This is a genomic window from Pseudomonas sp. B6001 (assembly GCF_013386015.1).
Taxonomy (GTDB): domain Bacteria; phylum Pseudomonadota; class Gammaproteobacteria; order Pseudomonadales; family Pseudomonadaceae; genus Aquipseudomonas.
Window position 1 is genome coordinate 16377 of record NZ_JACAOX010000041.1, and the last position, 57671, is coordinate 74047.

At 61.6% G+C, this 57671-nt stretch carries 45 protein-coding genes and 1 pseudogene (1 of these 46 only partly in view); 28 read left to right on the forward strand and 18 right to left on the reverse strand.

What is annotated here, in order from left to right; genetic code table 11:
* Positions 1-23: 23 nt before the first annotated feature.
* Positions 24-1172: an aldose epimerase family protein gene (locus HX821_RS29085; protein ID WP_102369085.1), complete on the reverse strand. Its 1149-nt coding sequence runs from the start codon at positions 1170-1172 to the stop codon at positions 24-26.
* A 128-nt stretch (positions 1173-1300) separates the two neighbouring features.
* Here HX821_RS29085 and HX821_RS29090 point away from each other — a divergent pair, with 128 nt between their 5' ends.
* Positions 1301-2083: an SDR family NAD(P)-dependent oxidoreductase gene (locus HX821_RS29090; protein WP_177037143.1), complete on the forward strand. Its 783-nt coding sequence runs from the start codon at positions 1301-1303 to the stop codon at positions 2081-2083.
* 122 nt (positions 2084-2205) lie between these two features.
* Positions 2206-4257: a maltose alpha-D-glucosyltransferase gene (gene treS / locus HX821_RS29095; protein WP_008433350.1), complete on the forward strand. Its 2052-nt coding sequence runs from the start codon at positions 2206-2208 to the stop codon at positions 4255-4257.
* 36 nt (positions 4258-4293) lie between these two features.
* On the opposite strand, the gene HX821_RS29100 is transcribed toward treS, so the two are convergent.
* The 3 genes from HX821_RS29100 to HX821_RS29110 form a co-directional block, all read right to left on the reverse strand.
* Positions 4294-7341: an efflux RND transporter permease subunit gene (locus HX821_RS29100; RefSeq protein WP_177037145.1), complete on the reverse strand. Its 3048-nt coding sequence runs from the start codon at positions 7339-7341 to the stop codon at positions 4294-4296.
* 9 nt (positions 7342-7350) lie between these two features.
* Entirely contained in the window at positions 7351-8463 is a 1113-nt protein-coding gene (locus HX821_RS29105) for an efflux RND transporter periplasmic adaptor subunit (RefSeq protein ID WP_008433355.1), read from the reverse strand.
* 104 nt (positions 8464-8567) lie between these two features.
* Positions 8568-10103, reverse strand: coding sequence for an efflux transporter outer membrane subunit (locus HX821_RS29110; protein ID WP_256349006.1), 1536 nt, complete (start codon positions 10101-10103; stop codon positions 8568-8570).
* A 409-nt stretch (positions 10104-10512) separates the two neighbouring features.
* Here HX821_RS29110 and HX821_RS29115 point away from each other — a divergent pair, with 409 nt between their 5' ends.
* From HX821_RS29115 to HX821_RS29130, 4 genes and pseudogenes are all read left to right on the forward strand, one after another.
* Positions 10513-11469: an ABC transporter substrate-binding protein gene (locus tag HX821_RS29115; protein WP_177037147.1), complete on the forward strand. Its 957-nt coding sequence runs from the start codon at positions 10513-10515 to the stop codon at positions 11467-11469.
* 23 nt (positions 11470-11492) lie between these two features.
* The gene (locus tag HX821_RS29120) at positions 11493-12827 is read left to right on the forward strand and encodes an LLM class flavin-dependent oxidoreductase (protein WP_177037148.1); all 1335 of its coding nucleotides are present in this window, start codon (positions 11493-11495) and stop codon (positions 12825-12827) included.
* A 96-nt stretch (positions 12828-12923) separates the two neighbouring features.
* Positions 12924-14868: pseudogene (locus HX821_RS29125) on the forward strand (PAS domain S-box protein).
* 32 nt (positions 14869-14900) lie between these two features.
* Positions 14901-15503 carry a dTMP kinase gene (locus HX821_RS29130; RefSeq protein ID WP_177037183.1) on the forward strand — a complete coding sequence of 201 codons (603 nt, stop codon included), beginning with the start codon at positions 14901-14903 and terminating at the stop codon, positions 15501-15503.
* A gap of 12 nt (positions 15504-15515) precedes the next feature.
* Here HX821_RS29130 and HX821_RS29135 read toward each other — a convergent pair whose 3' ends face one another.
* Entirely contained in the window at positions 15516-16643 is a 1128-nt protein-coding gene (locus HX821_RS29135) for an NAD(P)/FAD-dependent oxidoreductase (protein WP_177037151.1), read from the reverse strand.
* A 140-nt stretch (positions 16644-16783) separates the two neighbouring features.
* Here HX821_RS29135 and valS point away from each other — a divergent pair, with 140 nt between their 5' ends.
* The 10 genes from valS to HX821_RS29185 all read left to right on the forward strand — a co-directional run bounded on the left by valS (position 16784) and on the right by HX821_RS29185 (position 31764).
* Positions 16784-19351, forward strand: coding sequence for a valine--tRNA ligase (valS, locus tag HX821_RS29140; protein ID WP_177037153.1), 2568 nt, complete (start codon positions 16784-16786; stop codon positions 19349-19351).
* 202 nt (positions 19352-19553) lie between these two features.
* Positions 19554-20396, forward strand: a complete 843-nt coding sequence (locus HX821_RS29145) for an oxidoreductase (protein ID WP_003217687.1) — start codon at positions 19554-19556, stop codon at positions 20394-20396.
* Positions 20397-20413: 17 nt separating this feature from the next.
* Positions 20414-21352, forward strand: coding sequence for an AraC family transcriptional regulator (locus tag HX821_RS29150; protein ID WP_087693824.1), 939 nt, complete (start codon positions 20414-20416; stop codon positions 21350-21352).
* Between the two features lie 181 nt (positions 21353-21533).
* Positions 21534-22046 (forward strand): sigma-70 family RNA polymerase sigma factor, encoded by a 513-nt coding sequence (locus tag HX821_RS29155; protein WP_003217684.1) that lies wholly within the window; start codon positions 21534-21536, stop codon positions 22044-22046.
* Entirely contained in the window at positions 22043-22996 is a 954-nt protein-coding gene (locus tag HX821_RS29160) for a FecR domain-containing protein (RefSeq protein WP_003217682.1), read from the forward strand. The genes HX821_RS29155 and HX821_RS29160 overlap by 4 nt, the downstream gene beginning before the upstream one ends.
* Positions 22997-23187: 191 nt before the next feature.
* On the forward strand, positions 23188-26127 hold the full coding sequence (locus HX821_RS29165) for a TonB-dependent receptor (RefSeq protein ID WP_177037155.1): 2940 nt from the start codon (positions 23188-23190) through the stop codon (positions 26125-26127).
* A gap of 129 nt (positions 26128-26256) precedes the next feature.
* The gene (locus HX821_RS29170; RefSeq protein ID WP_177037185.1) at positions 26257-28095 is read left to right on the forward strand and encodes an extracellular solute-binding protein; all 1839 of its coding nucleotides are present in this window, start codon (positions 26257-26259) and stop codon (positions 28093-28095) included.
* Positions 28082-29146 carry a microcin C ABC transporter permease YejB gene (locus tag HX821_RS29175; RefSeq protein WP_003217676.1) on the forward strand — a complete coding sequence of 355 codons (1065 nt, stop codon included), beginning with the start codon at positions 28082-28084 and terminating at the stop codon, positions 29144-29146. The genes HX821_RS29170 and HX821_RS29175 overlap by 14 nt, the downstream gene beginning before the upstream one ends.
* Positions 29146-30168: an ABC transporter permease gene (locus tag HX821_RS29180; protein ID WP_177037157.1), complete on the forward strand. Its 1023-nt coding sequence runs from the start codon at positions 29146-29148 to the stop codon at positions 30166-30168. The genes HX821_RS29175 and HX821_RS29180 overlap by 1 nt, the downstream gene beginning before the upstream one ends.
* Before the next feature lie 15 nt (positions 30169-30183).
* Complete coding sequence (locus tag HX821_RS29185; RefSeq protein WP_008433389.1) at positions 30184-31764, forward strand: ABC transporter ATP-binding protein; 1581 nt, start codon at positions 30184-30186, stop codon at positions 31762-31764.
* 490 nt (positions 31765-32254) lie between these two features.
* Here the strand turns inward: HX821_RS29185 and HX821_RS29190 are convergent, their stop codons facing one another.
* Positions 32255-33004: an SDR family NAD(P)-dependent oxidoreductase gene (locus HX821_RS29190; RefSeq protein ID WP_102369069.1), complete on the reverse strand. Its 750-nt coding sequence runs from the start codon at positions 33002-33004 to the stop codon at positions 32255-32257.
* A gap of 97 nt (positions 33005-33101) precedes the next feature.
* Here HX821_RS29190 and HX821_RS29195 point away from each other — a divergent pair, with 97 nt between their 5' ends.
* Together HX821_RS29195 and HX821_RS29200 are read left to right on the forward strand one after the other, a co-directional pair.
* On the forward strand, positions 33102-33461 hold the full coding sequence (locus tag HX821_RS29195; RefSeq protein ID WP_177037159.1) for a helix-turn-helix domain-containing protein: 360 nt from the start codon (positions 33102-33104) through the stop codon (positions 33459-33461).
* Positions 33462-33659: 198 nt separating this feature from the next.
* Positions 33660-34865: a multidrug effflux MFS transporter gene (locus HX821_RS29200; RefSeq protein ID WP_008433402.1), complete on the forward strand. Its 1206-nt coding sequence runs from the start codon at positions 33660-33662 to the stop codon at positions 34863-34865.
* Here HX821_RS29200 and HX821_RS29205 read toward each other — a convergent pair.
* From HX821_RS29205 to HX821_RS29245, 9 genes are all read right to left on the reverse strand, one after another.
* The gene (locus HX821_RS29205) at positions 34850-35167 is read right to left on the reverse strand and encodes a DUF971 domain-containing protein (RefSeq protein WP_008433404.1); all 318 of its coding nucleotides are present in this window, start codon (positions 35165-35167) and stop codon (positions 34850-34852) included. The genes HX821_RS29200 and HX821_RS29205 overlap by 16 nt on opposite strands.
* The gene (locus HX821_RS29210; protein ID WP_177037161.1) at positions 35164-36117 is read right to left on the reverse strand and encodes a HEAT repeat domain-containing protein; all 954 of its coding nucleotides are present in this window, start codon (positions 36115-36117) and stop codon (positions 35164-35166) included. Before HX821_RS29210 ends, HX821_RS29205 begins: the two co-directional genes overlap by 4 nt.
* The gene (locus tag HX821_RS29215) at positions 36114-36953 is read right to left on the reverse strand and encodes an ABC transporter ATP-binding protein (protein ID WP_177037163.1); all 840 of its coding nucleotides are present in this window, start codon (positions 36951-36953) and stop codon (positions 36114-36116) included. Before HX821_RS29215 ends, HX821_RS29210 begins: the two co-directional genes overlap by 4 nt.
* Complete coding sequence (locus tag HX821_RS29220) at positions 36953-37735, reverse strand: ABC transporter permease (protein WP_177037165.1); 783 nt, start codon at positions 37733-37735, stop codon at positions 36953-36955. The genes HX821_RS29215 and HX821_RS29220 overlap by 1 nt, the downstream gene beginning before the upstream one ends.
* A 12-nt stretch (positions 37736-37747) precedes the next feature.
* Complete coding sequence (locus tag HX821_RS29225; RefSeq protein WP_087692993.1) at positions 37748-39154, reverse strand: ABC transporter substrate-binding protein; 1407 nt, start codon at positions 39152-39154, stop codon at positions 37748-37750.
* A 122-nt stretch (positions 39155-39276) separates the two neighbouring features.
* Positions 39277-39522, reverse strand: a complete 246-nt coding sequence (locus tag HX821_RS29230) for a ferredoxin family protein (RefSeq protein ID WP_003217650.1) — start codon at positions 39520-39522, stop codon at positions 39277-39279.
* Between the two features lie 40 nt (positions 39523-39562).
* Complete coding sequence (locus HX821_RS29235; RefSeq protein WP_003217648.1) at positions 39563-41293, reverse strand: fumarate reductase/succinate dehydrogenase flavoprotein subunit; 1731 nt, start codon at positions 41291-41293, stop codon at positions 39563-39565.
* Positions 41290-42051, reverse strand: coding sequence for a GntR family transcriptional regulator (locus tag HX821_RS29240; protein ID WP_008433419.1), 762 nt, complete (start codon positions 42049-42051; stop codon positions 41290-41292). The genes HX821_RS29235 and HX821_RS29240 overlap by 4 nt, the downstream gene beginning before the upstream one ends.
* A gap of 169 nt (positions 42052-42220) precedes the next feature.
* Entirely contained in the window at positions 42221-45142 is a 2922-nt protein-coding gene (locus HX821_RS29245; protein WP_177037167.1) for a TonB-dependent receptor, read from the reverse strand.
* A 229-nt stretch (positions 45143-45371) separates the two neighbouring features.
* Between HX821_RS29245 and HX821_RS29250 the strand changes: the two genes are divergently transcribed.
* Both HX821_RS29250 and HX821_RS29255 read left to right on the forward strand, forming a co-directional pair.
* Positions 45372-45644: a DUF2790 domain-containing protein gene (locus tag HX821_RS29250; RefSeq protein WP_102369062.1), complete on the forward strand. Its 273-nt coding sequence runs from the start codon at positions 45372-45374 to the stop codon at positions 45642-45644.
* 99 nt (positions 45645-45743) lie between these two features.
* The gene (locus tag HX821_RS29255; protein ID WP_003217640.1) at positions 45744-46601 is read left to right on the forward strand and encodes an SDR family oxidoreductase; all 858 of its coding nucleotides are present in this window, start codon (positions 45744-45746) and stop codon (positions 46599-46601) included.
* Positions 46602-46720: 119 nt separating this feature from the next.
* Here HX821_RS29255 and HX821_RS29260 read toward each other — a convergent pair whose 3' ends face one another.
* From HX821_RS29260 to HX821_RS29270, 3 genes are all read right to left on the reverse strand, one after another.
* Positions 46721-46945 (reverse strand): DUF2188 domain-containing protein, encoded by a 225-nt coding sequence (locus tag HX821_RS29260; RefSeq protein ID WP_087692997.1) that lies wholly within the window; start codon positions 46943-46945, stop codon positions 46721-46723.
* A 115-nt stretch (positions 46946-47060) separates the two neighbouring features.
* Positions 47061-47975 carry a tyrosine recombinase XerC gene (gene xerC / locus HX821_RS29265; protein WP_087692998.1) on the reverse strand — a complete coding sequence of 305 codons (915 nt, stop codon included), beginning with the start codon at positions 47973-47975 and terminating at the stop codon, positions 47061-47063.
* 103 nt (positions 47976-48078) lie between these two features.
* The gene (locus tag HX821_RS29270; RefSeq protein WP_177037169.1) at positions 48079-48867 is read right to left on the reverse strand and encodes a M949_RS01915 family surface polysaccharide biosynthesis protein; all 789 of its coding nucleotides are present in this window, start codon (positions 48865-48867) and stop codon (positions 48079-48081) included.
* 469 nt (positions 48868-49336) lie between these two features.
* Between HX821_RS29270 and arnC the strand changes: the two genes are divergently transcribed.
* The 8 genes in view from arnC to HX821_RS29310 are tightly spaced (at most 3 nt apart) and all read left to right on the forward strand, a layout consistent with a single transcriptional unit that may run on beyond the window.
* Positions 49337-50371 (forward strand): undecaprenyl-phosphate 4-deoxy-4-formamido-L-arabinose transferase, encoded by a 1035-nt coding sequence (arnC, locus tag HX821_RS29275; RefSeq protein ID WP_003217633.1) that lies wholly within the window; start codon positions 49337-49339, stop codon positions 50369-50371.
* Positions 50368-52359: a bifunctional UDP-4-amino-4-deoxy-L-arabinose formyltransferase/UDP-glucuronic acid oxidase ArnA gene (arnA, locus tag HX821_RS29280; protein WP_102369061.1), complete on the forward strand. Its 1992-nt coding sequence runs from the start codon at positions 50368-50370 to the stop codon at positions 52357-52359. Before arnC ends, arnA begins: the two co-directional genes overlap by 4 nt.
* Positions 52359-53243, forward strand: a complete 885-nt coding sequence (gene arnD, locus HX821_RS29285) for a 4-deoxy-4-formamido-L-arabinose-phosphoundecaprenol deformylase (RefSeq protein WP_102604347.1) — start codon at positions 52359-52361, stop codon at positions 53241-53243. Before arnA ends, arnD begins: the two co-directional genes overlap by 1 nt.
* Entirely contained in the window at positions 53240-54895 is a 1656-nt protein-coding gene (arnT, locus tag HX821_RS29290; protein WP_177037170.1) for a lipid IV(A) 4-amino-4-deoxy-L-arabinosyltransferase, read from the forward strand. Before arnD ends, arnT begins: the two co-directional genes overlap by 4 nt.
* On the forward strand, positions 54892-55239 hold the full coding sequence (gene arnE, locus HX821_RS29295) for a 4-amino-4-deoxy-L-arabinose-phosphoundecaprenol flippase subunit ArnE (RefSeq protein WP_087693002.1): 348 nt from the start codon (positions 54892-54894) through the stop codon (positions 55237-55239). Before arnT ends, arnE begins: the two co-directional genes overlap by 4 nt.
* Positions 55236-55649 carry a 4-amino-4-deoxy-L-arabinose-phosphoundecaprenol flippase subunit ArnF gene (gene arnF / locus HX821_RS29300; protein ID WP_008433440.1) on the forward strand — a complete coding sequence of 138 codons (414 nt, stop codon included), beginning with the start codon at positions 55236-55238 and terminating at the stop codon, positions 55647-55649. The genes arnE and arnF overlap by 4 nt, the downstream gene beginning before the upstream one ends.
* A complete protein-coding gene (locus tag HX821_RS29305; RefSeq protein ID WP_008433443.1) occupies positions 55646-57025 on the forward strand; it encodes a UDP-glucose/GDP-mannose dehydrogenase family protein in 1380 nt (459 codons plus the stop codon). The genes arnF and HX821_RS29305 overlap by 4 nt, the downstream gene beginning before the upstream one ends.
* 3 nt (positions 57026-57028) lie before the next feature.
* Positions 57029-57671 carry the 5' portion of a phospholipid carrier-dependent glycosyltransferase gene (locus HX821_RS29310; protein ID WP_177037172.1) on the forward strand. The gene runs 980 nt beyond the window's last position, so the window shows 643 of its 1623 coding nt (coding positions 1-643); the start codon lies at positions 57029-57031; the stop codon falls past the right edge of the window.

A 57671-nucleotide genomic window follows, 5' to 3' on the forward strand; every position in this document is an offset into this window, starting at 1 on the left:
AAAGCTCGACAGCTCCCACAGGTTTAGTCAGCAGAGAATTTCAGCACGGTATTCTGCGTGTAGGTCTGGCCAGGATCGAGACGGGTAGAGGGGAAGCTCGGCTGGTTGGGGCCGTCGGGAAAATGCTGGGTTTCCAGGGTGAACGCACTCCAGTGGGCGTAAGGCTTGCCACCCTTGCCCTTGATCGTCCCGTCGAGGAAGTTGCCGGTATAGAACTGCACGCCAGGCTCGCTGGTATACAGCTGCAAGCGGCGACCGGACTGCGGGTCACGAACGTCGGCGGCCAGTTTGCCGATATCACCCTTGGCATCCAGCACCCAGTTGAAGTCAAAGCCACCTTGTTTAGGTTCGGCGAATTTCAGCTGGGGATGATCGTCCTTGATGTGCTGGCCGATGGCAGTGGGCTTGAGAAAGTCCATCGGCGTACCGGCGACCGGGGCCAGTTCGCCGGTAGGAATCAGGGTGCTGTTGACCGGGGTGTAATGGCTGGCATGCAGGGTGGCGACTTGCTTGAGCACATCACCGCTGCCGGCGCCGGCGAGGTTGAAGTAACTGTGGTTGGTGAGGTTGAGCACCGTGGGTTTGTCGGTGGTGGCCTTGTAGTCGATGTGCAGTTCGTTCTTGTCGTTGAGGCTATAGGTGACATCGACTTTCAGGTTGCCGGGGAAACCCATCTCGCCGTCCTTGGACAGGTAGCTCAGGGTCACGCCCACCGAATCGTCCTGCTTGACCGGCTGGGCTTTCCACACATGCTTGTCGAAACCTTGCGGGCCGCCGTGCAGCGAGTTCGGCCCGTCGTTGAGGGGCACTTGATAGCGTTTGCCGTCCAGTTCAAAGCTGCCCTTGTCCAGGCGGTTGCCAAAACGGCCGATGGTCGCGCCGAAGAACGCGGTACCGGCCTGGTAGCCCTGGACGTCATCGAAGCCCAGCACCACGTCGGCGAACTGGCCGTGTTTGTCGGGTACTTTCAGCGACTGCAAGACCGCGCCATAGGTGATGACCGTGGCTTGTACGCCATGGCTGTTACGCAATACATACTGCTCGACGGCGGTGCCGTCATTGGTTTTGCCGAAGGGTTTGTGTTCGCTGGACAAGCCAGCCGCCTGAGCGCCCAGGCTGGCCACCGCCAGGGAGAGGCCAAGGCCGGTAAGCAGGAATCGGGATTGCCGCATGACTGAGCTACCTTTATTGTTGTTAATTAAATAGTTCTACTATTTATTCGGCTGCAGGGCTGATTTATAGCCAATAACGCAAAACATGCAATATAAAATAAGACTAAATACAGCGGAGTGACTGCCCCATGAACACTGAAAAACAGCCCGGCGCGCAGGCGATGTACCCGGATCTGCGGGATAAAACCGTGCTGATCTCCGGCGGTGCTTCCGGGATAGGCGAGGCCATGGTGCGTGCCTTCGCACGCCAGGGGGCCAAGGTAGCCTTCGTGGACCGGGCGCAAGGGCAGGGCGACCGATTGGCGGCGATATTGTCGGCCGAGGGCCATGCCGTCGAATTCGCCCATTGCGATATCACCGACGAGATCGCGTACAAGGCCGCGATAGCGTGCCTGGCGCAGAGCCTTGGGCCGATCGACGTGCTGGTGAACAATGCCGCCAATGACGTTCGGCACACCCTGGATGAAATCGACTCGGAGCGGTTCGACCAACTGATTTCGGTCAACCTGAAGCACGCATTTTTCGCGGCCCGGGCCGTGGTGCCGATGATGAAGGCCGCAGGCGGCGGGTCGATCATCAACCTGGGTTCCATTGGCTGGATGATGGCTTCCAGCGGCTACCCGGTATACGCCGCCAGCAAAGCCGCCGCCCACGGTATGACCCGGGCCCTGGCGCGGGAGCTTGGGCCCAGCCGTATCAGGGTCAATACGCTGGTGCCGGGCTGGGTGATGACCGAGAAACAACTGGCGATGTGGGTGGATGACGCGGCCCGGGAGTTGATCGCCCGCAGCCAGTGCCTGCCGGGCAGTGTGGAGCCGGAACATATCGCCAATATGGCGCTGTTCCTGGCCTCTGATGTATCGGCGATGTGTACCGCACAGAACTTCATTGTGGACGGCGGCTGGGTCTAGGCCGGGGAAGGGTCGCCATCCCGGATGCAACGAATCGCCGCCCGGGGCCTCATACAGTAACGAACGGTGGTTCATATGCAGCCACCGCAACCGACTACTTCATGGGTGCAGGTGATTGATTTATGACGGACGCCGATAAGAAACATGTGGCCTGGCTGGTGGAACAATCGATGCTGCATGCCGCCAAGCAGCGCGCCAGGCTTTATTCGGGGCAAGGCCGGTTGTGGCAACAGCCGTATGCGCATACCCGGCCCCGTGATGCTTCGGCCCTGGCATCGGTGTGGTTCACGGCCTATCCGGCGTCCATCGTCACCCGCGAGAACGGCAGCGTACTGGAGGCCCTGGGCGATGAAACCTTGTGGCACGCGCTGTCGAAAATCGGCATACAGGGCATCCATAACGGCCCGCTGAAACGCTCGGGCGGTCTATCCGGCACCGAGCACACTCCCACCATTGACGGCAATTTTGACCGCATCAGCTTCGACATCGACCCGCAACTGGGCACCGAAGCCCAGCTTCAGGCGCTGGCCCGCATGGCCGCCGCGCACAACGCAGTGATCATCGACGATGTGATCCCGTCCCACACCGGCAAGGGCGCGGACTTCCGCCTGGCCGAGATGGCCTACGAAGACTATCCCGGGCTCTATCACATGGTGGAGATCCGCGAGGAAGACTGGCCGCTGCTGCCCGATATCAGCGAGGGCCGCGATGCGCAGAACCTCAGCCCGCAGCAGGTCGACGTGCTCAGGGACAAGCACTACATCGTCGGCCAGTTGCAACGGGTGATCTTCTTCGAGCCCGGGGTCAAGGAAACCGACTGGAGCGCGACCGATGTGGTCATCGGCGTGGACGGCAAGCCCCGGCGCTGGGTGTACCTGCATTACTTCAAGGAAGGGCAGCCGTCGCTGAACTGGCTGGATCCGACCTTCGCCGCGCAGCAGATGATCATTGGCGATGCCCTGCACGCCATCGACGTGATGGGGGCGAAGATCCTGCGCCTGGACGCCAACGGTTTCCTTGGCGTGGAACGAAAACTGGAAGGTAACGCCTGGTCTGAAAGCCATCCGCTGTCCATCACCGGCAACCAGATCCTGGGCGGCGCGATTCGCAAGGCGGGCGGTTTCAGCTTCCAGGAACTGAACCTGACGGTGGACGACATCGCCGCCATGTCCCACGGCGGCGCAGACCTGTCCTACGACTTCATCACGCGCCCGGCTTACCAGCACGCGTTATTGATGGGCGACACCGAATTCCTGCGCCTGATGCTGCGGGAGATGCACACCCTGGGCATCGACCCCGGCTCGCTGATCCATGCCTTGCAGAACCATGACGAGCTGACCCTGGAACTGGTGCACTTCTGGACGTTGCACGCCCATGACACCTACCTCTATCAGGGGCAGACCTTTCCCGGCGGCATCCTGCGCGAGCATATCCGTGAGCAGATGTACGAACGCCTGGCTGGCGAACACGCGCCGTATAACCTGAAGTTCGTGACCAACGGCGTGTCCTGCACCACCGCCAGCATCATCACGGCGGCGCTGGGTATTCGCGACCTTGAGGCGATTACCCCGGCGGATATCCAGCAGATCCGCCAGATTCACCTGCTGCTGGTGATGTACAACGCGATGCAACCGGGGGTGTTTGCACTGTCCGGCTGGGACCTGGTGGGCGCATTGCCGTTACCGGCGCAGGAGGTGGCCCACTTGATGCTGGATGGCGACACACGCTGGATCCATCGCGGCGCCTATGACCTGGTGGACCTGAATCCGGATGCGGAGCAATCCGCCGGGCAGATGCCGCGCCCGAAAACCTTGTATGGCAGCCTGATCAGCCAGTTGGCCGACCCGGATTCATTTGCCTCGCAACTGCAAAGAATCCTCGCGGTGCGCCGAGCCTACGACATCGCCGCCAGCCGCCAGATCCTGGTGCCGGATGTGCAGCACCCGGGGCTGTTGATCATGGTGCACGAGCTGCCGGCGGGCAAAGGTACTCAGATCACGGCGCTGAACTTCGGCTCGACGCCGATTACGGAAACCCTGCACCTGCCCGATATTGCGCCCGGGCCGGTGGTGGACATCATCAATGAGCGGGTGGAGGGCGATCTGACACCCGAGGGTGATTTCACCATCACCCTGGATGCGTATGAAGGCTTGGCGCTGCGGGTAGTGATCTGACCCACTGATCCACTGCAGGAGCGAGCAAGCTCGCTCCTACACGGGGACCGGCTGTTCCGCCTCCTGATGGTGCGTGGAGCCAATGAACATATACATCGCCGGCACCATGAACAGCGTCAGCACGGTACCGATCGACAACCCGGCGAAGATCACCAGGCCCATGTCATGCCGTCCCGCAGCCCCGGCACCGGAGGCCCACACCAGCGGCACCACGCCCAGCACCATGGCGGCGGTGGTCATCAGGATCGGCCGCAGACGCACGCCGGCCGCTTCTTCTATGGCCTCACGCTTGCTGTGACCGGCGCGCTGCAACTCGTTGGCAAACTGCACGATCAGGATCCCGTGCTTGGTGATCAACCCCAGCAACGTCACCAGCCCCACCTGGGTGTACACGTTGATCGAGGCAAACCCCATGGTGATAAACGCCAACGCGCCGAAGAGTGCAGGGGGCACCGAGAACAGGATCACCACCGGGTCGCGGAAACTCTCGAACTGAAACGCCAGGGCCAGGTACACGATCAGGATCGAGAACATCAGCAAGCCGAAGAACCCGCCGGATTCCTGCATGAACTGGCGTGATTCGCCGGAGAAGTCCGAGGTGTAACCCGACGGCGCAATATTGGTCAGAATGGTGTTCAGTTTCGCCAGCAGTTCGCCCTGGGCCACGCCGCTGACGCCCGACAGGGTCGCCGAGTTGAGCTGCTGGAAGTGGTTGATGGATTCCGGCTGGGTCGAGGTTTCGATATGCGCCACGGTGCGCGCCTGGATCATGCTGCCGGATGGGGTGCGGATGTAGTAATCGAGAATCTGGTCCGGGTTGAGGCGATCAACCTGCAACACCTGGGGAATGACTTTGTACGAGCGCCCGGCAGTGGAGAAGTAGTTCACGTAGTTGCCGCCCAGTGCCGCGGACAGCGCCGCACCGACGTCGGCCTGGGTCATGCCCAGTGCGGCGATTTTTTCCCGGTCCACCACCAGCTTGGCTTGTGGCTTGTCGAGTTTCAGGTCCATGTCGGAGAAATAGAACAGCTGTTGTTTCTGGGCCTCGACCACCACGGCCTGGGCGACTTCATTGAGGTTTTCCACCGAGTCGGTGGTGGTGATCACGAACTGCACCGGCAAGCCCTGGGCGCCCGGCAGCGACGGCAGGGGGAAGGCGGCGATGGTGGCGCCCGGCACCTGGTTCCATTTCTGCTGGAGTTCCAATATCAGTTGGGCTTGGGAGCGCGAGCGGTCGCCCCAGTTTTTCAGCAGCACACCGCCCAGGCCCTGGTTGAGGATAGGCAACCCGGTCAGCTGGAACATCTGCGCGTATTCCGGCTCTTTGTTGGCGATCTGGAAGGCCTGGTCGGCGATGCGCTCCATCTGCTGCGGCGAAGCGGTGGGCGGGCCCTTGATCTGCATGAACACCAGCCCCTGGTCCTCGGTGGGCGACAGTTCGCTTTTGGCGGTCATGCCGCTGGCGGCCACCAACAGGAACAGCACAAAACCAAACGTCACCAGCACCGGCCATACGTTCAGGCCGCCCGAGAGTACGCGGTGGTAACGGCCCCGCAACCAGTCAAAGTACTGATCGAGCTTGCGGGCGAAACGACCTTCTTCCTGCCCGGTCTTGAACAGCCGGGACGTCATCATCGGCGAAAGCGTCAACGCCACCACGGCCGACACAGTCACGGCACCCGCCAGCGAGAAACAGAACTCCTTGAACAGCGCACCGGTAAGGCCGCTGCGCAGCCCGATGGGCACGTAGGCCGCGATCAGCACCACGGTCATCGCGATGATCGGCCCACCCAGTTCCCGCGCGGCAACCAGCGCAGCCTCCAGCACGCCTTTGCCTTCTTCCTTGATATGCCGGTCGACGTTTTCCACCACGATAATCGCGTCGTCCACCACCAGGCCGATCGCCAATACCAGGGCAAGCAGGGTCAGCAGGTTTATCGAGTACCCCAGCAGGTACATGATGAAGAAGGTCCCGACCAGCGACAGCGGGATCGCCACCAGCGGCACGATCACCGCGCGGAACGAGCCGAGAAACAGGTAGATCACCACCGACACAATGATCATCGCCTCGACCAGGGTCTTCACCACCTCATAGATCGAGGTGTTGATGAACTCCGTGGAGTCATACACGATCTCGCCGCGTACCCCGGTGGGCAACTGGGATTGCAGCTCGGGGAAGGCCTCGCGCACGCTGTCGGCCACCGTCAGGATATTTGCAGTCGGCGCCGTCTTGATGCCGATGAACACCGAACGCTTGCCGGAAAACGCCACGCTGCTGTCGTAGCTTTCGGCGCCGAGGGTGACGGTGGCCACGTCCTCCAGGTACACTAGGGCATCGCCTTTCTGCTTGACCACCAGCCGCTTGAATTCATCCACCGTGTGCAAGTCGGTCCCGGCCGTCAGGTCGACCGTCACCGTTTGCCCACGGGTGGAACCGACGGCAGACAGGTAGTTGTTGTTGGCCAGGGCGGTGGACACGTCCTGGGCGGTCACGTTATGCGCCGCCAGTTTGTTCGGGTCCATCCAGGCGCGCAGGGCGAACTGGCGCCCGCCGAGGATTTCTGCGGTTTGCACGCCCTGGATCGAGTCCAGCTTGGGCTTGACCACCCGCACCAGGTAGTCGGTGATGTTGTTGGTGGGCAGGGTGTCGCTGTAGAAACCCAGGTACATGGCGTCTGTGGTCTGCCCGACCGCCACCGTCAGCACCGGTTCCTGGGACTGCGCCGGCAGTTGGTTCTTGACCGAGTTGACCTGGGTGTTGATCTCGGTGAGGGCCTTGCTCGCGTCGTAATTCAGCCGCAGCGTGGCGGTAATCGTCGAGACACCGGTGATGCTCGTTGAAGACAGGTAGTCAATGCCCTGGGCCTGGGCGATGGCCGATTCAAGCGGCTGGGTAATAAAGCCGGCAACGGTGGAGGCGTCCGCGCCGTAGTAGGCGGTAGTGATGGTGACCACGGTATTTTCGGTGCGTGGCCATTGGTTCACCGGCAATTCGAAGATCGAGCGCAGCCCCAGGATCAGGATGAACAGCGAGACGACAATCGCCCAGACCGGCCGCTGGATAAAGGTATCGGTAAGCTTCATGGGACACCTTTAGTGTTCTTGGGGAGTCGGCGCAGGATCGTTCAGCGGCGCGGCGCTGTTATCGACCTTCACCGGCGAGCCATTCTTGAGCTTCATCTGGCCGCTGGTGATCAGCAGGTCACCTTCCTTCACGCCCGACAGGATCGCCACCTGATCGCCCCGGGTCGGCCCGGTCTTGATGAAAGTCTGTTGCGCGGTGAGGACTTCCTCACCCTTGTCGTTCTTGCTCGATGTAGCAATGAATACTGTGGTGCCGTAAGGGTTGTAGGTCACCGATGTCTGCGGAACGGTGAGGTAGCGCTGCGTCGCACCGGAGTTGACCACGGCGCGGGCAAACATCCCGGGCACCAGGTTCTGTTTGGGGTTGTCGACGGTGGCTTCCACGGTGACATTGCGCGTGGTGGCGTCGAACTGGGTGTCGATGGTGCTGATCTTGCCGGTGAAGGTTTGATTCGACAGGCCGTCGGCCGTTACCGAAACCCCCTGGCCGATGGCGATGGCCTCCATTTGAGTCTGGGGCACCGTGAAGTCGATGTAGATCGGATCGAAGGTTTGCAGCGTGGCGATCTTGTCGCCGGGGTTGAGGTATTGGCCAGGGTTGACGCTGGTGATGCCGATGCGCCCGGCAAACGGTGCGCGGATGGTTTTTTTCGCCACCAGCGCGCGCTGTTGTTCGGCGGCGGCGAGCTTGGCTTTGAGGTCGGCGGTGTCAGTGTCCACTTGTGCCTGGGAGATGGCGTTAACCGCCAGTTGCGCCTTGTCACGCTTGAGGACGATCACCGCCAGGTCGGCCGTGGCCTCAAGGGAATGCAATTGCGCGATGTCCGAGTCGGCATTCAGCTGGACGAGCAGCGCCTGGGCCGCCACTTCTTGCCCGGGCGTGAAGCCGATGGTGCGCACGATGCCGCCCACTTCAGTGGTCACATCCACCCCCCTGACCGCTTTCATTGAGCCCACGGCGCTGACATTCGGTTGCCAGTCGCTGAACGGCACCTTCATGGCCGTGACCACGGAGGCGGGCAGGGGCATTTTCGACTGGGCGATCAGCGCCGAAATCTGCACGAACTTCACCCCGGCAATGATCGCCACAATCACCAGCACCACCACGATCATGATGATCATCGGCCGCCACAGTCGGCGCTTGCGCGGTGCGCCGGGCTCGGTGGGCAGGGGAGAGGCGGTTATGACGTCAGCCATGGATGTTCTCGCTGTTTCAAGAGTTCAGTTCAGTTGAACCGTGCCGAATCGGCAGGCGCTGCCTCGTTCCTGGCCGGCATGATCTCGTTCCACGAAGGCAGGCCGAACCGATCAGGCCGGCCCTTGGTGGCAGGGTCCACATCGGTACGGTTCCACCATCCGCCACCCAATGCCTGGAAGAGCGCGGTGGTGTCGCTGTAGCGGGAGGCCTGCGCCCTGACCCGGGCCAGCACGGTGTTCTGGTAGGTTTGCTGGGCCGTGAGCAGGTTGATGTACGCCACGGCACCGAGTTTGAACTGCGCCTGCACCAGGTCCAGGTTGGCTTGGGCAGAGCGCTCGGCCACCACCTGCTGGTTGAGCGCATCGGCATCCGCCTCCAGCGCCCGCAGTGCGTTGGCCACGTCCTGGAACGCGCCGATCACCGTGCCACGGTAGCGGGCTGCCGACTCGTCATAGGCGGCCACGGCAGCGCGTTTGCGATGTTCGAGTGCGCCGGCATCAAAGATCGGTTGGGTGATCGACCCGGCAAGGCTCCAGACCCCACTGCCCGCCGAAAACAATTTGGTCCCGCTGGCCACCGTGGAGCCCACCGACCCGGTAATGCTGAACTGGGGCAACTGATTGGCGACGGCCACGCCGATATTGGCACTGGCCTGATGCAGTTGCGCCTGCGCGGAACGCACATCGGGCCGCTGGCCAACGATGGCCGAAGGCAGGCTGAGCGGCAGTTCTTCGGGCAGGTGCAGGGAGGCGAGGTTGAAGCGCTCGTCCCGGTCCTGGTTGGGAAACCGGCCGAGGTAGGCCATCAACTGGTTGCGGGTCTGGGCGAACTGCTTTTGCAGGGGCGGCAAGGTGGCACGGGTTTGCGCCAGCGCGGTCTGCTGTGTGAGCACGTCGGAGTCGCCGATCGCACCCAGCCGGCGCTGCGCCTGCAGGACGTCGAGCTGATCACTCTGTAGCCGAATGATGGTTTCGGTGGCGGCGATCTGGTCGCGTATAGAGGCCAGGCTGACTGCGGTGTTCACCACATTGGAGGTCAAGGTGAGGTAGGTCGCCTCCAACTGGAAGCGTTCGTACTCGGCCTGCGCCGAGGTGGATTCAATTTGCCGGCGCGTGCCGCCGAACACATCCGGGGCGTAGGACACGCTCAGCGACGCCGAACTCACCGTGAGAATCGGCGACTCCGGCAGGCCCGAGGTGACGCCCGATACTTTCTCGCGGGCCTTCTGCACGTTGCCGCTCACCGAGGGAAACAGCGACGCCTGGTCGGCATAGACCAGCTCGTTGGCCTGGCGCAATGCCGCCTGCGCGGCGGTGACATCCGGGTTGGCGCGCAAGGCTTCCTCCACCAGCGCGTTCAGTTCCGGCGAGCGGAACAGCGTCCACCATTGCCCGGGAATATCCATCCCGGCGATCAACCGCTGCGCCGCACCGCCGGTGTCGATATCGGCCTTGGCGGTGGAGGTGAGTTTTTCTCGTGAATAATCGGCGTTCGCCGGCACCTCAGGGCGCGCGAAATCGGGCCCGACGGTGCATCCGGCGAGGGCGATGCACAGCAGGCTCAACGGAGCCAGAAGGTGGGGTGGTCGAAAAAGGGCGCGGCTGTGCGCCACTGGTTGCGGTGCCGATGCAAGCTGCCGAGGCTGCTCTTTCATATTTACTCTGATTAATCAGTTGGTTAACTGCTTTATTTGTTGAGCAATGAGTGCGCGGGCATCGGGCCATACGGCTGAAAAAATGGCGCGAGAGTCGCCGAATTCAAATCAGTGTAGGTGGTGCAGGCGGGTACGCAATGTCCGTGCGCGCCGACCACCCACAAAAATGCATTTAACGCATTAATATCGAATTAGGTTATGCGTTATAAGTATTTTACATGCAGCCGTCAGCCCCTCATCGTAGCCCTCCCTACGAACACTGCCGAGACCGCACGCGCGGATCGACTTTCAATGCTTGAGAAGGCATCTGGAGACGAACGTGCGTTACCTGACAAAACTGGCGGCCGGGTTGGCCGCCACGCTGCTGTGCCTGACCGCGAACGCGCAAACGCTGGTGGTCGGAGACCAAAGCTACAACGCCCAGGCCGTGATGGAAGCGGCGGGGGTGCTGGATGATCTGCCCTACACCCTTGAATGGAAGCAATTCACCGCCGGGTCTCCGGTGGCGGAAGCCCTCAATACCAACAGCCTCGACATCGGCCTGCTCGGCGATGCGCCCGTGCTGTTCCTCGGTGCACTCGGCGCACCGATCAAGGTGATTGCCATCAGCCGGCAAAACCTCGAGGGCGTGGCCATCCTGGTGAAAAAGGATTCCTCGATCCACAGCCTTGCGGACCTCAAAGGCAAGCGCGCCGCCATCTGGAAAGGCTCCTGGAGCCAGCAACTGCTGCTGACCGCACTGGATAAGGCCGGCGTGCCGAAAGACGCCCTGGAGTTGCGTTACCTCAGTGCACTGGATGCTTCCCATGCACTGGAAGGCGGTTCGGTCGACGTCATCGCCACCTGGGAACCCTACGTCACCCAACAGGAACGCCAGGGTGCACGGGTATTGGCGACCGCAGACGGGCTGATCCCGGCCCAGAGCTTCGTTGCCGCCAGCACCAAAGCCGTCGATAACAAGCGTGCGCAAATCAGCGATTTTCTCCAGCGCCTGAAGAAAGCCCGTGACTGGACACGCCAAAGCCCGGCCAACGCCGACGCGTATGCAGATGCCTGGGCCAAGCGCACCCGCGCAGATGCCGACATTGCCCGCGCCTGGTTTGCCCGGGCACGCACGACGGTCGAACCGGTGACAGCCCAGTCGCCTGTAGAAGCACAAAAGACCGTGGACTTTTTCGCAAGCCAGGGACTGGTCAAGTCTTACCCGGCAGCCAAGCTGTTCGACGACTCCTTCGCGGCGTCCTTGCAGCCTGCCGTCGCCAAAATTCAGCCCTGAACGCTTCAAGGAATACGTCAGACATGACCCAAAAAAGACAGCTCAAACTGGGCGCCCTGACCATGGGCTGCGGCGGGCCCGGCCGCCACAATCTATGGCTCGACCCTCAACTGCCGGCCGATGCCAGCGTCAACGTCGACTGGTACATCGACATTGCACGCCAGGCCGAGGCGGCATTGTTCGACTTGATGTTCATCGTCGACAGCCAATTCATCACACCGGGTTCGCCATCCCACTACCTGAACCGGCTGGAGCCGCTGACGCTGTTATCGGCACTTGCCGTAAGCACCCGGCACCTGGGCCTGGTCGGTACGCTGACGACCTCTTACAACTCGCCCTATAACGTCGCGCGGCGCCTGGCCTCACTCGACCTGATCAGCAAAGGCCGCGCCGGCTGGAACGTGGTCACCAGCGGCGACGCCGGTACCGCCGGCAACTACAGCCGCGACGAACATTATGACTACGACACCCGCTATGGCCGGGCGGCCGAACACGTCCAGGTCGTGCAGGGCCTGTGGAACTCCTATGAGGAAGATGCCTTCGTGCGTGACCGCGCCACCGGCCGGTTTCTCGACCCCGCCAAACTCCACAGCCTGAATCACAAGGGCGAGCACTTTTCCGTGGTCGGGCCGCTGAATATCCAGCGCTCACCCCAGGGCCAACCGGTGATCTTCCAGGCTGGCGATTCGGAACAAGGCCGCGACCTCGGTGCGGCCACGGCCGATGTGATCTTTACCCATGCGGCCAGCATCGAGCAGGGCCAGGCTTTTTATCGGGATATCAAGGGCAGGGCGCTGCAACATGGCCGTGACCCGGAGCAATTGCTGGTGATGCCCGGCGCCGAGATTTATGTGGGCGATACCGATGAACAGGCGCGTGAAATCGAGCGGCACTACCATCAGGCCGACCACAGTTTCGAGCTGGCGCTGAAGGAGTTCGGACGCAATTTCGGCTGGCATGATTTCAGCCAGTACGACCTTGATGCGCCGTTCCCGCAGGAGAGCCTGGAGGCGGCACGCAGCAGCTTTTTTACCGCGGCCAAACGCATTGCCGATCAGGCACGGGAGAAAGGTTTTACATTGCGCCAGGCGGTGGAGTTCGGGCGGCAACTGCGCCCGGGAGCGTTTGTCGGATCGGCGGATACCGTCGCTCGGAAAATGGCTGACTGGCTTGAAGCCCGCGCGGTGGATGGTTTCAACATCTACATCGGCCATCCGGAGCAGTTCAAACGCTTCACGCACGAGGTCATCCCGTTGTTGCAGGAGCGCGGCGTGTATCGCACGGCTTATGAAGGTACGACCTTGCGGGAAAGCCTGGGATTGAAGATTCCACGGTTTGCGCGCAACGGCGGCGGTTGACTCAAAACAACTGTCCAGATGAATAAATTGGTGGGCCGGGGATTTTTTTAGACATACTGAGGGTTCAAGCCACTCATTTGTCCCGAGACTTTCCTGATGCCATCCCATCCTGCGCAAGGGCCTTTCAATCAGGACGACCGGTATCGACTGCTCGTCGACGCAGTGGTCGACTATGCCATCTATATGCTTGATACGAACGGCTTGATTCGCAGTTGGAACTCCGGGGCGAGAAAGATCAAGCAGTACGAACAGAGTGAAGTGCTGGGCAGGCATTTTTCGCTGTTCTACACCCCGGAAGACCTGGCCTCGGACTTGCCGGGCCGGGCACTCAAGAGCGCCGAGCAGTCAGGGCGCTTCGAGGGCGAAGGTTGGCGCATCCGCAAGGATGGGACTCGTCTCTGGGCACTGGTGATCATCGACCCGATACGCGCCGACGACGGCACGTTGATTGGCTTCGCCAAGGTCACACGGGACCTGACCGAGCGTAAGGCCGCGGAGCAGGCGCTGCGCCAGAGCGAGCAGCAATTCAGCCTGCTGGTGCAAGGCGTCACCGACTACGCGCTGTATATGCTGGACCCCAACGGCGTGATCACCACCTGGAACGCCGGCGCCCAGCGCATCAAGGGTTACCGGCCGGCAGAAGTCATCGGCAGGCATTACTCCATGTTCTTCCAGCGTGAGGACGTAGACCACAACGTCCCCCAGCGCGCCCTTGAAACGGTGGTCAGGGAAGGTCGTTACGAAGGGCAGGGCTGGCGCCTGCGCAAGGACGGCACGGGATTCCTCGCCCATGTGGTTATCGACCCGATCAAGAATGAACTGGGTGAGCTGGTGGGGTTTGCGAAGATCACCCGGGACGTTACCGAAAGCGTCCAGGCTCAACAGGAGATCAAGGAAACCCGAGAGGCGTTATTCCAATCCCAGAAAATGGAGTCCCTGGGCCAGCTCACCGGCGGCATCGCCCATGACTTCAACAACCTCTTGATGGTGATTCTGGGGAGTCTTGAACTCGCCAAGAAGCGTGTCCCGCAGGACTCGAGAACCTGCGCCTTACTGAATAATGCCATCGCGGGCGCCCAGCGGGGCGCAACGCTGACTCAGCGCATGCTGGCCTTTGCCCGTCGCCAGGAGCTTGATCCTCAGCCTGTGGATGTGGGCGATCTGATCCGCAACATGTCAGACCTGCTGTCCCGAATGCTGGGCGCAGGCATCAACGTCGACACACAGTTCCCATTGATCCTGCGGCCGGTATTGGTTGACATGAGCCAACTGGAAATGGCCGTCATGAACCTGGTGATCAACGCCCGGGACGCAATGGAAGGTCGGGGCAGGATCCTGATTTCAGCGCGGGAGGATGCGTTTCCCGGCGGGACGAATGACTCGCAAAGGTTGATTTGCATCTCTGTCATCGACACCGGCCCCGGGATGAATGACGCGACCTTGCAACGGGCCATGGAGCCGTTCTTCACCACCAAGGGAGCGGGAAAAGGCACCGGGCTTGGGCTTTCGATGGTGCATGGCCTGGCGGCACAGTCACAGGGCCACTTTGTGCTGAAGAGTCGGGTAGGAGAGGGCACAGCCGCAGAGCTCTGGTTACCGGTGGCGGTGACCGACACCACACAGTCTGCGGCGCTGGCATCAACTGCAGATACACCCGATGCAGCCCATCAGCAATGCCTCGAGATTCTGCTGGTAGATGACGACCCGCTGGTGCTGATCAGCACCGGGGCGATGCTTGAAGACCTGGGCCATTGTTGTGTCGGCAGGAGACGGCCATGCTGCGTTGGCGTTCCTGGCGCAAGGCGCGTGCTTTGACCTGGTCGTGACAGACATGGCAATGCCGGACATGACCGGGATCGAGCTTGCCGGCAACATCGAGTCGTTGTATCCCAACCTTCCCATCATTCTTTCCTCGGGCTTTGCGGAAATCTCCCTGGACCTCAAGACCACATTGACGCGCTTACCCAAGCCATTCGATCAATCTGCACTGGCCAGGGTGATCGCCGAAACCATGCGCAGCCGGACCGACAAGCCGTGTTGAGCCAGGCGGCTGGCCGTCCGTTGTTTGTTTCCATGGATGGCCCCAAGGGTACTGGCAAAACCACATTGCTGGAGTCCGTAACAAAAGCGCTTAGGGCTGACAACAGAATGGTGATCCGGCTTTGCGAGAGAAAAAGCGATCCCTTCAGAAGTGAAACAATGACCCTCGTTAACAGACTCGCCAGGCATCCCGGCCTGGATCTGGAGTGGGAGGTTTGTGAACGCTTCGCTGATAGCCGCGCGTGGATTTCCCGGCACGTGCTGGCTAGACAGCCTCCAGGCAGCATCGTCCTGATCGACCGCTGGTACCCGTCTGATGCCGCGTTTCGCCGGGAAGTCCCGCTGGCAGAAATCCTGCAGTTGAACATTGATCGAAACGTGCAAGTGCCGGACCTGCATGTCGGGGTCGTCACTGCCCCTGATATTTCATGGGCACGGGCCGCGGCACGCCGGCGCGGACTGAGCAGTACCGTGATCCACACGCTGGCAGAACATGTCGCCTGTACCCGGGCGTTCGAGCGAGCGGTTGCGGATCACGGCTGGGTGTTATGCCGGAATGAAGGAACCATTGAGGGCGCGACACGGCAGGTGGTTGCCGAAATTTATAACGTCCTTGAGTCCTTCCAGTGTGATTGACCCGAGCCCTGTTCAGGCACTTGCCCCGTTGAACATGCTGACCAGGCTATAGGGGGCATCGTCACCAAACAGCAACTCATGCAGTTCATTCCCTTCGGCAGCCATTTGCGCGCTGCGCGGGAACATGGCCTGTTCGTATTCGCCCAGGGCGGCTTCGACGTCATCAGGGTATGAGGCGATGGCCTTGCCGAGTTCGGCACCATCGTACATGGCCAGGTTCGCGCCTTCGCCATTCGGGGCCGCAAGGTGTGCGGCATCACCGATCAGCGTTACGCCCGGCATCCGGTCCCAGCGGTGCTCAACCGGCAGCATAAAGAGCGGGCGCCAGACCAGTTCGGTGTCGCTGTCGGTGATCAATGCCGTGAGGGCAGGGGACCAGCCTGCGAATTCCTGCGCGATCCGTGCCGCCGCCGTTGCCGTGTCGGTGAAATCGATGGTGGCAAACCAGCTTTGGGATTCGGTGAGCACTACGTAGGTGTGCAGCGTGGCGCCCGTCTCACGGTGCGCCTGGATCCCTTTTCCCGGTTGAAGTGCGAACATCGCACCGCCACCTACCGCCCTGGAGGTGGCCGGGTGCCGGGCGTCGCTGTCATACAGGTAGGTTTCGATCAACGAGCGGCCCATGTACTCGGGGGCAGCGTCGCTGAGCAGCGGCCGGACCTTTGACCAGGCTCCGTCCGCGCCAACCAGCAGGTGGGTGGCAACGCAAGTACCGTCGGCGAAGGTCACTTCGTGGCGACCCTCGCCGAGGGCGCGCACGCTCTTGACCTTGTGGCCCCAGCGCACAGTACCGGCGGGCAGTGAATCGAGGAGCATCTTGCGCAGCTCGCCACGCATGACCTCGGGACGGCCGCCTGTGCCGTCGTCGGGTTGATCCAACAGAGTGGCACCCTGCCAATCAAGCACCCGAGTCGCCTCGCGACCTTTCAGGATAAGCGCGCGGAACTCGTCCGTCAGGCCCGCGGCCTGCAAGGCCAGTTGGCCGTTGTAGTCGTGGATATCGAGCATCCCGCCTTGGGCGCGTGCGGTTGCCGACGGTTCCGCTTCATAGACGGTGGCGGCAATACCGTGGACGTACAGCACGCGGGCCAGGATGAGACCGCCCAGGCCAGCACCGATGATTGTGACGGGGGTGTGCATAGGGTACCTGTTGAATGTGAGAAATCTTCCGGACTGTTTTTACGCTATTTTCTGGAAAAAATGGCCTGGTTCAAGGGGTTTACTTTCCGCAGGCGATTGAATATAAAGTTTGCTTCGGCGCGCAACCGTTGTCGCGCCCCATGATGTTGACAGGAGGAAGCTATGTCACCGTTAAACGTGATGAAGTTCTAAACGATCAAACCGTCACCCCCTCGCTTGAAAACCTCGAAACACGCTGGTCTCAGCATTGGCAGCTCGAAGGCACGTATGCCTTTGACCACAGCGCCCAACGCGACGCTGTATTCTCCATCGACACGCCGCCACCGACAGCCTCAGGTTCGTTGCACGTTGGCCATGTCTTCAGCTACACCCACACCGATATCATCGCCCGGTTCCAGCGGATGCGCGGCAAGGCTGTGTTCTACCCCATGGGTTGGGACGACAATGGCTTGCCGACCGAACGCAGGGTCGAGAATTTCTACGGCGTACGTTGCGACTCGTTGGCCGCTTACCAGCCTGGCTTCAAACCCTCCGAGTCAATTCCATTAAAACGGGCTGACTTTGCCGTCATCAGTCGGCGCAACTTTATCGAGTTGTGCCATGAGCTGACGGCCATCGATGAGCAAGCGTTCCGTGCACTGTTCGTGCAACTGGGCTTGTCCGTTGATTGGAGTCTTTCATACGCCACCATTGATGAACGCTCCCAACGAGCCAGTCAGCGCGCGTTACTGCGTAACTACCAGCGTGGCGAACTGTATAGCCAGGAGGCTCCGTGCCTCTGGGATGTGACGTTCCAGACGGCCGTAGCCCAGGCAGAGCTTGAGGAGCGCGAGGTTGCGGGTGCGTATCACGAGCTCGGCTTCGACGCGGCTGATGGTGCCGAACTGAAGATTGCTACGACTCGACCTGAGTTGCTGATGGCATGCGTGGCGCTGGTGGCTCACCCGGACGACGCTCGTTATCAGGCGAGGTTCGGGCAGACCGTGCGTGCGCCGATTTTTGACCTGGACGTTCCGCTGCTGGCCCACCCTTTGGGTGACCCCGGCAAGGGCACCGGGTTGGCGATGGTCTGCACCTTTGGCGATCTAACCGATGTGATTTGGTGGCGGGAGTTGCAGCTGCCCACACGGTCAGTCCTGGGAAAGGACGGGCGCCTGTTACTTGAGACGCCCTCCTGGTTGACGACTCCGCGCAGCCAACAGGCCTACGCAGGCCTGGCCGGCCGTACCCTGTCCCAGGTTCGTACGCAGCTCGTTTCGATGTTGCGTGACTGCGGCGCCATGCGAGATGAACCACGACCGATTAACCACGCGGTAAGGTTCTTCGAGAAAGGCGACCGGCCTTTGGAAATTCTCGCGACGCGGCAATGGTACTTGCGCAATGGCGGACGCGACGCGAACCTGAGGGACGTGTTGCTCGACGCTGGCCAGGCGTTGGACTGGCATCCGCCGCACATGCTCAGGCGTTACGAGCATTGGGTAGGGGGGTTGAATGGAGACTGGCTAATCAGTCGTCAACGTACGTTCGGCGTGCCGATTCCGTTCTGGTATCGCCTGGACGCACAAGGCGAAGCCGAGCATGGCGCTCCGATTATCGCCAGTGAGGCAAGCCTGCCTGTTGATCCGGGCCTGGATACACCGCCTGGGTATCGACCCGAACAACGTGGTCAACCCAACGGGTTTATCGGCGAACAAGACATCATGGACACCTGGGCCACCAGTTCCCTGACGCCTCAGATTGCCGGCGGCTGGGGAGAGGACGATGGGTTGTTTGCCAAAATATACCCGATGGACCTCAGGCCCCAAGGTCACGACATAATCCGAACCTGGCTGTTCTCGACACTGGTACGCAGCCATTTTGAACACGGTTGCGCGCCATGGCGCAACGTCGCGCTTTCCGGGTGGATCCTTGATCCCGATCGCAAGAAAATGTCCAAGTCCAAGGGGAATGTGGTCACCCCTCAAGCCTTGCTCGACCAGTATGGAAGTGACGGCGTGCGCTATTGGGCTGCCTCGGCGCGGCTCGGCAGTGACACAGCCTTTGAAGAGCAGCAGATGAAAATCGGCCGCCGCCTGGCCGTCAAGCTGTTCAATCTTTCGAGGTTGGTTCAAGGCTTTGCGAAGGATGACACCGGGGATATCGACCAACCGCTGGATCAAGCCATGCTTGAACGTTTGGGTGGCGTAGTCCAGGACGCTACCGTCGCGCTGGAGGCCTATGACTACAGCGGGGCGTTGTCGCGTATCGAAGGATTCTTCTGGTGGTTTTGCGATGACTACGTCGAATTGGTCAAACGTCGTGCCTATCGACCCGATGGCTACTCGGCGCGTAATGCATTGGCACATGCGCTGAGCGTGCAGCAGCGACTGTTTGCGCCATTTCTGCCCTTTGTGTGTGAGGAGGTCTGGCAATCCTGGAATTGCGGCTCAGTGCACAAGGCGCCCTGGCCGCAAGGGGACGCTTGCCCTGATGCGGCTGTTGAACAGTTATTGATGAGCCTGAGCAGCGTGCTGTCTGCGATTCGCAAAGCAAAGTCTGACGCCAGCCAATCCATGAAGGCTCCGGTAGCACGTGTTGAGCTGGTCGACAGCGCCGCGCAGCTTGAACTGATAAAAGGCGTCAGCCAAGACCTGATAGAGGCGGGGCAGGTCGAGGCCTTGGTGTTTATAGAGGGCGCGGAGCGGCAGGTCGATGTCTGGCTGACGTAACGTGGAGTGGTGCCGACCGCCTCAGTGACACCCACTGGGGCGGGCCGGATCACGCATCAGCCTGCGTCAATCGAGCCACATCGGGACAATTGAGAGTACGAGTAGAAGCGAATAGGAATAGGCAAGCCTCATAGATGATCCGGCATAGGTCGCCAGCGGTGGCTTGGCTACCATTAGCACTCAGTAACCGAGAGGAATTTCCATGAGCACTCGCAAAACCCTGTTCATCACCGGCATCAGCAGCGGCTTTGGCAAGGCCCTCGCGACCGAGGCACTGGCTGCAGGCCACCGTGTCATTGGTACCGTTCGCAACGAAGCCGCGCTGCAAACGTTCGAGGCATTATCAGCGGAGCGTGCTCATGGCGTGATCCTGGATGTCACCGACTTTGAGCGGATCGACAGCGTCGTTGCCGAGATCGAGACCCGCTACGGCCCGGTGGATGTCCTGGTGAACAACGCAGGTTACGGCCATGAGGGCATTTTCGAAGAGTCGCCGCTGGAAGAAATGCGTCGTCAGTTCGACGTCAACGTGTTCGGCGCCGTTGCCGTGACCAAGGCGTTTGTGCCGTACTTCCGCCAGCGCCGCAGCGGGCACATCATCAACATCACGTCCATGGGCGGCACCATCACGATGCCGGGTATCGCCTACTACTGCGCCAGCAAGTTCGCGCTGGAAGGCATCTCCGACACCCTGAGCAAAGAACTCAAGCCATTCAACATTTTTGTCACCGCTGTGGCGCCAGGCTCATTTCGCACCGATTGGGCCGGCCGCTCGATGCAGCGTACGCCCCGCAGCATTGCCGACTACGATGCCAGCTTTGATCCGGTACGCCAGGCGCGCGAAGCGAAAAGCGGCCACCAACTGGGAGACCCGCAAAAAGCCGCGCAAGCCATGCTGCAGTTGATCGCCAGCGACAACCCACCGGCCCACCTGCTGCTCGGCAGCGATGCGATAGGCTTTGTGCGCGAAAAGCTGACGCAATCCCTGCGTGACATCGACCAATGGGAAGCACTGACACGCTCTACGGATGGTCACGCTTCGTGAAACCGCAAGAGGGGCCTATGAATCATTTTGCCGCGCGAACCCGGCGCATGGTCCAACTGATGGAGCAGTTGGCCCCCCTGGAGGGCTACAACCTGAGCGCACTGGAAGACATACGCTTCCTGCGCTCCAATCGCCCGCTGACCCGCACGCCAGTGCTCTACGAGCCTGGCATCGTCATCCTGTGCCAGGGGCGCAAGCTCGGCTATCTGGGCGACGAGGTCTACCTTTACGACGCCCAGCACTACCTGGTGGTGTCTGTGCCAGTGCCTTTCACCATGGAAACCGACGCCAGCGAAGAGGAACCGATGCTGGCGGTATACATGCGCCTGGATTTCAAACTCGCTGGCGAACTGATCCTGGAAATTGACGAAAAATCCGGTCCGACCCACGAACGTCCCAAAGGCATGTATTCCTCGCCGATGGACGAGATGTTGCGCGAGTCCACACTGCGCTTTCTCGAAGCGATGAGCCATCCGGTCGACGGGCCGATCCTCGGCCCCTCGCTGGTGCGCGAGATTTACTACCGGATCATCGCAGGTGAACAAGGAGGGTCCATGCGGGCGGCCCTTGGCAAGCAAGGCCATTTCGCAAAGGTGACCCGCGCCATTCGCAAGATACACAGCTGTTACCAGGAGCGGCTGGACGTCGAGTGCCTGGCCCAGGAGGCAAGTATGAGCGTACCCAGCTTTCATCTGCACTTTCGAACAGTCACCGACTCCTCACCCATGCAGTACCTGAAATCGACTCGTCTGCACCAGGCAAGGTTGTTGATGCTCCGCGACGACATGTCGGCCTCATCTGCGGCTTTTAACGTGGGCTATGAAAGCGCATCGCAGTTCAGCCGAGAGTTCAAGCGCTACTTCGGCCGCACACCCCATGCTGAAGTCGAATGGATGAAAGCAACCTATTCGCTGCCAGCGCCGGTACAGCCTTCTGTCTATGTGTCTTCGCACTGACCTGACAGCCAGGGCGCTGGCCCGTATCTGATTTTTCTGCATATGCCAATTTGACAGGCTGCTGTTATTTTTTATTCTTTCCTAACCTATGCTCCCCTCATGCAAAGTCCGCCTCCAGCGATGGCTTTCCATTGCTCATCAACCGCCAGGCTGAATGGCCTTTATTCGCATGGAGCATGCAATGGGTGTGAATCAGAACCCACATTTCGGTCTGATTGGGCAGATGTTCAAAAGTGACTACAGTTGGCTTTGCACGCGGGTAAGCCGGGCGATGGGTTGCGCCCATGGGGCTCAGGACATTGCATCGGAGACCTTCCTGCGGGTACTGGCATTGCCCGACCCTTCGCAAATCCGCGAGCCGCGGGCGTTGCTGACCACCATCGCGCGGCGCCTGATGTATGAGGGCTGGCGTCGCCAGGACCTGGAACGTGCCTACCTGGAAGCATTGGCCCAGGCGCCGATGATGGTGCACCCGTCGCCCGAGGAGCGTTTGCTGTTGATCGAGACGCTGCTGGAAGTCGACCGCTTGCTCGACGGTTTGTCGGCCAAGGCCAAGGCGGCGTTTTTGTATCACCAGCTGGACGGTTTGACCTATGCGCAGATCGCCGAGCGCCTGCAGGTCTCGGTCAGCCGGGTTCAGCAGTACATGGCCGATGCGTTCAAGCGCTGCTACCTGGCGATGACACAGCCATGAGCCACAGCGCGCCGGATGAGGCGATCATCGACGAGGCGGCGCAGTGGATGGCGTTGCTGCAATCCGGGCACGCCAGCGCTCAGGAGCACCAGGCGTTCCGTCGCTGGAGTGAGGGCGACCCACGGCGTGCCGAAATCTTCAACATGATGGGCGGCGTCCCGGCCGTGCTGAACAATGACGAACTGCGCCGCATGCCCCGTGACAGCCTGTTGCACACCCTCAACGCACCGTCGGGCCGGCGGCGCTTCTTGCGCAATACCCTGGCGTTGGTTGGCGTTGTATCGTTTGGAAGTCTGATCACGCGGCTGTCCGACAGCTGGTTGCCGTTGGGCGCTTTGCGCACCGGTACGGGCGAGCGCCTGAACCTCACGCTGGAGGATGGCAGTGCATTGACCCTGGATGCGCGCAGCAAGGTGCTGACGCATTTCGATGCTCGGCAACGGCTGTTGCAGTTGCTCGACGGCAAGTTGCTGGTGGACGTTTTCAAGGACAGTCTCAGACCGTTTATCGTCGAGACCGAACACGGCCGCATGCGCGCGTTGGGTACGCGGTTTCTGGTACAGCAGGGCGAGGATCGAACCCAAATCACGATGCTGCATTCCCAAGTGGAAATCACCACGCGCGACGGCGCTGTGCAGGTGATCAGTGCCGGCCAGAAAGCCACGTTCAATGCCCACGGCATCCTCGACCTGGAAACCGCCAGCGGCGGCGAGGCCTCGTGGACCCAAGGCTTGCTGGAAGTGCGTGACCGCTCATTGGGTGAAGTGGTGCAAGCCCTGCGTGACTACCGGCGCGGCATCATCCGCGTCAGCCCCGAGGCGGCGAGCCTGAGGCTGAGCGGGATTTTCCCGCTGGACGACAGCCAGGGCGCCCTGCAATTGCTGGCCAAATCCTTGCCGGTGCAGATCGATTATCACAGCCCTTATTGGGTCAGTATCGAGCGCCGATAAAAATAATTTTCCCAGCCCTATAAAACCCCCGTCACTGTTGCACAACCCAATACAGGCCAGGGTGTATCTGCCTGGCAGTGTTGTTTCGGGCCGTTATAAACCCATGCTTTTTTAGCCTAACGGCTGCCTATAAAAAACCCCGATCTGTTGTTCAACCCATCAACGGCATATCAATGATGGGAACCTCAACCATGCAACTCAAACCTCTCAGTCGCGCATCTCTGGCGGCACTGTCTCTGACGATTGGCCTGACTTTGGCGGGACATGGCACGGCGGTGCTGGCACAGCCGCTGTCTGCGATATCGACCGCCCAGACTTTTGATTTTGATATCGCCAGCGGCCCCCTCGACCAAGCGCTGTTGACCCTGTCGCGCAGCAGCGGGCAGACCATTTCCTTCCAGCAAGACCTTGTGCAAGGCCTGACCAGCGCGCCGGTGCGGGGCACCTTCACCACCGAGCAAGCGCTGCGACAGGCACTGCGCGGTGCAGCCCTCGACGCCGTGCCCAGTGGCGACGGCGGTTGGACCCTGCGCCGGGCGGCCAAGCCACCTGCCGCGGCGGTCAAGGCGGCGCCCACGGCGGCGAAAGTCCCGGGCGATGTAGCGTTGGAAAAGGTCGTGGTCACGGGGTCACGCATTGCCCGTGCCCAGGTTGAAGGGCCGTCGCCGGTCACGGTCATCACCGCTGACGAAGTCACCCGCAGGGGCTACAAAAACGTCTACGACGCCATCGCTTCGCAAACCCAGAACACCGGCATGACCCAGGGCGAAGACTACGGCAACACCTTCCAACCGGCCGCCAGTGCCCTCAACCTGCGAGGGCTGGGGCCGAACCACACACTGGTGCTGATCAACGGCAGGCGCGTGGCCGACTACCCCACGGCGTACGACGGCGCGGTCAACTTCACCAACCTGGCGAACATCCCGGCGGTGATGATCGAGCGTATCGAGATCCTCAGCAGCGGCGCCTCGGCGGTGTATGGCTCCGACGCGATTGCCGGGGTGGTGAACATCATCCTCAAAGACAAAATCAGCGGCGTGGACGTCAATCTGCGTGGTGGCGCCGCCGAGCGTGGCGGCGGCGACAACCAGCGCCTGCAGATCAGCGGCGGCGACACCTGGGGCGATTTTGACGGGGTATTCGGCCTGGAGCTGACCCAGCGCCAACCGATCTGGGCCAACCAGCGCGGCTTTATGAGCGACGGCCCGGCCAAGGATGTGGGCTACCGCCGTAACCTCGACAGCGGCGCCTACCTCGGCCCCGGCTGCGGTGCCTACGGCGGTATCTACAACGGCAAGCTCGGTGGCAGCAGCACCCGCTGCACCACCAACCAGTACTACAACGACTACTGGACCTTGCAGGCGCAAAAGGAAAACTATGACGGCTACACGCGCGGCACCTGGCACTTCAGCGACACCGGCAAAGTGTTCGCCGACTTGATGTTTGGCTTTGATCACACGCAGAACAACACGCGCGGCCCAAGCTTCACCTCGCCGGACTTTATCAACCGCAACACCGGTAACCTGGAGCGCTGGTCACGCAACTTTTCCAGCGAGGAAATCGGTGGCAAGACCAGCAACAACAGCAAATGGCGCGAAGTGTCCTGGACCGGCACCCTGGGCCTGGAAGACAAGTTCACCAACAGTGATTGGGGTTATCAGATTGCGGCGAACCGCTCCGAGTACACCAGCGACCGCACCACCCGCTACACGCCTTTGAGCGGCATCCGCGATTACTACCTCGGGCCGCAACTGGGCACGCAGGACGGGCACCCGGTCTTCGCGCCAGACCCTTCGCGGCTGGACCAGCCGCTGACTCCGGAGCAGTGGGATCAGTTTCGCGGCAACCTGGTGCAGAAGAGTAAATCGGTTTCCCAAACCTTCAGCGCCAACATCAACGGCGACCTGTTCGAGCTGCCCGCCGGGCCGGTGGGCTTTGCCGGTGTGACCGAAGTGGGGCGGCAATCCTACAGCGTCGATGTCGACGACCAACTCAATGACGGCACGTTTTACAACACCACGCCGGCCTCCAATTCAGGCGGTTCGCGTGACCGCTACGCCGCGGGTGGCGAGCTGAGCATTCCCGTTACCGACACCTTGCTCGCCTCGGCGGCCGGGCGCTGGGACCAATACAAATTCAGTGGCCGCACCGAGCAACAAAAAACCTACAACCTGGGCCTGGAATGGCGCCCGGTGACCAGCCTGCTGTTTCGTGGCAGCTACGGCACCAGCTTTCGCGCACCGGACCTCAACTACCTCTACCAGGCCGCGACCAATGGCTACACGCCTGACCAGATCGACTATTACGGTTGCAGCAAGGGCGTAGAAGGGGCGTGTGACCGAGGCCGCGTGGATTACACCCAGACCGGTAATTCGGACCTCGCCTCCGAGCGTGGCAAGTCCTGGACGTACGGCTTTGTCTGGTCGCCCTCGCATCAGTTTGATTTCTCTGCCGACTTCTGGCGCGTCGAAATCAAGGACCTGTTGACCACCGTCGACATCAACCGCTTGCTGCAACAGGAAAACCAGTGCCGCAACGGCCAGCTTGATGCGACCACTTGCGCCGACGTCCTGGCACGCATCCAGCGCAATGCCAGCACGGCGGCAGTGGACCCGAACGTGCTGCAACGGGTGCAGGTCAATGCGATCAACGCCGCCAGCGAGCGGGTCAGCGGCCTGGACCTCAAGAGTAATATTCGCTGGGGCGCAGGCCAGTACGGCGCGCTCAGTTCGGCGATTGGCTACAGCCTGGTGCTGTCCCACTACCTCAAGGAATCGGACGATGCGCAAACTCAGAACCTGCGCTCCAGCACCGACAACCACGACTGGCGCAGCAAGGTCAACGCGAGCCTGACCTGGGACTACCAGCACCTCACCACCACGCTGACCGGCATTCGCTACGGCAGCGTGACCAATGGCGCCGGAGATGGGCGCCTGTCGCCGTGGACCACCTTCAACGCCAGCGCCCGTTACCAGGTGAACGAGCAGGCGAGTGTCGGCCTGACCGTCAACAACCTGCTCAATCAGGTTAAGCACGATGACTCCGCCGGCTGGCCGTATTACCCCAGCGGCAACTACGACCCCTATGGCCGCCAGGTCTGGCTGGACGTGAGTTACCACTTCGGCAAGTAGCGCATAAGCACATGCGCTAACGGTCTAACCGGTGCTCTATAAAAACCCTGGCGTCGACGCACAACCCTGCATAAGTGAGCCTTCAGTGTTTTTGGAAAAGGAGTTGAGTTTGTGAGCCTGTTTCGCTTCATGGTGTGGGCGCTGCTGACGGGGCTTTGGGCGCCGTCACTGCTCGCTCAACCGACGCACGCTTTGACGGTATACGGCGAAGCGCCCAAGTACCCGGCCAACTTCAAACACCTGGATTACGTCAACCCGAACGCGCCCAAGGGCGGCAGTTTTCGTCGTTCGTCCATGGAAGGCGGGGCGTTTGATCACCTGATCCCGTATGTCGACAAAGGCACCGGCATCACCCAGATCCAGGGTTGGCTCTACAGCCCGTTGGCGTACCGTTCGCAGGATGAGCCGTACACCGTGTACGGGTTGGTCGCGCAAGGCATGGAGCTGGCAGATGACCATTCATGGCTGCGTTTCTACCTCAATCCCAAGGCGCGGTTTGCCGATGGCACGCCCATCACCGCGCAGGACGTGGCCTACACCTTCAAGCTGTTCACCACCGAAGGCAGCCTGGCGTATCGCCAAAGCTTTGCCGATGTGGACCAGGTGCTGGTGGAATCGCCGACCCAAGTGCGGTTCACCTTCAAAAGCGCCGACAATCGCACCTTGCCCCTGGACCTCGCTTCACTGCCGGTGCTGCCGGAACATTGGTGGCAGGGGCGCAATTTCGCCAACGGCGGCGGCTTTGAACCGCCGGTGGGCAGCGGCCCGTACCGTATCAGCAGCGTGGACAACGGCCGCAGTGTCACCTTCGAACGGGTCAAGGACTGGTGGGGGCGAGACCTGCCGGTGACGCAGGGGCAGTACAACTTCGACACCCTGCGGCTTGAATTTTTTGCCGACGGCGACGTGTCGCGCCAGATCCTGCAAGCCCAGGGTTACGACTTCAATCGCGAATTTTCCGCCACCAGTTATTCGGTGGGCTACGACGGCGAGGCCTTGCGCGACGGTCGTCTGCAACGTGAACAACTGGCACCGAATGCCGTGCAGGGCACCCAGGGTTTTGTGTTCAACCTGCAAAAACCGCAGTTCCAGGACCGCCGCGTGCGTGAGGCGCTGAGCCTGTTGTGGGATTTCGACTGGAGCAACCGGCAGATGATGCACAGTCTGTACCTGCGCCAGCGCAGCTTCTTTTCCCGCAGCGCATTGGCGGCCACCCAGCTGCCGGATGCCCAGGAACTGGCCATTCTGGAACCCTGGCGCGGGCAAGTGCCGGAGGAGGTGATCACCCAGGTCTACCAGCCGCCGCGCACCGATGGCAGCGGGCGCATTCGGCCGCAGCAGGCGCAAGCGCTGAAGTTACTGGCCGAGGCGGGCTGGACCCCGCGCGGCGACCAGTTGGTTAACGCCGAGGGCACGCCGTTGCAGTTCACCTTCCTGAATGCCCAGAAAGGCTTCGAGCGTTTGCTGCTGCCCTACAAACGCAACCTGGCGCAGATCGGCATCGGCTTCACGATCCGCATGATCGACTCAGCCCAATACGCCAACCGCGTGCGCGCACGGGACTACGACATGATCGTCAACGGCTACCCGGTCAGCCCATCGCCGGGCCGCGAGCTGACCAACTACTTCGGTTCCGAGAGTGCCGATGACCCTGGCTCCAACAATTACATGGCACTGCGCAACCCGGCGGTGGACGCCTTGATCGATGGCCTTGTCCGCGCCAACGACCGCCCGACCATGGTGCGCTACGCCCATGCCCTCGACCGCGTATTGCAGTGGGGCTTCTACTGGATTCCCAACTATTACCCGCCGGGCTCGTCCTCGCTGTGGTGGAACCGTTTTGGTCGGCCCCGCACAGCGCCGCTCAATGACGTGGGCATCGACACCTGGTGGGAAGTGAGCCCGACACCGCTGACCACCGCACAGATGCGTCAACTGACTGAGGCTTCCCAACATGCTGGCCTATAGCGCGCGCCGTTTATTGCTGATCGTACCAACGCTGGTGTGCATCCTGCTGGTCAACTTTTTTATCGTGCAAGCCGCCCCGGGTGGCCCGGTTGAGCAAGCCATCGCGCGCTTGCAAGGCATCGGCAGCCAAGCGTCGGTGGCCGGCACACGGGTGGAAACCGGCAGCACTGAATCGCGCACAACTCGTGGCCTGGACCCCGCGCTGGTGGCCGATATCGAGCGCCAATACGGCTTCGACAAGCCCCTTGGCGCGCGGCTGTGGTTGATGCTCAGCAGCTACGCGCGGCTGGATTTTGGCGATAGCTTCTTTCGCGGCGCCAAGGTCACCGACCTGATCCTGCAAAAACTGCCGGTGACTTTGTCCCTGGGCTTCTGGGCCACGCTGATCAGTTACCTGGTGTCGATCCCGCTGGGCATTCGCAAGGCCGTGCGCCATGGCAGCCGCTTCGATGTGTGGAGCAGTGCGGCGGTCATTATCGGCCACGCCATGCCGGCGTTCCTGTTCGCCTTGCTGCTGATCGTGGTATTCGGCGGCGGTAGCCTGTTGAACTGGTTTCCGGTGCGCGGCCTGGTCTCGGAGAACTTTGCCAGCCTGTCATGGGCGGGCAAGGTCGTGGACTACTTCTGGCACCTTGTCTTGCCGGTATCGGCGCTGGTGATTGGCGGCTTTGCCACACTGACCATCCTCACCAAAAACAGCTTCCTCGACGAGATCAGCCGCCAGTACGTAGTGACCGCGCGGGCCAAGGGTTTCAGCGAAAAACAGGTGCTGTACAAACACGTGTTTCGCAACGCCATGCTGCTGATCGTGGTTGGCCTGCCCCAGGCGCTCACCGCGATGTTGTTCGGCGGCTCGTTGCTGATTGAAGTGATTTTCTCCCTCGACGGCCTCGGTCGCCTGAGCTACGAAGCGGCAGTGGCACGGGACTATCCCGTGGTCTTCGGCACGCTGTTTATCTTTACCCTGGTCGGGTTGGTCATCAAGTTGCTGGGCGACCTGTGCTACCGCCTGCTGGACCCCCGGCTGGATTTTTCCGCGAGGTCGCATTGATGCCGGTTTTTACACCGATCACCCGTCGCCGCTGGCTGCACTTCAAGCGCAATCGCCGCGGCTGGTGGTCGCTGTGGATGTTCCTGGCGCTGTTCGCCGTATGTCTGGGTGCCGAACTGCTGGCCAACGACAAGCCACTGGTGGTGGCGTACCAGGGCTCACTGTATTTCCCGGCCTTCGAGCGCTACACCGAGCAGGATTTCGGCGGCACGTTGCCGTTTCAGCCGGATTACCGTGACCCTTACGTGCATGAACTGATTGAAGGGCAGGGCGGCTGGATGCTGTTTGCGCCCATTCCGTTCAGCTACGACACGGTCAACTACGACCTCACGACCCCTTCGCCGGCGGCGCCCAGCGCGAGCAACTGGCTGGGCACCGATGATCAAGCCCGGGATGTATTGGCGCGGGTGATTTTCGGCACCCGGGTATCGCTGTTATTTGCCTTGGCACTGACCGTGGTCAGCACTTTGATCGGGGTCGCCGCCGGCGCGCTGCAAGGCTATTACGCCGGCTGGGTCGACCTGTTGGGGCAGCGCCTGATCGAGATCTGGTCGGGGCTACCGGTCCTGTACTTGCTGATCATCTTGTCCGGGTTTGTCGAACCGGGTTTCTGGTGGCTGCTGGGGATCATGGCGCTATTTTCCTGGCTGACCCTGGTGGATGTGGTGCGCGCCGAGTTCCTGCGCGGGCGCAACCTGGAGTACGTGAAGGCCGCGCGGGCCCTGGGTGTGGGCGATGTTCAGGTGATGTTGCGGCACATTCTGCCCAACGCGCTGACTGCCACCTTGACCTACTTGCCGTTCATTTTGACCGGGGCCATTTCGACCCTCACCGCCCTGGATTTTCTTGGCTTCGGCATGCCCACGGGCAGTGCGTCCCTGGGTGAGTTGATCGGCCAGGGAAAAAACAACCTGCAAGCCCCGTGGCTGGCGCTGACCGCGTTTTTTACGTTGGCGTTGATCCTGTCCCTGTTGGTGTTTATCGGCGAAGCCTGCCGCGACGCCTTCGACCCCCGATCCTGATAAGCGAGCTGTGCCGTGACTGACGCGTTGATTGAAATTCGTAACCTGAAAGTGGCGTTCGACGGGCACAAAGCGGTGCGTGGCATCGACCTGGATATTCACCCGGGCGAGTGCCTGGCGCTGGTGGGCGAGTCGGGCTCCGGCAAATCGGTGACCGCCCACTCGATCCTGCAATTGCTGCCGCCCCACACCACGCGTACCCAGGGCAGTATTCGCTACCAGGGCGAAGAGCTGCTCGGCGCGCGGCCGGAGCGTTTAAGGCAGATTCGCGGCGATCGCATCGCGATGATCTTTCAGGAGCCGATGACCTCGCTCAACCCGCTGTACAGCGTCGAACGGCAGCTGTCCGAAACCCTGCTGCTGCACAAAGGCCTGGGCGGTGCGGCGGCGCGTGAGCGCGTGTTGGAGTTGCTCGAACTGGTGGGCATCCAACAGCCGCGCCAGCGCCTTGCGGCGTACCCGCATCAGCTCTCCGGCGGGCAGCGCCAGCGGGTGATGATCGCCATGGCCCTGGCTTGCGAACCGCTGCTGTTGATCGCCGACGAGCCCACCACGGCCCTGGACGTGACCGTGCAGCGACGCATTCTTGCGCTGCTAAAAGACCTGCAGCAACGCCTGGGCATGGCGCTGCTGTTGATCAGCCACGACCTCAACGTGGTGCGCAGCATCGCCCAGCGCGTGGCGGTGATGCGCGCCGGCCAGATCGTCGAACAGGCCGACTGCCAGGCACTGTTTGCCGCGCCGCAGCACGCCTACAGCCGGCAGTTGCTCGAAGCCGAGCCAGAGGGCAGGGCGGTGGTGCGTGAAACGGCGGACAACCTGCTGGAGGTGGACAACCTCAAGGTCTGGTTCCCGCAAGGCGGCCTGCTGCGGCGCAAACCGCCGATCAAGGCGGTGGACGGCATCGACCTGCGCCTGCAACGTGGCAAAACCTTGGGCATTGTTGGCGAATCCGGCTCGGGCAAATCCACCCTAGGCCAGGCGATCCTGCGGTTGATCGACGCCCAAGGCAGCATTCGCTTCCAGGGCCAGGCCCTCGACGCACTCAAAGGCAAGGCCCTGCGTCCGTGGCGGCGCAAACTACAGGTGGTGTTTCAAGACCCGTTCGGCAGCCTCAGTCCGCGCATGAGCGTGCAGCAAATCATCGAAGAAGGCCTGCGCGTACACACGGACCTCAATGCTTGCGCGCGCGAAGCTCAAGTGATTGCCGTGTTGCGCGACGTCGGACTCGACCCCGATACGCGCCATCGCTTCCCCCACGAATTCTCCGGCGGCCAGCGCCAACGCATCGCGATCGCCCGCGCACTGGTGATCAAGCCGGATTTGATATTGCTCGACGAACCCACCTCAGCCCTCGACCGCACCGTGCAAAAGCAGGTGGTGAGCTTGCTGCGCAGGTTGCAGGAGGAGCATGGGCTGACCTACTTGTTTATCAGCCACGACCTGGCGGTGGTAAGGGCGTTGGCTCACGACTTGATCGTGGTGAAGGATGGCGTGGTCGTGGAGGCGGGGAGTACCGAGCAATTGTTCGACGCGCCGGAGCATGCCTATACGCGGGATTTGCTGGTAGCGTCGTCGTTGAGGAATCGCGAGTAGTACAGCCTAGTGGGTGCTGATCTCACGCTTTACCGTCTGCAGTGCTTCTGCCAACAACCAGTCCCGGAACGTCGTCAGTTTGGGCAGGCTGGCGCACTCAGGCCGATAAATGACGTAGTAGGCCAGATCCGAGTGTTCGGCGTAATGGCGGTCGGGTCTTTTTCGTCGGGTGGGCTGCTGTCGGCTTATGGCTGGAATACAGTGCTGTGGGTTTCGCTTTTACCGCTGGTGTTGGCTGTCGTCGCGCTGGCACTGACTGTCCCCAAGTACATGGCCGGTCGGTTTGATCTGAAAGGGCAAGGTGCGTTAGCCACTCGAGCGCATTTCCTGCTCAAGCAAATCCCGGGCGCTATACGTCATTTAACATAATATACATTATGCGCAATCATATGATCCGTTATCAGGGTCAGTGCCAGCCAGATTTCAACCAGTGCACCACGCTCCTCATCGACCAAACCCAGCCTGTCTCGATTTGGTCGATGAGCCTGGATCACACCTGAGCGAAACCGCCATCCACGAACATCTCGCTGCCCGTCATGAAGCTGCTCTCATCCGATGCCAGGAACAATGCCGCATTCGCCACTTCATCTGGCTGCCCCATACGACCCAGCGGTACACGCGTAACCATCGAATCGACAATCGCATCCTTCTGGCCGGTACCTGATAGCGCTCTGTCCAAACCTGGTGTCGTTGTCGGCCCAGGTGAAAGCACGTTCACGCGAATACCTGTGCCTTGCAGATCCAGCGCCCAGCTTCTTGCGAAGTTTCGCAGTGCGCCTTTCGACGCGCTGTAGACGCTGAACGCTGCGGTGCCCATCGAGGCCGTCGTCGAACCTGTCAGCACAATCGAGCCACCGGCGCTCATCAATGGCAACGCGTTCTGTACGGTGAACAACGTGCCTTTCACGTTCACGCCAAAGGTGCGATCAAACGATTCCTCCGTGATCGCACCAATGGGCTCCAGATCCCCAAGGCCCGCATTGGCGAACAACACATCAACACGACCTTTGTCAGCCTTGATCTGTGCGAATACCCGCTCAAGATCACGCAGGTTTGAAATGTCGCCCTGGATCGCGATCGCGTCATGCCCGATCAGGACCAAGGCTTTGTCCAGTTCATCCTGGCGGCGTCCCACGATAACGACCTGTGCACCTTCGGCCGCAAAGCGTATGGCGCTGGCCAAGCCGATCCCGCTGTTGCCACCGGTGACGATGGCGATTTTCCCGTTGAGCCTGTTCATGAGTGTTTCCTTCAAATGTTGAGGCCCAAGCGTAGATCTGCGCTATTATTTTGAATAGTATGCACCTTTTGGTAAGTACCCAGCCTGAGGGCAAAACATGTCAAACAGCACCTTTAACTGCGGGCTCGACGCCGCCCTGGCGGTGATTGGCGGGAAATGGAAACCGTTGGTCCTGTATCACTTGGCCCATGAAATTCACCGTTATGGCGAACTGCGGCGCGCCGTTGGCGGCGTGACGGACAAGGTGCTGATCCAGCAATTGAAGGAGCTGGAACGCGATGAAATCATCGCGCGCATCGACTACAAGAAGATACCGCCAAAGGTCGAATACTCCCTGACTCCCTTCGGACGCTCGCTGGCCCAGGCATTGGGGCCGCTTTGCCAATGGGGCACCGACCATATGCTGGCGGTTGAACGCATCAGTGAGCGCCGAGCGACCGCCCTCGCCCAGCCTTAAATTCGCGAAATATCCAACTCGACTAAATGGATATTTAGTTGAGTTAAATCAATACTTTACGTCTATCTCCCGTATCCATTGCCTATTCACGACACCCTGCCGCTGGTGACTATGTAGCGAGTCTGTAAACACCGGCTTGTATGCGCCGAGGGCGATCACTAAGCTGGCCCCTCTTTTTTACCGCCGCCCGGAACCACCATGTCTCGAAGTATCGCCCACCTCGCCCTGCTGCTGGGGTTGATCACCGCCGTCGGCCCGTTTGCCATCGACAGCTACCTGCCGGCGTTGCCGACACTCGGCGCCAGCCTGCATGCCTCGCCTGCCGCGGTGCAGATGAGCCTGACGGTGTTCTTCATGATCATCGGTGTGTGCCAGCTGTTCTACGGCCCGATCAGCGATGTGTTCGGGCGCAAGCCGCCGATCTATGCCGGCCTGGCGATTTTCATCGTGGCCAGCATTGGTTGCGCCCTCGCCCCCTCCATCGAGGTGCTGATCGGCTTCCGGGCGTTGCAGGCCTTTGGCGCCTGCGCCGGGATGGTGATTCCGCGGGCGATTGTGCGTGACTTGTACACCGGCCATGAAGCCGCGCGCCTGATGGCGTTGCTGATGCTGGTGGTGAGCATTTCACCGATTCTCGCACCGCTGGCCGGCAGCGTGATCATTGCCGTGTGGAGCTGGCGCGAAGTGTTTTGGGTACTGGGTGTGGCCGCAGTGCTGTGCCTGATCATGACCGCCGTGCAATTGCCGGAAACCCACCCCGCCGAACGCCGCCTGGGCAAGACCCTGGGCAATGCGTTCGGCAGCTACGGCGCATTGCTGCGTGATCCGGTGTTTACCGGGTTGTCGGTAGTGGGCGGTTTTGGCCTGGCGACGTTCTTCGTGTTCATCGGCAGCGCGCCATTCGTTTACATCGAGTACTACGGGCTCACGCCAACGCAATTCAGCCTGTGCTTTGCCCTCAACGCGGCGTCGTTTTTTGCCCTGAGCCAGTTGACCGCGCGCTTGAGTGCACGCTTCGGCCTCGCGCCGTTGATTCGCTGGTCGGTGGCGGGCGTGGCAACGGTCATGACCTTGCTGGCACTTACCACACTGTGGGGCAACAGCCTGCCGTTAATGATGGCACTGCTGTTTATTGGCTTTGGCTTTCTCGGCTTGCTGTTGCCGGCGGCCGGCGTGTTGTCCCTGGAAGATCACGGTGCCGTGGCCGGTTCGGCCTCGGCGCTGTTGGGCGCGATCCAGATGATCACCGCCGCCGTAGCCATGTCCCTGGCCGGCCTGTTCGCAGACCACACACCGGCGCCGATGTTGATCGGCATCGCCCTCAGCGCCGTGGCAGCGATGCTGACGGTGTGGTGGACGCTGCGCCGCCTGCCGGCACACCTGCAACCTCAGTCGCGCACCTGACCAGCGGAGATTGGCGCCCCGGTCTGGAGCCCCATTGCTGCCAAATAAGCCCACGGGTAAATCCCCCGCTGGTGCCCATCGCTGAAAATCAACTGCACGCCATACCCCTGGGGATGGACCTCCAGCACCCGGACACGGTCCGACACCAGCGGCGGCATGCCTCTCAACCGAAAGGCCCGGCACTGCGAGCACGGGCATTCACGGCGCAGGCGAGCGTGGTCGATCCATTGCACGCCGTCGCGCCATTCCAGCCTCAAGCGCCCATCATCATCGCGGCCAATGCCGTTCGGTGCACTGTTCATTGCAGTTGTGCCAGGGCAATGCGCACCGCCTTGCGTACTTCCGGGTCGCCATCGTCGGCCGCGTCACGCAGCGGGCCAAGGGCCTGTCGGTCGCCCAACTCGCCCAGCGCCAGGGCGGCTTCCTTGCGCAGGTTGCTGATGCTGTGGCCCAACGTCAGGAGCAGCGCCGGCAACGCCGGTGCATACCGCAGGCGCCCAAGGCTGCGGGTAGCGCGCAGGCGGACTTGCCAGTAGTCATCGGCCAGCGCCGTGATCAAGGCGTCGCCCGCGCGGGTGCTACCGACTTTGCCCAAGGTGGTCGCGGCCTCTTCCCGTACTTGCCAGGTGGCGTCCTGCAATGCTTCATACAGCGCCGGCAGTACCCGCTCATCACTGGCCAGGCCGAGGGCGCCGGTGGCGGCACGCCGGACCTCGGTGTCCGGATCGCTGCTGGCCAACCTCGCCAGGGCCTCCAATGCCGGCAGGTGCTTGAGCCAGCCGAGCACACCGACCGCTTCGCGGCGCACCCCCGCATCGGTATCGCTCAGAGCCAGCATTGCCGACGGCGCCGCCGCTTCAAGGCGCAACTCGCGCAGGGCACGGAAGATTGCCGTGCGCACGCTCGCGTCGGCGTGGGTGGCCCATGGCAATAACAGCCGGCCCGCCTGCGTCGACTTGAGTACGCTCAAGCTCTGGGCGGCGGCATCACGTACCGACGCTTCAGTGTCGGTCAGCGCCTGGCACAGCGCCTCGACCACTGCGTCTTCTTCCCACGCCTCCAGCAGGCTGGCAGCCTGGGCGCGCACGTCGGTGGCCGGGTCGTGGCGCAGGCTGTCCACCAGCCACACCAGGCCGTCGGGGTCTTCCAGGTCAGCCAAGTCAATCAGGGCGATCCGGCGCATGCCGGCATCCGGCGCTTGCAGCCGCGGGCGCAGGGCTTGGATGTCGGGGTTTTCGGTTTCATAGGTCATATGGCAAATCGCGGTCTTGGGTGATCGTTGGGTAGCCCGAGCGGGTTCAGCCGTGGTAACTGGCGACCATCTTCGTGGTGCAGCAGCTCCAGGCAATGGCGCTTGAGGTGGGTAAATTCCGGCGTGGTCATCAGTTCGGTGCTGCGCGGCCTTGGGAAAGTCAGCTGGAAATCCTCGATGATGCGCCCGGGGCGCGGGCTCATCACCAGGATGCGGTCGGCCAGGAACAGCGCTTCGTCGATGTCATGGGTAACAAACACCACGGTGGTGCGGATGCGCGTCCAGATGTCCAGCAGCAAGGCCTGCATCTTCATGCGGGTCAGGGCATCCAGCGCGCCGAACGGTTCATCCATCAACAGCAGGCCGGGACGATTGATCAATACCCGGGCAATTTCCACCCGCTGCTGCATGCCACCCGACAGCTGGTTGGGCCAGCGCTCGGCAAAACCTTCCAGGCCCACCAGGTGAAGGATCTCATCGGCGGCGGCCAGGCGCTCGGCCTTGCCTACGCCGCGCATCTTCAGGCCGAAGGCAACGTTTTCGCGCACCGTACGCCAAGGGAACAGTGTGTGTTGCTGAAACACCATGCCCCGTTGCTGGGACGGCCCGGCAACCGGCCGGCCATCCATTTCCAGCGTGCCCTGGCTTGGCGTGAGATGCCCGGCCAGCGCGCCGAGCAAGGTTGACTTGCCACACCCGGACGGGCCGAGGATGCACACGAACTGCCCCGGCTCGATCCTGCAATCCAGGGCTTTCACCGCCTCGAATGCCTGCTGCTGTTCGCCCAATACAATGGACAAGCCGCGTATGTCGACACGGCCTTCAAGATGACTCATCAGGCTTTACCTCGTGGTCGATGCCAGGGAGTGAACAGTGCGCCGAGACGCTTGACCAACAGGCTGCTGCCCATGCCCAGCACGCCGATCAACAGCATGCCAACGACAATGTCGGCATAGTTCTGGATGGTGTAGGACTCCCAGGTGTAATAGCCGATGCCGTACTGACCGGAGATCATTTCCGCTGTCACCAGGCAGAACCACGAAGTGCCCATGCCAATCGCCAGGCCGGTGACGATGCTCGGCGCGGCGCCCGGCAAAATCACCTCCAGCAGGATCGCCCGGCGCCCTGCCCCCAGGCTGCGCGCCGAGGCGATCAGCCGAGGATCGACGCCTTCCACGCCATGCACCGTATTGAGCAGCACCGGAAACAGCGCGCCGGTGAAGGTGATAAAGATCATCGACAGCTCCGACGACGGGAACATCAGGATCGCCAGCGGAATCCAGGCCACCGCCGGGATCGGCCGGATCACCTCCAGCGGCGGCAACAGCAGGTCTTCCGCCCACTTCCAGCGGCCAATCGCGATGCCCAGGCCGATCCCCACCAGCGCGGCCGCCAGGTAGCCCTCGAACACCCGGGTCAGGCTTGCGCTCAAGTGCCGCACAAGCTTGCCCGAGTCCGCCAGCCCCAGGGCCGCCTGCAGCACGGAGCCCGGCGTGGGCACATTGGCAAACGTCACCAGCCACAGGTTCCAGTGCTGGCTGGCCGCCAACTGCCAGAACAGCAGGCACAACAGCAAGGAAGCGGCCTTGGGCAGCCAGCGCCATGGGGTGCTTGTCATGAACACGCCCCCTCAGCGACCGGCAACGGCCTGCGCGCCGGCGTCGGTGAAATTGAACACCTTGCCGCCCTGGGCCTGGGCAAATTGCTGCGCCTGGCCCTTGAGCAGGAATGCACTGAGTTGGCCGTGCTGGTTGGTGGCAAACCAGGCCTGGCTCGCCAGTAGCTTGATGCCGCTGTCTTCGGCCTGGGCATACACGGCGCGCACCGCCTTGCCTTGTTTGTTCAGGCTGTCCAGCGCGGTGAACGCCGCCTCGGCCGACGCGTAATCGCGCACCTTGGGCTCACCCTTGACCCAGATTTGCGCGACGTGCTTCCAGTCAGTGATCGGCGCGCCGCTCAGGGCGTCGTTGGCCTTCAGCGGCGCCTGGGCGTAGTTGCCCAATTGCGCCGCATAGTCCAGGCCCGAGGCCTTGAACGCGGCACGGATGTACTGGTCATCGATAAAGGTATTGAGGTCCAGGCCACGGTCGGCCTTTTTCAGCAGCTTGAGGGTGTCGATCGCGGTGCCCACGGCCTGGCGGTATTCGGGCTTCCAGCTCAAGTCACGGGTCTGCACGCCCAGCGGGCCATGGAACAGGTAGTTGACCTCGGCTTCGACGCCGGTGACTTTTTCGATCAGCTCGCTGTACTTTTCCGGCTCTGCGGCCAGCAACTGATTGGCCTCGATACTCGCGCGCAGGTAGGCGACGACCACTTCCGGGTACTGTTTGGCATAACTTTCGTCCACCAGCGCGCCGTGGAACGTCGGGGTGTTGGATTGCGAGCCGTCGTAGATCTTGCGGGCGAAACCACGGTTGGGGAACAGTTCGCCGAACGGCACAAAGTCGGCATGGGCGTCGATCTTGTTGGCCTGCAACGCCGAGCCTGCCACTTCGGGCGCCTGGGCAATAATGTTGACGTCCTTGAGCGGGTCCCAGCCCTGGGCCGCGACAGCACGCAGCAACATGCCATGGGCCGTGGAGGCGAACGGCACGGAAATCGTCTTGCCTTTGAGGTCCGCCAGGGACTGGGCGCTGGAAGCGACCGGCACCACAATGCCGTTGCCGCTGCCCTTGATGTTGCCCGACAACACGCTGATGAACAGGCTGTGCTTGCCCGCCGCCTCGAACGCTACGCCGTTGAAGGCACCGGGGAAGTCGGCCATTGCGCCAAAGTCCAGTTTGCCGGCGACCATTTCATTGGTCAGCGGCGCGCCACTGGTGAAGTTTTTCCACTGCACGTCGTAGGTCGCGTCCTTGTACTTGCCGTCGTGCGGCAGGTATTTGTCCAGCAGCCCCAGTTCGCGGATCAGCAAGCCGCCCGCGGCACAGTTGATGGTGGTGTCCTGGGTGCCGATGGCCACCCGGATCGTTTGTGCCTGGGCCGACAGGCTCAAGCAAGCCAGCACCAGGCCGGCCAGGGTTGCGCGCAATAACATTGGGTAGTTCCCCTCGAATCATGGTTGAAGGAATCGTCTCCGCCACGGTCTGGCGCGGTGGGAAACGAGGGGGTGTGGCTAGGGCTGCGTCCGGGGTTGGCGGATGGCGTTTGCGGCAGGTCTCAGCGCAACAGGTACGGAATCTCGACCTTGACTGCGCCGGTGGGGCAATCTTTTTCACAGGGCATGCAGTACCAGCATTCATCGAACGCCATATACGCCTTCTGCGTTGCCGGGTTGATCGCCAACAGGTCCATCGGGCACACGTCGACGCAGACCGTGCAGCCTTTTTCGGCGATGCACTTGTCCTCGTCCACCGTTACCGGGGCGTTTGAGCGAAAGAATATTTCCTGGGGCTGATAGGCCATTTCACGGTGTCCTGTGGTGAGCGAGCTTGGGGGGGCACATTCAGGCGGCGTCAGCCCCTACGCGCAGGCGGTCGTAAGCCTGCATCTCTTCGGCATCCAGCGGGATCACATAGGGCTCGACGGGTTTCTTGAAGCTGACCATCTGCCCGTCCTCGCCCTTTTTCAGGTGGCAATGGCAGAACCAGTCGGCGTCGTTGCGTTGCGGGTGATCGACCCGGTAGTGGTACAGGCCCCAGCGGCTTTCGGCGCGGTAGAGCGAGGCGCGGGCAGCCATTTCGGCGCAGTCGCGGATCACGCTGGTTTCCATGGCGCGCATCAATTCATGGGGGTTGTGCGCCTTCATCTGGTCCAGGTCGCGCTCGATATCGGCGAAGCGTTGCAAGCCGATTTCCATCTTGCGGGTGACCTTGGGCGGCTGCAGGTAATCGTTGACGAAGCGCCGCAGCTTGTACTCGACCTGGGCCGGCGGCAGACCGGTTTCGCGGTCCAGTGGCGCATAGACCCGCGCCTGCTCGGCGGCCACCTGCCGGGCATCCACCGCGCTGAATTCGCGCCCGGCCACAAAGCTTGCCGCGTTAGTGCCGGCAAACCAGCCATAGGTGAACGCGCCGAGCATGTAGTTATGTGGCACCGCCGCCATGTCGCCCGCTGAATACAGGCCCTTGACCGAGGTTTCCGCGCGCTCGTTGACCCACACGCCCGACGCCGAATGCCCGCTGCAAAAGCCGATCTCGGAGATATGCATCTCGACCATCTGGCTGCGGTAGTCGGTGCCCCGGTTGGCGTGGAACTGGCCACGGCTGGGGCGCTCGTTGCTGTGCAGGATCTGCTCGATGTTCTGGATGGTTTCCTCCGCCAGGTGATCGAGCTTGAGGAACACCGGGCCGTTGCCGCTTTCCAGTTCCTGGTGGAACTCCCACATCATCTGCCCGCTCCAGTAGTCGCACTCGATGAAGCGTTCACCCTTGTTGTTGGCGGTGTAGCCGCCCAAGGGGCCGGTGACGTAAGCGCACGCCGGGCCGTTGTAATCCTTGATCAGCGGGTTGATCTGGAAGCACTCCAGGTTCGCCAGTTCGGCTCCGGCGTGGTAGGCCATGGCGTAGCCGTCGCCGGCATTGGTCGGGTTTTCATAGGTGCCCATCAGGTAACCCGAGGACGGCAAGCCCAGGCGGCCGGCCGCGCCGCAGCAGAGGATCACCGCCTTGGCCTTGATCACCTGGAAGTCCGCAGTGCGGCAGTCAAAACCCATCACTCCATTCACCGCGCCTTCGCTGTCGGTCAGCAAGCGGGTGCACACCAGGCGGTTGGTGATGCTGACCCGGGCGCGCTTGAGCTGGCGATACAGCACCTTCTTGATGTCGTGCCCTTCAGGCATCGGCAACACGTAGGCGCCCATGTGATGGACTTTTTTCACCGCGTAATCGCCGGTTTCGTCCTTCTCGAACTTCACGCCCCAGCGGTCCAACTGCTCGATGGTTTCAAAACTGTGGGTCGCGTAGGCGTACACCGCCGCCTGATTGACGATGCCGTCGTTGGCAATCGTGATTTCCTTGGTGTACTGCTCCGGCGTGGAGTGGCCGGGTATGATCGCGTTGTTGAGGCCGTCCATGCCCATGCTGATGGCGCCGCTGCGCTTGACGTTGGCCTTGTCGATCAGCAATACGCGCAGATCGCGGTTGGCCTCCTTGGCCTTGATCGCCGCCATGGGGCCGGCTGTGCCGCCGCCGATCACCACGATGTCGTATTCCAGTTCCAGGGTTTGGCGGCTCACGGGCGGCTACCTCGCTGACGGTCGATGCGCAGGCGATACTGAAACGCGTCGCCACGGTAATACAGGTGTTCGAAGTCCACGGGCTGACCGTCTGCGGTGTGGGTCAGGCGTTCGATGCGCATGATCGGCGAGCCGGCCTCGACGTTCAGCGCCTGGGTCAGCTCGCTGTCGGCGAGTACCGCGTCTATTGCCACGTCGGCGTGACCCAGTTGCAAGCCGCAGTCGTTCTCCAGGATCAGGAAGATGTCGCGGGTCACCAGGTCGGCGTTTTCCAGGCGTTCGCCCAGGGCCTGGCTGAGGTAGGTGATTTCCAGCGACACCGGCTCGCGGTTGATCAGCCGTACCCGCTTGATCTGCGCGACAGTGCTGCCCTCCTCCACGCCCAGGCGCTCGGCCACCAGCTTGTCGGCGGGCACGAAGCGGTAGCTGCGCAGGCGGTTGATCACTTCATAGCCGCGCTCGGTCATGGACTCGCCCAACCCCTGCAGGGTGCTGACGTTCTGATAAGCCTTGGGTTTGGAAACAAAGGTGCCTTTGCCGTGGATCTTGTAGATCAGGCCTTCCTTTTGCAGATCACCCAGGGCCTGGCGCACGGTGATGCGGCTGACTTTGAAGCGCGTGCCCAGTTCGCTCTCGGAAGGCATCTGGGTGTTCGGCGCGTACTCACCATCAAGGATGCGGCTGCGCAGCAGGTCCCGCAGTTGGGCATGCAGCGGAACGCTGGACAGAGGGGATAAGGCGACGGTTGATTCGTTCATCAGGGCCACTTGTCATAACGAGTTATGACGTGATCATAAGGAGTCTTATGAAAAGCCTGGAAATACCGTTTTGGAATAAGGTTATGGACCGGCGAATCCCGCTGCACCTACGGGATGGGTGCAGTGGATCCGCCTGTTTTATAGAGCAGTGTCTGGACCTGATGAACAATCAGAAGTTATAGCTGACTCGGGTATACAGGATGCGGCCAAACGGGTCGGCGTATTTCGGGTCGTACCCGCTCTGGAACGCATAGGTCTGGTTGCTGAACGGCGGCGCGCGGTCAAACAGGTTTTTCGCGCCCAGCGTGACGGCCAGGGACTTGCTCCAGTTGTAGGTACCCGCCAGGTCCCAGACGTTGTAGGAGCCTACGGAGTCGTGGGTGTCGGGGTCCGAGTCGTGATAGCCACTGGTGTAGCGGTTGGTCAGGCTGACGCCCAGCGGTCCGCGGGCCCAGGTGCCGGTCAGGCTGTGGCGCCAACGCGCAACGGCGCCCGCGGTGGAGAACTCGCCGCCACGGAAATCACCGAGTTTGTCGATGTAGTCGCCCTTGAGCTCCTGCTGGTATTTGTATTCGTTGACGTAGGTGCCTTGCAGGCCGATGCCGAAGTCACCGATGGCGGTGCTCGGGAAGCGGTAGTCGAAACTCACATCCACGCCGTTGGTCTTGGTCTTACCCAGGTTGGCAAGGCCGGTAACGATGTGATCGATGGAGCCATCCGCCTTGCGAATCAAGCGGTCGCCGTAGGCATCCGGGTCGTCGAATACCGACGACTCAGGAAACTCGGCAATCTGGTTGGCGATGGTGATCCACCAGAAATCCAGGCCGGCACTGAGGCGCTCGATCGGTTGGAACACGAAACCAAAGGTCACGTTACGTGCGGTTTCCGGGCTCAAGCTGCCGTTGCCCCCGCTTTGCCGGCGGAACTGCTGGGCGCAGTCGCGGTTGCCGATCCCGCCATTGACCGGGGTGCCGCCCGGGCACAGGCGCGGGTCGTTGTAGTTGGCCACGGTGTAGCTGGTGTAGGTCGGGTTGTACAACTCGTACAGCGACGGCGCACGGAAGCCTTCACTGTAGGCACCGCGCACCACCAGTTCCTTGAACGGCTGGAAGCGGAACGAGTATTTCGGGTTGGTGGTGCTGCCAAAGTCGCTGTATTTGTCATGACGCACGGCGGCAGACAGTTCCAGGCTTTCGAGCACCGGCACGTTGACCTCGGCGTACTCGGCCGACACGCTGCGATTGCCGCGCACCGCGCCATTGGGGTCTACGCCCAGGCTCTGCACGGTCTCGGCAAACTGGGCGAAATCCTGGTGGAAATCCTCCTTGCGATATTCACCGCCCAGCGCCAGGCCCGTCGGCCCCGCACCGAACCAGTCACCGATTTCACGGCTTACGCGCCCGTCGATACTCTTCACTCGGCCCACGGCAGTGGCGTAATCGCCATCGACGCGGCTGGAGGCGAGCAACGCCCTGCCCGCTTCACTCTGCGGCCCGAACGGGTTGATCACACCGTTGGCAATCCCCTGGCTGATGGTCTGGTCGTTTACATAGCCATCAAGAATGGTTTGCACCACTTTGTTCTGGTTGTAGGACGCGCCGACGTTGTAGTCCCAGTTCGCCACATTACCTTCGAAACTCAGCAGCAGCCGCTGGCTGGTGTTGTCATCTTCGTGCTTGCGCGCGCCGGCATCGGTTTCACGCCAGTTCACGTCTACCGGCTGTGTCGGGTCCAGGGCGAAACCCGTGGGCCCCGGGGTGATGCCGTTGCCCGGATAGAAAGGCGTACCCGGATTGACCTGGGCCCCCATCAGGGTGCCTGGGCCAATCTGCGTGCGGTTTTCGTTGCGCGCCCAGAAGTATTCGAGGCTGACGGTATGGTCATCGGCCAGCTTGCCGGTGGCTTTGGCAAAGGCCGAGGTTTTTTCGGTTTCCGGCACCAGGTCCAGGTAACTCCACAGGCTTTGGCGGCAGATGCCATTGCGTGACAGCAGCCCGGGGGAATTGCAACCGGAGCCGGCCAGCGGGTTGGTCGCGTTGCTGCCCTGGCTCCAGTTGGCCGGCGCGGCGGTGCCGGAGGTGAAATCCAGGCCGCGACCTGGCTGGTAGTTGTAGGTGAAGTCACGGTCCTTGGCCGCCAGGCGCGTCTGCTTGTCGTAGCTGACCACGCCGAACACGTTGAAGCGGTCCTCTTCAAGGTCGCCGAAACCGTAGCTGCCACTGAAGTTATGGCTGTCGCCGCCCCCGGAGCGTGTGGGCGAATCGTAGTTGGTGGAAAGTTGCCCACCGGTGAGGCTGGTCTTGGTAATGAAGTTGATCACCCCGCCAATCGCATCGGTGCCGTACAGTGCCGAGGCGCCATCGCGCAGGACTTCCACGCGGTCGATGGCGGCGAACGGGATGGTGTTCAAGTCCACCCCGGAACCGTTGGTGGTGTTGACGGCGTTGTTGCTCAGGCGCCGGCCATTGAGCAGCACCAGGGTTTTGTTCGCGCCAATCCCGCGCAAGTCGGCATACGCCGCACCGCCGCTGCTGGAACCCACCGAACGCCCGGAGCCAACGGCAGACTGGTTGGCCGAAATGCGGTTGATCAACTCCTCGGTGGTGCTCACACCCTGCTCGCGCAATTGCTCGACCCGCAGGATGGTTACCGGCACTGCCGTTTCCGCGTCCACCCGGCGAATCGCCGAGCCGGTCACCGTGACTTTTTCCAGGCGGTAATCAGTACTTTTGCCCTCGGCCGGTGCGACGCTGGTGGACGTCACGGGTGCTGGATGCACCGTCAGTCCCTGTTCGCTGTCGCTTACTTGCAGGCCACTGCCCTGCAATGCCTTGTCCACCGCTTGCAGGCTGCCCAAATCGCCGCGGATGGCGGCACTGCGCTTGCCCTGCACCCACTGTTGATTGAACGAAATCATCACCCCGGTCTGCCGGGAGATATCCAGCAGCACCGTATCAAGCGGGCCGCCAGCGATATCGAAGGTGAACACCTGGCCGGCCACTTCCTGGGCCATCACCGATGTCGTGCACACTCCCATCGCCAGCGCCGCCGTCAGCGTCAGCCTTGGTAGTTGTTGTTTGAATAAAAACATCGAGGAACTCCCTGTTGTATGTGTCTACAGGGATGAGCAACGGCAGACGGATATTTATAGGGCTGCGTTTAGGCGAAGATGCTATGAGTTTATAACCGGTTATAAGAGGCTTGCTGCATCGATTTGGCTGATGTCTTCTATTGGCCCGCAAGCTTTCATCCCCGCGCCAGGTGCTTTGTAGAATGAACCCCACAGTCAAGCCACCACCTTCGTGGTGTCGGAGGTTCTCATGCGTTATCTGCTTATCGCCGTGCTGGGCCTGTTCAGCACACTTGCCTTCGCCCAGGGCGAAACCCCGGTACCCACTGTGAGTGCCAACACCCCCGCCAGCGAGGCGTACGACTATTCCCAGGACCTGGACATCGCCAAGGTGGTGCGCGTCAGTACCGAATCCTCCACCGAGTGCGGGCCGGTCAAGGGTCATATGGTCTACATCGACAGCCACGGCGTGCGTCATGAACTGGACTACATGCGCCTGGGCGATGCCTGCCAGCACGGTTGAGCGCAAACCATTCGTCGGGCTCGGCCGGCATCGATTACAACTATCCGGCAGCTGAAAATCACTAATCCATAGAACCCGTTGTGATCTATGGAGATTGAGATGACTGACTACCCACGCCCACCTTTCGCCAGCCAGGCCCAATCCGTTCCCGGTTCGCAGAAGAAGATGGACCCCTATCCCGACTGCGGCGAGAAGAGCTACACCGGCTCCGGCCGCCTGGCCAACAAGATCGCCCTGATCACCGGCGCCGACAGCGGTATCGGCCGCGCCGTGGCGATTGCCTTTGCCCGCGAAGGTGCCGATGTGGCTATCGCCTATCTGGACGAACACGAGGACGCGAAGGAAACCGCACGCTGGGTGGAAGAAGCCGGCCGCCAATGCCTGTTGCTGCCCGGCGACCTCGCGCAAAAAGCCAACTGCCAGGCGATTGTCGACCAGACCGTCGAGCAGTTCGGGCGGATCGACGTGCTGGTCAATAACGCCGCATTCCAGATGACCCACGAGACCCTCGAAGAGATACCCGACGAGGAATGGGTCAAGACCTTCGATATCAACATCACCGCGATGTTTCGCATCTGCAAGGCGGCGCTGCCGCATATGAAGGCCGGCGGGTCGATCATCAATACCAGCTCGGTGAATTCCGATATGCCCAAGCCAACGTTGCTGGCTTACGCCGCCACCAAGGGCGCGATTGCGAACTTTACCGGTGGCCTGGCGCAACTGCTGGGCAGCAAGGGCATCCGCGTGAACAGCGTGGCGCCGGGGCCGATCTGGACGCCGTTGATTGTCTCGACGATGCCGGACGAAGACGTGAACAGCTTCGGCAGCGAGACACCGCTGGGCCGCCCCGGCCAGCCGGTGGAAGTGGCACCGATCTATGTGTTGCTGGCGTCGGATGAGGCGAGTTATATCTCGGGCTCGCGGTATGCGGTGACGGGCGGCAAGCCGATTCTCTAGGGTCGAATGCAAATCCAGTGTGGGAGCGGGCTTGCTCGCGAAGGCGGAGTGTCAGGCAATGCATCTGTGACTGATCCAACGCCTTCGCGAGCAAGCCCGCTCCCACATTGGGTGCTCGGTCAGCCCGGAGATCGTGTCGGGTCAGCCTTGCGCGGATAGGTTCTTTCTTCCTGAATCCGCCCATCCATGCTGTGAATCCTCAGCGACGCCGGCTTGTCGCTGAGAAACTCTTTCGCCAACTCAACGATCGCCTCCTTGGTCTCCGCCGTTTTCGACGGCCGTGCCGAGCCCTGCTTGGTCAACGCCCAACCGGTGCCGGTCTTGTTGATGTTGTAGGTATCCATGGTCTGCTCCTTCGACTGAATAAACACGGCACGCGGCAAAACCCGCGCCCTACTATTGCGAGCGCGGCTGCCGGGCAGAGTTCAAGGCAGTTGGCGGGCCAGGTTACGGGCGGCCCTACAGGTCAAACCGATCCACGGCCCTGCGCCGCTCATTGTCGTCGCGCACATCGTAGGTGGCGGTGGTCTGGATATTGGTGTGGTGCGCCAGCTTCTGGGCGATCGACAGGTCGTACTCTTCAATGACCCGCGTGATGAACGAACGGCGGAAATCATGGGGCATGATTTTCACGCCGACCTGTTCCCCACGCTGGCGGGCGATGTAGTAAATCGCGTGTTTGGTGATGCGCTCGCGGGTGATATGGCTGCCCCGGCGAATCCGGTTGAACAGGAAACCGTCGTCCTGCTCACCCGGTTTCAACTGGCTGCGGCGAAACGCCAGCCACGCCTCCAGCTTGGCAAAGGCCCAGGCCGGTGCGTACTTGATCAATTGCTTGTTGCCCTTGCCGGTAACCTGCAGGCTGCGCTCGTCAAAGTTGACCTGGCCCAGCTCGATGTTCACCGATTCCGACTTGCGCATGCCCGAGCCATACAGGATCCCGATCACCGCCGCATCCCGCAGGCCCTGGGGGCGCGGATCGGCGGCGCAGACTTCCATCAACTCACGAATCAGCGTACGCCGCAGGTTGCGCCCCTGGCTCAGGCGGGTGCCGGCCATGGCCTTGACCGAGCGCATCTTCAGCAGGTGGTCCTGGCTGATCAGGCTCATGCGCCAGGCTTCGTTCATCACCCCGCGCACGGCGTTGACGTACAGCGATGAGGTGTTCGGCGCATACCCGTCTTCCCGCAGCACCGCCACCAGGGCCATGACGTGTTCGGGCTGCAGCAGGTGCCAGTCGATGTCTTCGAGGTTGATGTCTTCAAAACCCAGGCGGTCGGCGGCGTCCTGCAGCACGTAGCGCATGGTCAGTTGGCTGGAGGGCGCCAGGCGGGTGAGATAGAGGGTCAGCGGGTTGCGGGTAGACTCAGTCAAGGTAGATCAGCCTTTGGATTAAATATGTCGACTAACCATCTGTTTAATCGACATATTTAGTGAATTGGCGAGCGCCGAGTCTAGCGCAGGTCAATCCCCGGGGCTATTCCTGATCGTCTTCCGCCGGGGCTGGCGTCTGCTGCTGGCTCCAGTCGGTGTCCTGCTTCTGCATCAAGGTAAACCAGTGCTGGCGCATGAACTCCAGGTACGGTTTGGGCGCCTTGGCAAAATCTTCTTCGTCGCCGTAACAGCCAGGAAGCGGCAGCTCGGTACCCTGCTCCTTGTACTGGCTGACCAGCGCCTGTTGGGCGGCGATGCTGCAATCCTTGGGCAACGGCATGCCTTGCAGGGCGCCGGCGTCTTCATCCCACCAGCTGGCGCCATAGCGGTCGATACCGCGCAGGCGGTACTTCTGCGACTTGCCGATGTGCATGATCAGCTTGAAATCATTGGGACTGACGTCACTGGTGCAGGTGCGGCTATACCCCACGGTGACCTGGCTGATGCCATCGCCCAGCAGGTCGGTGACCCGGGTGGCGTCGCTGTTGAAGTGCGCGCCGGCATCGAACTCGCAATGCTGCACGTCGTCGTAGAGCATCCACAGGCGCTTGGGCCGGTCACCGTCGAGCAGGTACTGGGCGGCGTAGACAAAGGCCGACTGCGCACCGTCGTCGTCGCGTTCGCTGACTTGCTCTGCGAGTACCAACAGGTTCTTGCCCTGTTTGTCGCTCCAGACGAAGGCGCCGACCTGTTTACCCCGCACTTCTACGCCATCGGGCACCTGGTCGATGGACGTCAGTGCCACGCCGTCATCGGCCCGCACGCTCGTGGCCCAGGCCACCGTCATCAACAACACCATCAACATTGGCCGTAAACGCTGCACGCTATTCATCCGACTGCCCTGGCAAGAGATGGCTTACTTTACCGGCACTTGCGCGGCATTGCAGAGAAGATTCTTCAGGAACCAGCCCGCGCGCGGAAAAAGCCTACCGGCCCTTCTCGCCTCATCGGCACAGCGTTGTCCGTGCTTCTGCTGTTTACCTGAACCCTAGCTGTCTACCTGCCAAAAAAACGACTTTTTCATCTGCGTTTCATATTCGTTGAACATTTTTGCGCTTAATCTTGGCGGCACGACTTGAGAACGAACCGTACTTTGCAGGTTAACTCGTTGATTCCGCTTTACCTTTGAGCATTTTGGTCTTTACTCACGTAAGCCATGGAAGACCCACTGTGACCTGTCAGGACTGTCGAATGAATGCCACAAATCAACGCTATCTTTGATCGGATGCCCGGCATCCGAGGCTGACGATAACTGCTGTCTTTACGCTCCAAGTTGCTCTAACCCCCGAGGTAATGAATCTTTGAAACCCTATCCAATTCATTGCGTGTCGATCGTTATCCCGGTCTACAACGAACAAGAAAGCCTGCCTGAACTGCTGCGCCGCACCATGGCCGCCTGCAAACAACTGGCTTACGAATACGAAATCATCCTGGTGGACGACGGCAGCCGCGACAACTCCGCGCAATTGCTGGAAGACGCCGCCGCGCTCGAAGGCAGCAACGTGGTGGCGGTGATCCTCAACCGCAACTACGGCCAGCACGCCGCGATCATGGCCGGCTTCGAGCATTGCCGGGGCGACGTGGTGATCACCCTGGACGCCGACCTGCAAAACCCGCCGGAAGAAATCCCGCGTTTGGTCGAACAGGCCGCCCTGGGCTATGACGTGGTTGCCACCGTGCGCAACAACCGCCAGGACTCGGCCTTCCGCCGCTGGCCGTCGCGCCTGATCAACCTCGCCGTGCAACGCTCCACCGGCGTGGCCATGAGCGACTACGGCTGCATGCTGCGTGCTTATCGCCGCACCATCGTCGACGCCATGCTGGCCTGTCGCGAGCGCAGCACCTTTATCCCGATCCTGGCCAACAGCTTTGCGCGCCACACCACGGAAATCCTGGTGCATCACGCCGAGCGTGAACACGGCGAGTCCAAATACAGCCCGATGCGCCTGATCAGCCTGATGTTCGACCTGCTGACCTGCATGACCACCACGCCATTGCGCCTGTTGAGCATCGTCGGTTTCAGCCTGGCGGCCCTGGGCATGCTCTTCGCCTTTGCACTGATCGTGCTGCGTATCGCTTTCGGTTCCGGTTGGGCCGGCGACGGCATGTTCGTGCTGTTCGCCGTATTGTTCGTGTTCACCGGTGGCCAGTTCATCGGCATGGGCCTCCTGGGTGAATACCTGGGCCGCATGTACAGCGATGTGCGGGCCCGCCCACGGTTCTTTATCGAAAAAGTGCTGCGCAACCAACCGGCAGCACCGGCCGAGACCTTTACGGTCGACGGCCTGACGTCCTCCCACACCTCTACTTCTCCTTCCGATCAGGTTTCGTCATGAATTCAAAAGCTGTTGTCTTCGCTTACCACGATATTGGCTGTGCTGGCATTGAAGCCCTGCTCAATGCGGGTTACGAAATTGCTGCCGTGTTCACCCATGCCGATGATCCCAAGGAAAACAATTTCTACGGTTCCGTCGCCCAGCTGTGCGCCCGCAACGGTATCCCGGTGCACGCCCCTGAAGACGCCAACCACCCGCTGTGGATCGAGCGCATCGCCAAGCTGAACCCGGACTACATCTTCTCGTTCTACTACCGCAACCTGCTGAGCGAAGCCCTGCTGGCCACCGCCAAGAAAGGCGCGTTCAACCTGCACGGCTCCCTGCTGCCTAAATACCGTGGCCGCGCACCGGCCAACTGGGTGCTGGTGAACGGCGAAACCGAAACCGGCGTGACCCTGCACCGCATGGTCAAGCGTGCCGATGCCGGCGCGATCCTGGCCCAGCAGAAAGTCGTGATCGAGCGCACCGACACCGGCCTGACCCTGCACGCCAAACTGCGTGACGCCGCCACCAACCTGCTGCGCGACGCCCTGCCGCAACTGGCTCAAGGCAAGCTGGCTGAAACCGCCCAGGACGAAAGCAAGGCCACCTACTTCGGTCGTCGCACCGCAGCGGACGGCAAGCTGGACTGGAAAAAACCGGCTGAAGAGCTGTTCAACCTGGTTCGCGCCGTTACCCAACCGTACCCGGGCGCCTTCTGCGCCGTGGGCGAGCACAAGCTGATCGTCTGGAACGCCGAAGTCGTCAAGGGCAACGAAGGCCTGGCGCCAGGCCGAGTGATCAGCGTCAACCCGCTGCGCATCGCCTGCGGTGAAGACTCCCTGGTGGTCAAGTTCGGCCAGCGCAACGAGAACGGCCTGTACCTGGCCGGCCCGTCCCTGGCGGATGAACTGGGCCTGGTGGACGGTTCCGTACTGCGCGGCGCCGAGTCCGGCCGCAAGCCCCGTCGTACCCGCGTGCTGATCCTGGGCGTGAACGGTTTCATCGGTAACCACCTGTCCGAGCGCTTGCTGCGTGACGACCGCTACGAAATCTACGGCCTGGACATCGGCTCCGACGCCATCGAGCGCCTGCGCAGCCACCCGAATTTCCACTATGTGGAAGGCGACATCAGCATCCACTCCGAGTGGATCGAGTACCACATCAAGAAGTGCGACGTGGTCCTGCCGCTGGTGGCCATCGCCACCCCGATCGAATACACCCGCAACCCGCTGCGCGTATTTGAACTGGACTTCGAAGAGAACCTGAAACTGGTTCGCTACTGCGTGAAGTACAACAAGCGCGTGATCTTCCCGTCGACCTCCGAAGTGTATGGCATGTGCCAGGACCAGTACTTCGACGAAGACACCTCCAACCTGGTGGTGGGCCCGGTCAACAAGCAGCGCTGGATCTACTCGGTCTCCAAGCAACTGCTGGACCGCGTGATCTGGGCCTACGGCGACAAAGGCCTGAAGTTCACCCTGTTCCGTCCGTTCAACTGGATGGGCCCGCGCCTCGACCGCCTGGACTCGGCCCGCATCGGCAGCTCCCGCGCCATCACCCAGCTGATCCTGAACCTGGTGGAAGGCACGCCGATCCGTCTGTTCGACGGTGGCGAGCAGAAGCGTTGCTTCACTGACATCGCCGACGGTATCGAAGCCCTGGCGCGCATCATTGATAACGACAACGACAACTGCAACGGCCAGATCATCAACATCGGCAACCCGGAAAACGAAGCCAGCATCCGTCAGTTGGGCGAAGAACTGCTGCGTCAGTTCGAAGCTCACCCGCTGCGCAGCAACTTCCCTCCGTTCGCCGGTTTCCGCGACGTAGAGAGCAAGGCGTTCTACGGCACCGGTTACCAGGACGTGGCGCACCGCAAGCCAAGCATCGACAACGCCAAGCGCCTGCTGAACTGGGAGCCTACCGTGGAGATGAGCGAAACCATCGGCAACACCCTGGATTTCTTCCTGCGTGAAGCCATGCTCGAAATCGCGGACAAGCGCTGATGCAAGCGGGTCTACGCATCGACGTCGACACCTACCGAGGCACCCGCGAAGGGGTGCCAAGGTTGTTGGAGTCGCTCGACGAAGCCGGGGTCAAGGCGACCTTCTTCTTCAGCGTCGGGCCGGACAACATGGGGCGCCACTTGTGGCGCCTGATCCGTCCGCAGTTCCTGTGGAAGATGCTGCGCTCCAACGCTGCCGGTTTGTACGGCTGGGACATTTTGCTGGCCGGCACCGCGTGGCCGGGCAAACCCATTGGTCGCGACCTGGGGCACCTGATGCGCCAGGCCAAGGCCGCCGGGCATGAAGTCGGGCTGCACGCCTGGGATCATCACGGCTGGCAAGCCAACACCGGGCGCTGGAGCGATGCACAGCTGATCGAGCAGATTCGCCGTGGCGTCGACACCTTGAGCGACATCCTCGGTGAACCCATCGACTGCTCAGCCGCCGCGGGCTGGCGTGCCGATGAGCGCGTGGTGCAAGCCAAGCAACAGTTCAACTTCCGCTACAACAGCGATTGCCGTGGTACCAGCCTGTTCCGGCCGACCCTGGCGGATGGCAGTGCCGGCACGCCACAAATTCCGGTGGACATGCCGACCTTCGACGAAGTCGTGGGCCCGGTGGTGGCCGCCAAGGATTTCAATAGCTACATCCTCGACCGCTTCAAGCCGTCGAAGCTCAACGTCTATACGATCCACGCAGAAGTAGAAGGGATTCTGATGGCCAATGATTTTCGCCAGATGCTCGCCCAGGCAGGGCAGCGCGGCATCGCGTTCAAACCGTTGGGCGACCTGTTGCCCGCCGACCTCACCACCCTGCCCCAGCAACACCTGGTGCGTGGTGCGTTGAGCGGCCGTGAAGGCTGGCTCGGAGTGCAAAAGGCATGATCCGGCGCTGGGCCCTGCCCCTGCTCCTGCTGGCCTTCGGGGTGTTCTACCTGATCCCGTTGGCCACCCACGGGCTGTGGATTCCCGACGAAACCCGCTATGCGCAGATCAGCCAGGAAATGCTGCTGACCGGCAAATGGGCCTCGCCACACTTCATGGGGATTCGCTACTTCGAGAAACCGGCGGCCGGTTACTGGATGATCGCGCTGGGCCAGGCGATTTTCGGGCAGAACCTGTTCGGCGTGCGTTTTGCCTCGGCCTTGAGCACCGGCTTGAGCATCCTGCTGGTGTATTTCGTGGCCCGGCGTTTGTGGAACGACCCGCGCAAGAGCCTGGTCAGCGCCGTGCTGTACATGAGTTTTGTCAGCGTCGCGTTCCTGGCAGGCTATGCCAACCTCGACCCGCAGTTCACCTTCTGGGTCAACCTGACCGGGGCGGCGCTGTGGTTCTGCTTCGACAGCACCACCACCCGCGGCCGCCTGTGGTCGTGGGCCTTGCTCGGGTTCGCCTGCGGCATGGGGTTCATGACCAAGGGTTTCCTTGCCTGGTTGCTGCCGGTGCTGATCGCCCTGCCCTACGTGCTCTGGCAAAAACGCATTCGTGAACTGCTCACCTATGGCCTGGTGGCCGTGGTGGTGGCGATTGTCGTGAGCCTGCCCTGGGCGCTGATGGTGCATGCCCAGGAACCGGACTACTGGAATTTCTTCTTCTGGCACGAGCACATCCAGCGCTTTGCCGGCGACGACGCCCAGCACTCCGAGCCCTTCTGGTATTACCTGCCGCTGATGGTTGCGTTCGCCCTGCCGTGGATGGCGTTGCTGCCGTCCACCGTGAAGCAGGCATGGCTGGAAAAACGCAACAGCAAGGTCGCCTTCCTGCTGCTGTGGCTACTGATGCCGCTGGCGTTCTTCAGCCTGGCCAAGGGCAAGCTGCCGTCGTACATCATGCCGTGCCTGCTGCCACTGGCGCTGCTGATGGGGCATACCCTCGCCGACAAACTGGCCCAGGCCCGTGGCCGCGTACTGCGCATCAACGGCTGGGTGAATCTGGTCATTGGCATATTGGCGTTGCTGGCCCTGACCTGGTTCCAGCTGAAAAAACCGGTGTACGAGCACGGCCAGGAAACACTCAGCCTGGTGCTGGTGTTCGTCTTCCTGTTCGGCTGGATCATCGCCAACCTGCTGCAAGCCGCCCGCCCGTTGCACATGTGGGCCGCACCGGTGATGGGCAGCTGGTTGCTGGTGGCGCTGGTGCCGGCCGCGTTGCCGCACTCGGTGGTTTATAACAAGACCCCCGACCAGTTCATCATCGACCACCTCCAGGAACTGCAGCCGACCACTGCGTTGCTGAGCAACGACCTCGGCGCCGCATCGGCCTTGTCATGGCGCCTGCAGCGTCCTGAAGTGATGCTCTACAACACCGTTGGCGAAGTGAAATACGGCATCGCCTTCCCGGACACCGCTTATCGCAAGATCGATGCCGCCAGCGTCCAGCAATGGATGAGCGATGCGCGCAAGCAAGGCTCGGTGGGCGTGGTGATGCGGGTCAAGGGTGACGACGAGCGCCAGGAAGTGGACCTGCTGCCCAAAGACGGCAAGCGTTACGAGCAGGGCAATATCGTGATTCTGATCTTCCCGCAGAGCGCGCCATGACCACTCTGCTGCTGTTGTTAGGTGCCTGCCTGCTGACCTGCATGGGCCAGGTGTCCCAGAAGTTTGCCGTGGAAGGCTGGCGTGACCAGCCCGACGGTTGGGCCCCGAAGCTGCGCTCGCCGTGGCTGTGGTCGGCGCTGGTGTGCCTGGGCCTGGGTTTGCTGGTGTGGCTGCTGGTGTTGCAACGCCTGGAAGTCGGTATCGCCTACCCGATGCTGAGCCTCAACTTTGTATTGGTCACCCTGGTGGCGCGCTTTGTGTTCCATGAACACATCGATGGTCGCCACTGGTTCGGCGTGCTGCTGGTGATTGCCGGTGTGGTGCTGCTGGGGCGCCAGGTATGAGTCGCGCTCGCGGTTTTACCCTGGCCCTGGGCAGCGTGGCACTGGTCAGCGGTGCCCAGTTGGGCATGCGCTGGAGCATGACGCGCCTGCCATTGCCCACCGAATGGCTGACAGCACTCAACACGGGTGCCATCGACCTCGGCGCACTGGGCGTGGTGATCCTGGCGATCATCGCCTATGCCCTGTCGATGCTCTGCTGGCTTGGCGCACTGAAAGACCTGCCGCTGGGCCGTGCCTACTCGCTGCTCAGCATCAGCTACGCATTGGTCTACCTGCTGGCCGCCAGCCTGCCGGTGTTCAACGAACATTTTTCGCTTTCAAAAACTGCGGGAGTGGCCTTGGTCATTCTCGGAGTCCTGACTATCAACTCTCGTCGTGCTAGCACCACAAGTCCCAGGAATGCCCCATGAAAATCAGTGTATTTGGTAGCGGTTACGTCGGTCTCGTACAGGCCACCGTGTTGGCCGAAGTCGGCCACGATGTCATCTGCATGGACGTTGACGAGAAAAAGGTCAAGTTGCTGCAACAGGGCCATGTGAGCATTTTCGAGCCGGGCCTGGCGGCCATGGTCAAGGAAAACCTCGAAGGCGGACGCCTGACGTTTACCTACGACGAAAAACTCGCGGTCGAACACGGCGAAGTGCTGTTCATCGCCGTGGGTACCCCTTCGGACGAAGACGGCTCGGCCGACCTGAAATACGTGCTGTCCGTGGGCGATGCAGTGGCTCGCCACCGTATCGACCCGGTGATCCTCGTGGAAAAATCCACCGTACCCGTAGGCACCGGCGACACTTTGCGTGCGCACATGGAAAAAGCCCTGCGCATTGCCGGCCGCCACCTGGAGTTCGATATCGTCTCCAACCCGGAATTCCTCAAGGAAGGCTCGGCCGTTGCCGACTGCCGCCGCCCGGACCGGATCGTCATCGGCTGCGAACGTGAGGAAGTGCGCGAGGTGATGCGTGAGCTGTATGCACCGTTCAACCGCAACCACGACCGCATCATCTTCATGGACCTGCGCAGCGCCGAACTGACCAAGTACGCCGCCAACTGCATGCTGGCCACCAAGATCAGCTTTATCAACCAGATCGCCGAACTGGCCGAACACCTGGGCGCCGACATCGAAGCCGTGCGCTTGGGCATTGGTGCCGACTCGCGTATCGGCTACCACTTCATCTACCCAGGTTGCGGTTATGGCGGCTCGTGTTTCCCCAAGGACATGCGCGCCCTGATCCACAGCGCCAAGGCCGCCAACTGCTCCAGCGACCTGCTGGAGGCCGTGGAAGCCATCAACCAGCGCCAGAAGAGCAAGCTGTTCGAACGCGCCAATGCATTCTTCAAGGGCGACCTGCGTGGCAAGACCTTCGCCTTGTGGGGCCTGGCGTTCAAGCCCAACACCGACGACATGCGCGATGCGCCAAGCCGGGTGCTGATGGAAGCCTTGTGGGCCGCCGGCGCCAATGTACGTGCGTTTGACCCGGAAGCCATGCAGGAAACCCAGCGCATCTACGGTGATGACCCGCGCCTGATGCTGATGGGCACCCCGGAATCCACCCTGAGTGGCTCTGACGCCTTGATCATCTGCACCGAATGGCAACAGTTCAAGGCACCGGACTTCGACCTGATCCAGCAACGCCTGAAAACCCCGGTGATCTTCGACGGCCGCAACCTGTACGACGGCGAACGCCTGGCACGCAAAGGCATCCAGTACTTCCCGATGGGCCGCGGCGATTCCTGCAACTTGCCGATCCCCCAGCAAAACTGGGCGCCTCAGGCCGAGGAAGCCTGAGACGTGGACAAAGCTCATCGGCCCCTGCTCAGCCCGACGATCCGCCGACACTCATGGATCCTGGGGCTGCTGGCCCTGATCCTGTTTGTCGCGGGCAACTGGAACCAGGCAATCATCGGCTTTGACTCGCGCTTCGTGCTGTTCGCCCAGGAGATGCTGCGCCACGGGCCGGGGTTCTTCCCGACCACGTACGGGCAACCTTATGCCGATTACCTGGCCACCTCGACGCTGCTGACCTGGCTGCTGTCGGTGCCCCTGGGGCAGGTCACCAGCCTGACGGCCTGGCTGCCCACGGCCATCGCTTCGGCACTGATCGTGGTGCTGCTCTACCGGCTGACCGCGCCCTACTCCCGGCGCTGGGCACTGCTGAGCATCGCGGTGATGCTGCTCAGCAGTACCTTCATCAGCGAAACCCGCGCGGTGTCCCTCGACCAGATGCTGGCGGCAGTGGCCCTGACAGTCTTCTACCTGGGTTACGCCCACGACCACTTCGGCGCCGGCAAGCGCCTGCACTGGCTGTTTGCGCTGCTGATCGTGGGGTTCGCAATCCGTGGGCCGATCGGCCTGGTGATCCCCACCGGCATGCTGTGCAGCTATTACCTGATCAATCGGCAATGGCGCCAGCTCTTCAGTTTCGGCCTGCTGG

Coding starts and splice junctions, on each gene's coding strand:
- HX821_RS29105 (WP_008433355.1), bottom strand. CDS start 8,463: ATGATCATCATGATCGTGGTGGTGCTGGTGATTGTGGCGATCATTGCC.
- HX821_RS29130 (WP_177037183.1), top strand. CDS start 14,901: ATGGATGGCCCCAAGGGTACTGGCAAAACCACATTGCTGGAGTCCGTA.
- HX821_RS29305 (WP_008433443.1), top strand. CDS start 55,646: ATGAAAATCAGTGTATTTGGTAGCGGTTACGTCGGTCTCGTACAGGCC.
- HX821_RS29120 (WP_177037148.1), top strand. CDS start 11,493: ATGACCCAAAAAAGACAGCTCAAACTGGGCGCCCTGACCATGGGCTGC.
- arnE (WP_087693002.1), top strand. CDS start 54,892: ATGACCACTCTGCTGCTGTTGTTAGGTGCCTGCCTGCTGACCTGCATG.
- HX821_RS29205 (WP_008433404.1), bottom strand. CDS start 35,167: ATGAACAGTGCACCGAACGGCATTGGCCGCGATGATGATGGGCGCTTG.
- HX821_RS29170 (WP_177037185.1), top strand. CDS start 26,257: ATGGTGTGGGCGCTGCTGACGGGGCTTTGGGCGCCGTCACTGCTCGCT.
- HX821_RS29155 (WP_003217684.1), top strand. CDS start 21,534: ATGGGTGTGAATCAGAACCCACATTTCGGTCTGATTGGGCAGATGTTC.
- arnA (WP_102369061.1), top strand. CDS start 50,368: ATGAATTCAAAAGCTGTTGTCTTCGCTTACCACGATATTGGCTGTGCT.
- HX821_RS29250 (WP_102369062.1), top strand. CDS start 45,372: ATGCGTTATCTGCTTATCGCCGTGCTGGGCCTGTTCAGCACACTTGCC.
- HX821_RS29180 (WP_177037157.1), top strand. CDS start 29,146: ATGCCGGTTTTTACACCGATCACCCGTCGCCGCTGGCTGCACTTCAAG.
- HX821_RS29165 (WP_177037155.1), top strand. CDS start 23,188: ATGCAACTCAAACCTCTCAGTCGCGCATCTCTGGCGGCACTGTCTCTG.
- HX821_RS29150 (WP_087693824.1), top strand. CDS start 20,414: ATGAATCATTTTGCCGCGCGAACCCGGCGCATGGTCCAACTGATGGAG.
- HX821_RS29240 (WP_008433419.1), bottom strand. CDS start 42,051: ATGAACGAATCAACCGTCGCCTTATCCCCTCTGTCCAGCGTTCCGCTG.
- HX821_RS29160 (WP_003217682.1), top strand. CDS start 22,043: ATGAGCCACAGCGCGCCGGATGAGGCGATCATCGACGAGGCGGCGCAG.
- HX821_RS29245 (WP_177037167.1), bottom strand. CDS start 45,142: ATGTTTTTATTCAAACAACAACTACCAAGGCTGACGCTGACGGCGGCG.
- HX821_RS29135 (WP_177037151.1), bottom strand. CDS start 16,643: ATGCACACCCCCGTCACAATCATCGGTGCTGGCCTGGGCGGTCTCATC.
- HX821_RS29255 (WP_003217640.1), top strand. CDS start 45,744: ATGACTGACTACCCACGCCCACCTTTCGCCAGCCAGGCCCAATCCGTT.
- HX821_RS29215 (WP_177037163.1), bottom strand. CDS start 36,953: ATGAGTCATCTTGAAGGCCGTGTCGACATACGCGGCTTGTCCATTGTA.
- HX821_RS29190 (WP_102369069.1), bottom strand. CDS start 33,004: ATGAACAGGCTCAACGGGAAAATCGCCATCGTCACCGGTGGCAACAGC.
- HX821_RS29085 (WP_102369085.1), bottom strand. CDS start 1,172: ATGCGGCAATCCCGATTCCTGCTTACCGGCCTTGGCCTCTCCCTGGCG.
- arnT (WP_177037170.1), top strand. CDS start 53,240: ATGATCCGGCGCTGGGCCCTGCCCCTGCTCCTGCTGGCCTTCGGGGTG.
- valS (WP_177037153.1), top strand. CDS start 16,784: ATGATGTTGACAGGAGGAAGCTATGTCACCGTTAAACGTGATGAAGTT.
- arnF (WP_008433440.1), top strand. CDS start 55,236: ATGAGTCGCGCTCGCGGTTTTACCCTGGCCCTGGGCAGCGTGGCACTG.
- arnD (WP_102604347.1), top strand. CDS start 52,359: ATGCAAGCGGGTCTACGCATCGACGTCGACACCTACCGAGGCACCCGC.
- HX821_RS29100 (WP_177037145.1), bottom strand. CDS start 7,341: ATGAAGCTTACCGATACCTTTATCCAGCGGCCGGTCTGGGCGATTGTC.
- HX821_RS29210 (WP_177037161.1), bottom strand. CDS start 36,117: ATGACCTATGAAACCGAAAACCCCGACATCCAAGCCCTGCGCCCGCGG.
- HX821_RS29195 (WP_177037159.1), top strand. CDS start 33,102: ATGTCAAACAGCACCTTTAACTGCGGGCTCGACGCCGCCCTGGCGGTG.
- HX821_RS29145 (WP_003217687.1), top strand. CDS start 19,554: ATGAGCACTCGCAAAACCCTGTTCATCACCGGCATCAGCAGCGGCTTT.
- HX821_RS29225 (WP_087692993.1), bottom strand. CDS start 39,154: ATGTTATTGCGCGCAACCCTGGCCGGCCTGGTGCTGGCTTGCTTGAGC.
- HX821_RS29230 (WP_003217650.1), bottom strand. CDS start 39,522: ATGGCCTATCAGCCCCAGGAAATATTCTTTCGCTCAAACGCCCCGGTA.
- HX821_RS29200 (WP_008433402.1), top strand. CDS start 33,660: ATGTCTCGAAGTATCGCCCACCTCGCCCTGCTGCTGGGGTTGATCACC.
- HX821_RS29090 (WP_177037143.1), top strand. CDS start 1,301: ATGAACACTGAAAAACAGCCCGGCGCGCAGGCGATGTACCCGGATCTG.
- treS (WP_008433350.1), top strand. CDS start 2,206: ATGACGGACGCCGATAAGAAACATGTGGCCTGGCTGGTGGAACAATCG.
- HX821_RS29220 (WP_177037165.1), bottom strand. CDS start 37,735: ATGACAAGCACCCCATGGCGCTGGCTGCCCAAGGCCGCTTCCTTGCTG.
- HX821_RS29175 (WP_003217676.1), top strand. CDS start 28,082: ATGCTGGCCTATAGCGCGCGCCGTTTATTGCTGATCGTACCAACGCTG.
- HX821_RS29270 (WP_177037169.1), bottom strand. CDS start 48,867: ATGAATAGCGTGCAGCGTTTACGGCCAATGTTGATGGTGTTGTTGATG.
- HX821_RS29260 (WP_087692997.1), bottom strand. CDS start 46,945: ATGGATACCTACAACATCAACAAGACCGGCACCGGTTGGGCGTTGACC.